Raw genomic sequence first — 57,671 nt, 5'->3', positions numbered from 1 at the left:
TTAATTACACTAGGTTGCTCATAAATTTCTTTTAGCATAAAATGATCGTATCCTCCTTTTTCGATCTGCTCTAAGTTCATTTTTAATTCTTGAACGTAAGGATGTACTAATGAATCATCTTTTATTTTTCTTACTTTCAATCCTTTTTTCAAACGAATAATTGCCATTTCTTCGTCTTCTAAATAAATAGCATTTGAAGTATATTCGATAAAAGGAGAAGCATCTGAAGCTATGAAAAATTCATTTTCAGCTACGCCAATAGCTAAAGGGCTACCTAATCTAGCTACCACAATTTCATTTGGTTTTTTCTTATCAAAAACACAAATCGCATAAGCTCCTACTACTTGATTTAAGGCAATTTGAACTGCTTTTCCTAATTTTATATTTTCTTGTTTTTGTACTTCTTCTATCAAATTAACTAATACTTCCGTATCTGTATCTGAATGAAATACATAACCTCTTTTTATTAATTCTTTTTTAAGGGTTCATAATTTTCAATAATTCCATTATGAACAATAACTAAATCTCCTGAGTTAGATGTATGAGGATGTGAATTTACATCATTCGGAACACCATGTGTAGCCCAACGTGTATGTCCAATACCTATGGTTCCACTTAATGAAATTTCATTTTTAGACTTTTCTTCTAAATCCGATACTTTTCCTTTTGTTTTAGATAATTTTATCTCTTCTCCGTCATACAATACTAAACCCGCACTGTCATAACCTCTATATTCTAATCTTTTTAATCCTTTTACAACAATAGGATAAGCTTCTCTATATCCTATATAACCTACGATTCCACACATATTAATTTCGTTTAGTATAGCTTATTTTAAATTGAACTTTATTTTCTCCTTGCGTACCTCCTAAAACAACTCCTAAAGGGCTCATCACACTAGCTACAGGAATTCTTTTTAGGGTACCTATGGTATTTTTTAATTCACTTACACCTGATAATCCTAATTCAGGAGCAATATTAATATTTTCGGTAACTGCAAGTCCTAGTTTTACATTTGTATAGTTACCAGTCTTATCGTTTAAGATCTGATTAATGTGATCTGTTAAACGAATGCGATACATATACTTGCCGTTTACTTTTTGTAAGATACCTCCATGAACATATTTATCCTTTTTCGGAAAACCATTTAATTTAGTTATATCATTTGTATAATCTACCAATGATCTTATTTTTTCTGCGTTAAACAAATATAGACGCATTGGATTAAAATAATAAAAGGAGTTATTACTACCACTACTTAATGAACTCACAAAATTAGGATCTACAGTAAAATATAAACTGGCGTCGTTAACTAATGCTCCTTTATTTTTTAGGTCATCAATTAAAGCTTGATCAATTTTAATTTCCGCTACGGATCCTTGTCCTCCTTTTAAAAACAGATTATCTGCTGGTAGATTTGATGACAAAGCACTTGCATAATTAGCTGATTTATTATGTTTTAAAACATTTAGAGAATTACCTGTCATTTTTAGAACTAAGGTTTTTATTTCTTTTCCTGTTTTAATACTCGAATTATCTTGTCTATAATGTATTGTTACATCTCCTTTTTTAAAATCCAACGCCATCATTACGCCTTGATTTCTAGACACTCTAAAGGTTAATCCTCTATAATAATTTACAAAAGCACTATTGTTTATTAAATATCTAGAATCGGCCTTTATAATATTATCTTCAAAATGAGATTTGTCAAGATGTAAGCGTATACGAGGAGAAAGACGTTCTCCTACGTTATTTGGATTATCTTTTATAGGCAACAACTTTTGAGTTTCCTCATCTATTTTTGCTTTTTCAAACTCAGCTTGATTCGGTCTAAAATTAATATTTTCACTTTCTTTAGCAGCATTATTTAACTTTTCACCTACTACCACATCCAGTATACTCTCTTGATCAGAATAATATTTTGCGTTTTTAGTAATATCATTTACATCATAATCATTCAAAGCATAATTATTTCTAAATACTTCTAGATTAAAAGTCGGTAATTTATCCGCTTTAAAATCTGTATAATAATCTCTTGTATTAGTATAAATAGAATCCAGTCTATAGGTTCCTTTTCCATTAGCATCAGTACTTAATTTAGTACTAAAATAAGGTACCGAAAGCACTACACTGTCTACTACAACACCTGTTTTAAATACAGGTGCCACTTCTTCTAATTGCAATTGCGTGACAAAAGAAGCAGTCGTCTCTCCAAAATAATCACTTTTTAACAATCCTAAATGATTTATAGAAAGATTATTAGATTGAACCGCCCCTAAATCTAGGTCATTAATCGTTATACTACTCGATTTATCCTCACCTCCTAAAAAAGAAAAGGTTTGGTCTCCTACTAAATCAGCCCCTATTGTATTATAATCTTGATCACATGACAAGAAAAAAACCGATAACAAAACAACTGCTTTTTTTACAAAAGTATTGAAATTCATTTTATTAACCTAATATTTGAGTTTTATAAAATTCTGTATAAGCTTCTGCAAATACATCTTTGGAGGCGAAAGGTAAAAAAGGTTTTTTAGAAGCTTCTATAAATTTTGTTAAATTTGGTGATATTTCTTCTGATCCCATCACTACTCCATCCGAATGATTAATAGCTGTCATCATTAAACTTTCGTAAGTAGGGTTATCTAACTCTTGAATAGCTTTTTGTGGCACACCATCAAATTGAACTTTTTTCGAAATTTGAGCATCTAATATTCCTTCGTAACCTTCTTTAAAAACAGATGTAACTATCTTTGTTTCTGAAAATAACGCATCGTCTTTATAGTAATGTTTCATATAAACAGGCAATAAAGAGGCCATCCACCCTTGAACATGGATAATATCAGGAACCCAGTTTAATTTTTTTACTGTTTCAACTACTCCTTTTGCAAAGAAAATAGCACGCTCATCATTATCTTCAAACAAAACGCCTTCTTCATCAGTAAAAGTAGACTTGCGTTTAAAGTACTCATCGTTATCTATAAAATATACTTGTATACGCTCTTTAGGTATGGAAGCAACTTTAATAATTAGAGGCATATCAACATCATTTACCACTAAATTCATTCCTGAAAGTCTAATTACTTCATGTAATTGATGCCTTCTTTCATTTACATTTCCATAACGTGGCATAAAAATTCTAATCTGCCCTCCTTGATCGTTAATCATTTTTGGCAAATCAAACGACATCAAAGATACCTCATTTTCAGGCAAATAGGGCACTAATTCGGATGATACATATAATATCCTTTTATCCTCCATCTTTACTTTACTGTTTTGTTTATTGGACACAAATCCACGCAAAATTACAAATTTTTACGGAGATAACGACTAAAATAGTAATTTTGCACTTATTTTAAGAATTTTATATGCCTTTATTTACTCAAAAAAGCGAATTAAAAAGACATTTAGATACTTTTTTAGCCCCGAAAAAAACCATTGGATTTGTTCCTACTATGGGAGCATTGCACAAAGGTCACTTGTCATTAATGCAAGAAGCTTTAACACACAACGATCTTACCATTGTAAGTATTTTCGTAAATCCAACACAATTTAACAATCAAGAAGATCTAGAAAAATACCCCCGAACTCTTGAAGAAGATTTAAATCAAATTCATTCTCTTAATAAAAACATTATAGTTTACGCTCCTACTATTGATGATATATACGAAGGCAACACTGTCTCTACTCATTTCGAGTATGATGGTTTAGAGTTTGAAATGGAAGGCAAACACAGACCCGGGGCATTTTGATGGTGTAGGAACTATTGTTAAAAAATTATTTGAAATCATAAATCCTACAAGTGCTTACTTTGGTGAAAAAGATTTTCAACAATTACAAATTGTAAAAAAACTCGTTAAAAACTACAACATACCAGTAAACATAGTAGGTTGCGCTATTTATCGAGAGGCCAATGGTTTAGCAATGAGTTCAAGAAACCAGCGCTTGTCTGCACAAGAAAAAACAGAAGCGTCTTTTATTTTTAAAACACTAACTACTGTAAAAGAAAATTTTCAGACTCAAACACCCGAAAACCTAACCAAATGGGTTGAAAATGAATTTTTAAAACAGTCTTTATTTAAACTAGAGTATTTTGAAATAGCAGAAGAAGACACATTAAAAACCTGTACAGAAAAATCACCCAACAAAATATACCGTGCTTTTATAGCCGTTTTTGTAAACAATATACGTTTAATTGATAACATTTCATTAAAATAATATAACTTTGTACCATGCGAATTGAAGTTGTAAAATCAAAAATCCACCGAGTTAAAGTAACAGGTGCCGATCTAAATTATATCGGAAGTATAACTATTGACGAAGTATTAATGGATGCCGCAAATATTTTTGAAGGCGAAAAAGTATCTATTGTAAATGTAAACAACGGAGAACGTTTAGAAACTTATGCTATTAAAGGACCTAAGAATAGTGGCGAGATTACCTTAAATGGTCCTGCTGCACGTAAAGTGCATCAAGGAGATATTATTATTATTATTTCGTATGGAAGCATTGAAATGAGTGAAGCTAAAAATTTCAAACCTTCTATTGTATTCCCTAACGAAGAAAATAATTCACTCCAATAACGTGAGTAACAAAATACGCTCTTATGCCAGTTTAATCATTCCTTTACTATTAGGTGCTGGACTGACTTATTACACCTATAACTCATTTACAGAAAAACAAATTGCTCAAATGCAATTGTATTTTACCACAGCTAACTATAATTACGTTGCAGTATCTTTGCTTATAGCTATATCAGGGTGTATTTTTAGGGCTTATCGTTGGAAATACGCACTACAAGAAATAGGTGTAAAACCTCATTTTAAGCTTAATTTCTTAGCTGTTTGTATAGGCTATTTTGTAAATTTAACAATTCCTAGATCAGGCGAATTTTCAAGAGCTTTAATCTTAAAGAAATACCAAGATGTTCCTTTTGATAAGGCTTTTGGAACCATTATAGCAGAGCGAATTGTGGATTTAATTTTTCTTTTATTATTTGTTTTTAGTGCCTTAATACTAGAAATAGATACGCTAAAGAATTTTTTATTAGCCTATATTCCTATTGAAAAACTAATTATACTTTTAGTAATAGGTTTTATAGCAGGAATAAGTTTTTTACTTTTATACAGTTATTCTAATTGGAAATATATTTTACTTTTCAAATCAAAAATTGCGGGATTAAAAGAAGGAATTTTTAGTTTACTGTATATGCCTAATAAATGGCGTTTTTTATTTTTTACTTTTCTAATTTGGTTTTCGTATGTCTTAATGTTTTATATTACAGTATTTGCATTGGAGGCTACCAGCTCAATTAGTTTCGGAACGATACTCGTTGCTTTTGTAATAGGAGGATTAACCATGTCATTTACAAATGGCGGCTTTGGTTTTTTTCCTGTTTTAATTGCAAAAATTTTAGTTTTATATAAAATCCCTATAGAAGCAGGAAATGCTTTTGGATGGATTGTTTGGACATCGCAACTTTTAATCACAATTCTTTTAGGCATCTTTTCATTTTCTGTTTTACCAATTGTTACTAAAAAAAAATAATTTAGTAACTTGCTTCACCAACTTAACAGGTAATTTTTCTATAAGATTTAGCTCATCATAATGTATTTGCACAATACAAAAGCAATTCTATATAGAAGGCTATCGTAAATAAATTCACATATATGAAAAATTTTATATGGGCATTTGCCTTCTTTTGTTCCTTGACTCTATTTTCTCAGACAACTGTGGATCATTTTTTCTCGACAAAACTTAATGCAAAAAGAGATATTACAGTTAAATTACCTACTTCTTACGGATCTAATCCTGAACGTAGCTATCCTGTCATATTGGTTCTTGATAGTGAGTTTTTATTTCCTTCATTTGAAAGTACTTTACGATATGGAAATTATTGGGACGACCTACCTGAAGTAATTTTAGTTGGCATTAATCAAAACAAGAACAATGAGCGTTATGATGATTCTCAATTTGATCCAGCGGAAGGTTTACCTACTAAAAAAGGAGCTGATTTTTTTGAATTTATTGGCACTGAACTCCTACCCCATTTAGAAAAAAATACCGATTAGCCCCTTTTCGTATAATAGCGGGCATGGATCTAACAGCTGGTTTTTTAAACGCTTTTTTATACAAAGAAAATCCCTTATTTGACGGTTACATTTCTATCAGTCCTGAACTAGCAAATGGAATGGAGGGCATGGTAGCACAAAGACTTTTAGAAACAAAAAAACCTGTTTTTTATTACCAAGCAACTTCTGATGGTGACTTAAAGAAATTCCAAAAAAACATTAAAACATTAGATCAAAATATCAAAACTATTAAAAATGATTTTTTAAACTATAAGTTTGATGATTTTAAAGGAATAGCCCATTATGGAATAGCACCTAATGCTATACCAAGTGCTCTTTATCATTTTTTTGAGATATACCAACCTATTACAGCCATGGAATACCAAGATAAAATCAGTCCTCTAAAAGAAGGTTTTGTAGATTATCTTAACAAAAAATACGATGCAATAGAAAAATCATTGGGACTAAAAACCAACATTCGTTTTAGCGACATGAGGGCTATTGAAACAGCTATTAAAAAAAATGAAGCTTGGTATGAATATGAACTTTTAGCTCAGATTTCAGGTCAACAATACGAAAAAACCATGTTGTATGAATACCACATGGGAATGTATTGGGAAAAACGAGGAGAAATAAAAAGAGCTTTAAAATTTTATCAAGATTCTTTTAATAAAACGGAAATTGGAGACATTACCAGAGATTTTATGATGAATAAAGCGGAAGAACTAAAAGCTAAACTTCCTAAAAAGAATAAAATGAAAGGAGGCAAAGCAAAAGATACAAAAGCGGAAGAAAACATTTTAGAAAACGCTACTGAAACATCTACTGAACCTCTAAAAGAAGAAAATAAAAAAGAGAATTAATATCCAATGGCTAAAATTAAAACCTCTTTTTTTTGTCAAAGTTGTGGAACTCAATTTGCTAAATGGCAAGGCCAGTGCACATCTTGTAAAGAATGGAATACCTTAGTTGAAGAAATTGTTCAAAAAGAAGAAAAAAATAATTGGAAAACCGATTCCTCCTCCTCCCTTAAAAGAGTTTCCAAACCTCTTTTAGTTCATGAAATTGATTCTACAGAAGAAATTAGAATGAATACAACAGATGGAGAATTAAATCGGGTGTTAGGAGGTGGATTAGTTCCTGGTTCACTCACTTTGTTAGGAGGCGAACCAGGAATAGGTAAAAGCACTTTATTACTTCAAATATCACTCAATTTACCTTATAAAACATTATATGTATCGGGAGAAGAAAGCCAAAAGCAAATAAAAATGCGGGCGGAACGAATTACAGCCGAAAACAACAATTGCTATATACTAACAGAAACGAAGACTCAAAATATTTTCAAACAAATTGAAACTATTGAACCGGATGTTGTTATTATTGACTCTATACAAACTTTACAAACAGATTATATAGAATCATCCGCTGGTAGCATTTCTCAAATAAAAGAATGCACTGCAGAGCTCATAAAATTTGCTAAAGAAACCAATACACCTGTCATTTTAATTGGGCATATAACAAAAGACGGTACCATTGCAGGACCAAAAATCCTAGAGCACATGGTCGATACCGTATTACAATTTGAAGGCGATCGAAATCATATTTACCGTATTTTACGATCACTCAAAAATCGTTTTGGTTCTACTTCAGAATTAGGAATTTATGAAATGCTAGGATCAGGGCTTAGAGAGGTTGCTAATCCCTCTGAAATATTAATATCCCACAAGGAAGAAGAATTATCGGGTACTGCCATAGCCACAACCATGGAGGGCATGCGCCCTTTAATGATTGAAATACAGGCACTCGTTTCTACAGCCGTATATGGCACACCTCAAAGAAGCACTACTGGTTATAATGCCAAAAGACTCAATATGATACTAGCTGTTTTAGAAAAAAGAGCAGGATTCCGATTAGGATCTAAAGACGTTTTTTTGAATATAACAGGAGGAATTACAGTCGATGATCCTGCCATTGATCTGGCAGTTGTGGCGGCTATACTTTCTTCTAACGAAGATATTCCAGTAGGAAAAGATATGTGTTTTGCAGGCGAAGTCGGTTTATCAGGTGAAATACGCCCTGTAAATAGAATTGACCAACGAATACAAGAAGCTGAAAAACTGGGTTTTTCAACCATATTTGTTTCTAAATACAGTAAAATATCACTAAAAAACCATCAAATAGCAATTAACCTAGTTGCAAAAATTGAAGACGTAGTAAGCGAATTATTTGGATAAGCAAGAGAACCTATGAAATCATTAAGTCAAATCCTACAAATCGTACAAACTTATCATGAATTAGGCGAAACTATAGCCTGTACTGAATACGTTATTAGTACTTTTGACATTATACATCCTAATTTTGGAGGATTTGAACTCAGAGAAAAGGCAGCACCTAAATTTATATTAATGACCACAGAAGGTGAGTTTGGTAAACCTCAAAAAATACGAATACCTGAAAATACTTTTGAATTTGAATTTAAACTCATGCTTAATCTGATAGCACACGAGATGATACATGTAGGACAAAAAGCACCTAATAACTTAGTTTGGGATAAAAATGAAAGAGAATGGCAAGCCTATTATGAAATGCTTTTTCATAAAACTTATTCCAAAATACCTAATCCAGCTAACAACCAACAACTCTTTTTTGCCAACAAAGCACTAGAATACTATAACCGTATGGAAAAAGAAGGTCTTCTTCAACAAAAATATGCTAAACAAAAAAAAGAAGTAGACAATTTTATAGCTTTATTACCCCAATAACTTGATTTATGAAGACAAAAAAGCAATGGTTCTTTTTATTTATTAAAATATTACCTATTATACTTGTACTATTCTTAAGTGTCATTTACTTTTTTCGTGATTCCTTGTTAGAACAAGCTATTTTAAAAACTCAAAACAAGTTTAAAATAGATTACGAAACGACTTTCCAAATACAAAAAGCCTCATTTACAGGCACCTCTAGTATTACCTTAGAAAATATTCAAATACTTCCCCTAAACAAGGATACATTACTATCTGTCAAAAAAATTGAAACAGAAATTAATCTTTTTAAAATTATTACAGGCGATCTACAACTTCAAAATTTAAAAATTGAAAATGGTTTTATCCAATTAGTAAAAAATGAAAGGGGTACTAATTTTAGTACTTTTCTTAAAAAAGACAAATCGGAGGAAATAACTAATGGAAAACGCAATTATGCTAAACTAGCTAACCGTGTTTTAACCCAACTACTAAACCTCATCCCAACCGAAATGCGCTTGCAAAATTTAACACTTCGAGTACAGGATATGGATAAAAAATTAACTTTTCAAATGCAAAACCTTTCTTTAAAAGATGAAAAGTTAAACACTCAAATACAAATTGCAACGGATCATTTTTATCAAAAATGGAATATACAAGGATACGCCAATGCTCGTAAAAAACAAACTGATTTACTAATACAGTCTGCTGATACTTCGCAAATAACACTTCCTTATTTACAAGAAAAATGGGGGCTTAAAACGGGCTTTGATAAAATTCGTTTAAAAGTGGATCGGATTGATATGAATTTTGGCGAATTAACGATTAATGGATTAGCATCTATAAATAACTTAACGATTAACCATCCTAAAATAGCCCATAAAGATGTCGTTATTAAGGAAGCTGAATTTGACTATCAATTTGTATTAGGTAGTAATTTCATTTCACTTAGCCAAAATTCTTTGGCTAGACTGAACAAAATAAAAGTCAAACCTTATTTAGAGTATAATACAGCCGAAGATACTCTTTATAAACTCAAATTAGATTTAGAAAAAATCAGAGCACAAGACTTTATTACATCACTTCCTACAGGACTTTTTAGCCATTTTGAAGGAATGGAAGCACTGGGTGATTTTGACTATCATTTAAACTTTGAAGTGAATATTAACAAACCACATCAATTAATTTTTGATAGTAAACTAAACAAGAATAATTTATATATTTTAAAATATGGACAAGCTAATTTGGAAAAATTAAATTCTGAATTTGAATACAGAGCTATTGAAAATGGAATCCCTCAACGTCCTATTTGGGTAGGTAATAGTAATACTCATTTTACGCCTTATGATTCTATTCCTGCTTATCTCAAAAATGCTGTCTTAACAAGTGAAGATCCTTCTTTCTTTAGACACCGAGGATTTATTACAGAAGCTTTTAAACAATCTATTATTAAGAATATCCGTACTAAACGTTTTGCCAGAGGGGCCAGTACTATCAGTATGCAATTAGTAAAAAATGTTTTTTTGACACGCGAAAAAACATTATCTAGAAAACTCGAAGAAATACTACTTGTTTATATTTTAGAAAACAATCAAATTGCATCTAAACAAAGAATGCTGGAGGTCTATTTTAATATTATCGAATGGGGACCTAATATCTACGGAATAAGTGAAGCCGCAGCGTTTTATTTTCAAAAAAAACCACAATACCTCAACTTAAACGAATGCTTATTTCTAGCTTCTATAGTTCCTAAACCCAAAAAGTTTATGTACCAATTCAACGAAGAGGGAAAACAAAAATCAGGTGCTGAAAGACATCAAAAATTTATAAAAAATCTAATGTTAAAAAGGGCTTTAATAAGTACTGAAGATACCATTGGACAATCAATACCTATATATATATCGGGAAAAGCAAGGAATTTACTACGTATTAGAATACCAAAAGATACAACCTTTTTAGACAGTGCGATACTTCCTGTAAAAAGATTTTAGATTAATTATTCTTTCATTTCCAACCTTTTGCAGTAAATTGTCTACTTATTAAGATACAAACTACATATTATGCAAAAGATTTTTATAAAATTTATTTTATTGACTTCTTTTTTGCTTGGGCACAAAAACCTATTTTTACTCAAGCAAAAATAAAAGAAGCAACTGTTTATTTCAATTCAGCCGAAATAATTCATCAGACCCATATCCCGTTAACAAACGGTACTCATGAAATAGTCATTAAAAATGTGGCCAATTATTTAAATGAAAATTCTGTTCAAATAAGTGCCCCTTCTCATGTTACTATTTTATCTATACAATTTACTAATGATTATATTTCTGAATACGATACAAATGAAAGTTCTCCTGAAATAAAAAGAGTAAAAGATAGTATTACACTACTTCAAAAGGAAATAAATAAAGTAACGAATATTCGTATTTCTGAACAAAAAACAATTGAACTATTAGATAAAAATCAACAAGTTTACGGTCAAAATTCAGGTTTAAATGTTCTAGAACTATCTAAAATGGTTGAATATTACAAAATAAAACGAACTGAAACGAGTAATAACATTAACGTTCTTGAAGAAAAAGAAAAAAAATTAACAGAACGATTAAAACTGTTAAATACTAAACTTGAGATAGATAATTCAAAAGATGAAAAAAATAGCTACAGGTAAATTAGTTTTGCAACTTATGAATACTTCAGCAGGAAACATACCTTTAGAAATTTCATATATAACGCCCAACGCTAGCTGGATTCCTTTTTATGATCTTCGTACAGAAAGTATAAAAGATTCTATTAATTTAATTTACAAAGCACAAGTTTATCAAACTACTGGAATTGACTGGAAAAAGATTAAACTCACATTGTCTTCTGGAAATCCCAATCAAAACAATCAAGCTCCTATTCTAAACAGCTGGTTTCTTACCTATGGATATTCACAATATCAACAAAAAAAGGAATATCTAATCAATTACAGGGTCGAGCAGCAGATGTACAAATGAGTAAAATGGAAACAGAGGCAGCTGTAGAGGTTCCTTCTTCTATAAGTAGTTATACAGATATTGTAGAGAATCAATTACAAACTTCTTTTGAAATAGATATCCCATACGATATTATATCAAATGGTAAAGCACATAGTGTTTCTCTTAAAGATTTTAAAATTCCTGCTTCATTTAAATACTATACTGCTCCAAAAATAGAAAAAGAAGCTTTTTTAATGGCTGAGATAAAAGATTATACTAAATACAATCTCTTGGCAGGCGAAGCCAATATTGTTTTTGAGGGACTACATGTTGGAAAAACATATATTAATCCGAATCAAACATCAGACACTCTTCATTTAAGTATGGGACGTGACAAAAAAGTATCTATTAAAAGGGAAAAAGTAATCGATAAATCAGGTATTCGTTTCTTATCTTCTAAAAAAGAACAAACATTTACTTATGATATTATCGTTCGAAATAATAAAAAAGAATCGATTAATATTATTTTAAAAGATCAATACCCTCTTTCAACGGACAAAGAAATGGAAATAGAACTTACAGAGAAGGATGGCGCAAAAGTAAATCAAGAAACAGGAATTTTAACTTGGGATCTTCAATTAAAACCAAATGAAACTCAAAAAATACGAATCAGTTATACTGTTAAATATCCTAAAGATAAAATAATTAATAGTCTATAATTTATTAAAAGACTGTTCAAGAATATCTTAAAACTTATAAAAAATAAGGATTGATAATTCCTTTTATTTTTTTAGATATTGTTTCATTTAATGCTTGAACAGTCTTAATTATGGTATATAAAACATTCCTATTCTATGGTGCTGGATTAGGATGTAGCTCTTGTATTTTATTAACCTCTGCTATTACCTCATCAGTAAGTCTAACCTCAAAAGCATTAATATTTTCTTCTAACTGGTCTAATGAGGTTGCCCCTATTATGGTAGAAGTTACAAAGGATTGATGATACACAAAGGCTATAGATAACTCGGTTAAAGTAAGCCCAAGACTATGGGCTAATTCTTGATATTTGGCTGTTACCTTATAACAATTTTCATTGGTATAACGAGTAAAATTTGGAAATTTCCCCATACGTGAATCCTTAGGCGTTCCGTTTAAATATTTCCCTGTAAGAAATCCAAATGCTAAAGGAGAATAAGCTAGTAAAGCTAACTTTTCACGCATACAAATTTCTGAAAGTCCCACTTCAAAAAGTCTATTTAATAAAGAATAGGGGTTTTGTATACTGGCTATTCTAGGCAAATTATGCTTTTCCGCTTCTATCAGATAACGCATAACTCCCCAAGGATTTTCGTTAGAAACTCCAATATTTCTAATTTTTCCTTCCTTAATCAAACCATCAAAAACCGTTAATATTTCAAAAATAGAATCTTCCCATTGGCTATCCATTTCGGTCATACCTCTTTTACCAAACATATTCATAACCCTTTCAGGCCAGTGCATTTGATAAAGGTCTATATAATCTGTTTGTAGATTTTTTAAACTTAAATCAACTGCTTGGTGTAAACTTTTTTTTGAAAAATCTAATGGTTGACGAATATAATCTAAGCCTCTATTGGGCCCCGCAATTTTGGTTGCTAAAATAACTTGATCTCGCTTTCCTTTTTTTTTAAACCAACTTCCAATATAGCGTTCTGTATTTCCAAATAGTTTCGCATTTCCTCCTATTGGATACATTTCGGCTGTATCAAAAAAATTAATTCCTCTTTCAAAGGCATAATCCATTTGAGCATGTGCCTCTGATTCTGAGTTTTGATTTCCAAAAGTCATTGTTCCTAAGCAAATATCACTTACTTCTAACCCAGTGTAAGGCAATTGGATATATTTCATTTATAAACTTTTAATTTATTTCACCTAAAAGGCATTTCAAATTTAAAGAACTCACTTTCTATTTAAAGTCTTTACTCCGTGTTTCTTTATAATTCATTTAATGCTTTTGTTAATTCATCTAATTTAGGGGTTAAAATAATTTCAATACGACGATTTTTAGCTTTCCCCTCTGTCGATTCATTTGATACTAATGGGCTATATTCACTACGTCCAGCGGCTGTTAAGTTTTCTTTTTTAATCTTTGGATTAGACGATAATAAATTTACAATAGCTGTAGCTCGTTTAGTAGATAAATCCCAGTTATTTTCAACTCCTCCTCCTAACGTTCCGTTTATCTTATCGTTATCTGTATGTCCTTCTATTAAAATTGAAATATCAGGATTATCAGCTAAAACTTTTGAAACTAAATCAACTGCTTTTTTACCTTCTGTTCCTACTGTCCAACTTCCTGATTCGAATAATAATTTGTTTTCCATCGAAACGTATACTTTACCGTCTTTCTGATGGATTAAGAGACCTTTCCCTTCAAAAGCTTTTAATGATTTTGCTAAAGTTTCTCTTAATTTTTTCATAGAGGCTTCTTTAGCAGCCACTAAATTTTCTAGTTCTGTTACACGATCTGAACGATCTTTAAACTCTTTACTTAATTTATCTAAACGTGCTTTTTCAGCAGCCAAGGCTTTTTCCTTTGCTTCTAATTGTGCTAACAACTCCCGATTTTTATCCATATTAGCCTTTAATGCCTCGTCACTATTCTTTTCTAAAGCATTATATGAATTTTGTAAAGTAGCTAAGTTGTTAGAAGTAGCTGTATAATCTGCTGCTAATTTATCGCGTTCCGCTTTTATTTTTTCTAGCTCTGCTTTTACTTTTGTTAAATTTAAATCTGCTTGGCTTTTACCTGATTTAAGCAATTCATTTTCATCTGCTAAAGCATTACGTTCTTTTTTAAGTTCAGCAAACTTATTTTCTAAATCAGTGTATATCTTTTTTGAAACACAAGAGGAAGTACTTAGTGCTAACAATAGTAATCCTATAGAAGTTTTTTTTATCATAATTCAAAAGATTTGGGGTTTATTAAAATTCTACACACACAGGACAATGATCAGAATGTTTCGCTTCTGGCAAAATATAAGCGCGTTTCATTCTATCTTGTAATTTTTCATTTACCAAACAATAATCAATCCTCCAGCCTTTATTATTGGCACGTGCATTAGCACGATAACTCCACCAACTATAATGATGCGGATTTGTATTAAAAAAACGGAAACTATCTATAAATCCTGATTTTATAAATTTATCCAGCCATGCTCTTTCTTCTGGTAAAAATCCAGAAACTTTTGCATTTCGTATAGGATCATGTATATCAATAGCTTCATGGCAAATATTATAATCACCACAAATTACAAGATGAGGCACCTCTTTTTTAAGTTCATCTATATAACTATAAAAGTCATCCATATACATAAACTTATGTTCTAATCTATCTATATTCGTACCAGAAGGTAAGTATAAGCTCATAATAGAACAATCCTCAAAATCTAATCTTAAGTTCCGTCCTTCCTTATCCATGTGTTCAATACCTGTTCCGTACACAACCTTTTTAGGTTCTATTTTGGAAAGAATAGCAACTCCGCTGTATCCTTTTTTTTCTGCGGGAAAATAATATTGATAAGGATAACCCGCTAATTCAATATCCTTTACTGGAATTTGATCTTGTGTTGCTTTTATCTCTTGTAAGCAAATTACATCTGGATTTGCTGCTTGCAACCACTCTAAAAAACCTTTTGTAATGGCAGCGCGAATACCATTTACGTTGTATGATATAATTTTCATTAAAAAGAATTAACAAATTAAAACTAAATCACTCATTATGAATACTATTAATGCATTATTCATAGCATAATTGATTTTTCCAAAAGTATAGAATATTTTAGGAGTCTCGACTATTTTTTTTTAAACAATTAACAAACATTTGAATATCAAACAAATCTGAACGGATTTAATAAAAAAATAAATGATTCATTGTTAAACCATTACATATTATACGACTTTTGCTATATTTGCAACTTGCATTAATCGTAAATATAAATGGGTTTAGTAACTGCCAAAGAAGTAGCAAAAGCAATTAAAACGGATAATTATGGCCCTGTAGGGACTTTTTCGGGTTGGTTGTTAATGAAAGCGCTTCAGATATCAACATTAAATAAAATTTATGATAGGAATAAACATCTATCGGATGTAGAATTCTTGAATGCAATTTTGGACGAATTCCAGATTAAGTTTGAGATTCCCGAAGAAGATCTAAAGAGATTACCTAAGGAAGGTCCTTATATAACTATTTCCAACCATCCACTAGGAGGCATAGATGGTATATTACTTTTAAAATTAATGCTTGAACGTGAGCCTAATTTTAAAATTATTGCCAATTTCTTACTACACCGTATAGAACCTTTAAAACCTTACATTATGCCTGTCAATCCTTTTGAAAATCATAAGGATGCTAAATCGAGTGTAATTGGTTTAAAAGAAACTTTTCGTCATTTAAGTGACGGCAAACCATTAGGTATGTTTCCTGCTGGTGAAGTTTCGACCTATAAAGACGGAAAACTTATAGTAGATAAAGAATGGGAAGAAGGGGCTATTAAAGTTATCAGAAAAGCACAAGTTCCTGTTGTGCCTATTTATTTTCACGCTAAAAATAGTAAATTATTTTACTTTTTATCTAAACTAAGTAGCACCTTACGAACAGCCAAACTTCCTTCTGAATTATTAACTCAAAAAGATCGTGTCATAAAAGTTCGAATAGGAAAACCTATTTCAGTAACCGAACAGAATGAATATACGACTTTAGAGGACTATACGGATTTTTTACGCAAAAAAACGTATATGCTTGCTAATGCTTTTGCCGAAGAAAAAAAGCTTTTTGAAGCACCTATTTTAAAACCTACTTCAAAACCTGCAAAAGCAATTGTAACAGGAGCCAATCAAGAAAAAATGATTGAAGAAGTAGCTAAACTTCGAAAAAAAGAGGCTCGATTACTTCAAAGTAAAAATTATGAAGTATTTCTAACAGAAGCCGATGAAATACCTAATATCCTACACGAAATAGGACGTTTAAGAGAAATCACTTTTAGAGCCGTTGGCGAAGGGACTAACGAATCTATTGATTTGGACGAATTTGACAACTATTACCATCACATGTTCTTATGGGATGATGATACGAAACAAATTGCAGGTGCCTACCGCATGGGATTAGGATCTAGAATTTTTGCCAAATATGGAATAAACGGTTTTTATTTACAAAACTTATTCCGTTTTGAACCCGAACTTTACGATATGATGAGCAAGTCAATCGAAATGGGACGTGCCTTTATATGCAATGAATACCAACAGAAACCAATGCCTTTATTTTTATTGTGGAAAGGAATTGTACATACTACTTTAAGACATCCTGAACACAAGTTTTTAATAGGTGGAGTAAGTATTAGTAATCAGTTTTCAGAATTTTCAAAATCATTGATGATTGAATTCATGAAATCTAATTTTTACGATCCTTATATTGCACAATATATTCATCCTAAAAAAGAATACAAGGTAAAATTAAAAGACGCTGATAAAGATTTTGTATTTAACGAAGCAGAATCTGACTTGAATAAATTTGACAAAATCATAGACGAAGTAGAACCAGGTAATCTACGCTTGCCTGTTCTAATCAAGAAATATATCAAACAAAATGCTCGAGTAGTTGCTTTTAATGTAGATCCTCTCTTTAACAATGCTATTGACGGACTGATGTATATTCGGATTGCTGATTTACCAGAAAGCACTGTAAAACCTGTAATGGAAGAATTTCAAGCAGAACTGGAAAGAAAAATGAATGAAGAACTACAGTCTAAATGATAACTGTAGTCTTTTTCAAACAAGACATATACCTCAATTTTTCTATTCATCTATTTTTTTAACTATATTTGTGTAAACCAAAACCTTTAAAATGTACGAATTCATACAAAAATTTCATTCAGGATGGGCCTATGTAGCCTTAACATTATTAGTTTTTGCTATTATTAATAGTTTTTTAGGCAATTCTTCTAGTAAAGAATTTACTGCTAAAGATAGAAAAATTGCTCTATTTGGCTTAGTCGGCACACATATTCAATTTTTAGTAGGGATTATTTTATACTTTGTTTCCCCACTTGGCTTATCAGGCTTTAATATGAAAGAAGCCGCTTTAAGACTTACTTCTATGGAGCATCCTTTAATAAATCTAATTGCCATAGCTTGTATAACAATTGGATGGTCAAAACATAAAAAAATGGAAACAAGTCATGATAAATTCAAAAAAATAGCTATTTTTTATAGCATTGGATTTATCTTAATATTATCTCGTATTCCATGGTCATCATGGTTATCATAAGAAACTTATAAGCCCTTTTAATGGGCTTATTTTTTTATATAGTATAATACTTAATGAATAAAATTATGATTAATCGTATCTTAATGGGCATATCTACACTACTTGCCCTTCTTATGACATCAAAATTTTCATTTAGAAAATTTGATTCTGCTCGTTTTGAGCCGATTAAAATTGTTCAGGATACGATTAAAAAAGATTCTTTGCCTCTTTTAGATAGTTTATCCACAGAAGAAGGTCTTTATAATTATAAGCTTTACAAAAGCAAAGGACATGCCTCTTATTATGCCAATCGCTTTAACGGGAGAAAAACAGCTAGTGGTGAACGTTTTTACAATCATAAACTAACTGCTGCACACCGTAAACTTCCATTTGGAACAAGGGTTCGAGTAACCAATTTAAAAAACGGTCGTAAAATAATTGTAAAAATAAATGACCGTGGACCCCATATCCGCGGTCGGGAAATAGACTTATCTCATAAAGCTTTTCATCAATTAGCTAAAGGAAAAGGAGCAGGAGAAATGCCTGTAAAGATTGAAATAGTATTAAAAAAGAAAAAAATTAAACTTTTTCTTGCCAATCTTTATAAGGATGTCTACTCAAATAGGCATTATAAAAACGGGAATCCGAAGTAACTTCCAATCCTAACCAAGAAGGTTTTTCAAAAACTTCACTTTCTGTTTGTAATTCTATTTCTGCCAAAACAAGTCCTTCATTTAAACCTAAAAAAACATCTACTTCAAAAGGTGTTTTTCAAAAAAAACTTCATAGCGTACTTTATCAATCACACCTTTTTCACAAAGAGGCAAAAGTAGTTCTGCTTCTTTTAAAGAAATTTCTTTTTCCCATTCCAATCTAGAAGTTCCGGATATATTACTAGCTCCTTTTACCGTAATATATCCTTTATCTCCCTTTATTCGTACTCGAACTGTTCTTTCTGGAACTGAACTCAAATACCCTTGAACAATTCTATTTTGAGACTGACACTTTTCTAAAAACTGATTATTTGTAACTAAAAATTTACGTTCTATTTCAATCATATAATTTTGTAAATAAGCCCACGAAGATACTCTAAGTTTTTAAAATCTATTAACTTTTACTTAAACATTAGTAATTTTGCAATATGGAAAGCCTTATTCGTAAAATAATTCATATAGACATGGATGCCTTTTATGCGTCTGTTGAACAAATGGATCATCCTGAACTGATAGGTCTTCCAATAGCTGTGGGAGGTAGCGAAATTAGAGGAGTGGTATCTGCTGCTAGTTATGAAGCTAGAAAATTTGGTGTACGAAGTGCCATGACGGGTATGCAAGCTAAACGATTATGCCCTAACTTAATCTTCATAAAACCTCGATTTGAAAGATATCGAGAAATTTCTTTAAAGATTCGAAAGATATTTTTTGAATATACTGATTTAGTAGAGCCTTTATCTTTAGATGAGGCTTATTTGGATGTCACTCAGAATAAAAAAAACAATCCTAGTGCAACTCTTATAGCTTCCGAAATTAGGTATCGTATATTTAATGAAGTAGGATTAACTGCTTCTGCTGGTATTTCGGTTAATAAATTTGTAGCTAAGATAGCTTCTGACTACAACAAACCTAATGGTCAAAAAACCATTCATCCTGATGAAGTAACCATTTTTTTAGAAAGTTTAGACATTAAAAAATTTTATGGTATTGGAAAGGTAACTGCCGAAAAAATGTACCAATTAGGAATTTACACAGGCCAAGATTTAAAATCTAAAACATTAGAATATTTAGAAACATATTTTGGTAAAAGTGGCAAACATTATTATTATCTCGTTAGAGGTATTTCTAATAGTCCTGTTAAACCCAATAGAGCTTCTAAATCTGTTGCAGCAGAGCACACTTTTTATACTAATTTAACTTCCGAAATTTTTATGGAAGAAAAACTAGAACGTATTGCTAATGAATTAGCTAAGAGGCTTCAAAAACATAAATTATCTGGCAAAACAATAACTCTTAAAATAAAATATTCTGATTTCACACAACAAACAAGAAGTAAAACACTTCCTTATTTTGTTTCCGATCAAAACTTACTCTTAGATACAGCTAAAGAACTTCTTTATCAAGATCGCATGAAGGATTCTGTCCGTTTACTCGGTATATCCGTTTCTAATTTAAATACAGAAATAAAAAAAACCGTAGTAATTCAACTACGGTTTGATTTCTAATAAGATCTTTTTTTATTCTATTTCAGAAATTCTTAAGGTATTTACCATTCCTTTTGCTACAACAGGCATTGCCGCTAAATTGACAAGGATATCTCCTTGACTTACAAATCCTTTTTGTACCGCTATTTCATTAATGTCATCTATTGTATCATCTGTACTAACAAATTTATCATACATAAAGGCATGAACACCCCATAACAAATTTAACTGAGTTAAAATACGAGGATTAGATGTAAAAACTAAAACATGTGCATTAGGTCTCCAAGCAGAAACTTGAAAAGCTGTATAACCACTATTTGTTAATGTTGTAATCGCTTTAGCTCCTATATCGCCCGCTAAAATAGCTGCGTGATAACAAATATGTTTTGTTATAAAACGATTTGTTTTTACTTGTGGTTGTTTTTGAGGCACATGAATTAACGGCGAATCTTCAACTGCCTCAATAATTTGCGTCATTTTTTCAATTACTTGTACAGGATAATTACCTACTGATGTTTCTCCTGATAACATAACGGCATCTGCTCCATCCATTACTGAATTGGCAACATCATTTACCTCTGCACGAGTAGGAGTAAGACTTGTAATCATCGTTTCCATCATTTGAGTTGCTACAATTACAGGTATACGAGCTAATTTGGCACGATTAATTAATTTTTTTGAATTAATGGCACTTCATGTGCTGGCATTTCTACTCCTAAATCGCCACGTGCTACCATAAAACCATCACATTGGGCTACTAATTTATCTAAATTTTCAATAGCTTCTGGTTTTTCTATCTTAGCTATGACAGGAATTTTATGATCAGAATTTTCTTCAATCAATTCTTTTAGATCTTTAAGATCCTCTGGTGTTCGTACAAAGGATAACGCAATCCAGTCTACTTTATTTTCAATTGCAAATAAGGCATCTCGGATGTCTTTTTCGGTAAGAGCGGGTAATGATACTTTTGTATTGGGTAAATTAACTCCTTTTTTAGATTTTAATGGCCCTCCTTGGATTACTTTACAAACAACTCGACTCGTTTCAATATTACTTGATACTGCTTCAAAAATTAGTTTTCCATCATCTAATAAAATACGTTCTCCTCGGATTTACATCTTGGGGAAATGCCTTATAGGTCATGTATATATTATCAGGAGTTCCGGTACATCTTCTACTGTTTGAAAAGTAACTAAATCGCCTTCATTTACAACCACATCCTCTTTCATTACTCCTACACGCAATTTAGGCCCTTGTAAATCCGCTAGTATGGCCGTTGTATAACCATATTCTTCATTTAATTCTCGAATAATACGTATACGTTCTGCAACATCCGTATAGTCTGCATGGGAAAAATTGATACGAAATACATCAGCACCAGCATCCATCATTTTTTTAATCATTTCTTTAGAACTACAGGCTGGACCTAGAGTTGCTACTATCTTTGTTTTTTTGTGTGTACGCATTCTTAAAATATCAAATTATTTTTAGATTTAATTTCATTTGGATTTACTTCATAAACAGCAGAAATCAAATCAATTTTATTCAACTTATAAATTATTTCTTTTATTTCTATTTGTTCATCATGTTCTATTTTTAATACAAAATCAACTTTTTTTAAATCTGTTACCAAATTTACCCGGGTTATAATGCTATTTTCTTGAAATAATGAATTTCCTATAACAGAAGATGGTAGTTCTATTTCTTGTTTATTTTGTATTAGATCCCAAATCATCATTGCCTCATCATCTTCATAAGTAAATCTAGAAAAAGTAGCCAATTGTTTATTGATTTCGACAGGAATCTCGTTTTCATTTTTGGAAAGTAAAATTCCTAAATTTTGATTGATCTTATAAGCCAATCTATAATCTTCTAAACTAGTATGAATAGCAAGTAGGTCATAATCTACTTGATCAAAATCCCCAAGATGAATTTGATGTTTAAGTTTGGTCATACTATTCAACATTAAAACAAAGGTAAATCTTTTTTAAAAAAGCATTCCTATTTATTTTTAAAAAAATCGTACAAAAACAATACTGAATAGAATCTATTTTGTTTTTTTATTAAAAGAACTCAATAAGATTGAAGTAGTTTAAACTTTTCAATTGGCTGCAAGATGGTCTTTCTGCTCGATATTTCACCTATTATTTACTCTGTACCGAACTGTGCTGTACAAAAGCTAGATGTGGAACAGCAATTCCTGTTTTTTGCTTCAATCAAAAAAATTCAAACCACTTCATTGTAAATAAGACTATTTTCAAAACGCATTTTACGCTCCGCTATCAAATATTAAGTATTATAAATTACAACATAACAAAAACGTCTAAAAGCAATCATTTCATGCCTAGTTTATTTCTAACGGACAACAGAAACCCCGAAAACTTTGCTCGAACAACTAAAATAAGCTATATTATAAAAGTATGTGATTTACTTTGCTTATTCACTTCGTTTGAGCCTCCATTTGTTTGAAACAACAAGATTGCGATCTTTTTGTCCCTATAATAAAGTATTATCTATTTTAAACAGTCCTAAATGATAGAGTAAAACAACCTTTAACTTTATAGAACATACTAAATTTACGTTATTTTTTGTTAACTAGATTAGCTTACGATCTCTTTTAAGATAAGTTTGTGTTTTTTAACGTTTTTTTTGCAGTAGAATTATATAATTTCTAGTGCTTCTTCAATCGTATCATATATCTTTTTTAACTGCTGATTTGTTATGATATAAGGCGGTAATATATACACTATATTCCCTACAGGTCGGAGTATAACTCCTTTATCTATAAAAAAGTTATATAGTGTATTACGAATAGATCCATAATAGGTAACTTCTTGATCTGTTACAATTTCTAAAGCAAAAATTACCCCCATTACTCGGGTAGTTTTAACTTTTGGATGTGAATTAATTTTTTTTTGAAATATTAAATGATTTTGATAAATTCTATCAATATTTGTTTGTGTTTCACTCCTTTGTAGTAATTCAATACTCGCTATAGCTGCGGCACAACCTGTTGGATTGGCTGTAAATGTATGCCCATGAAAAAGGCATGATTAACGGATTCATTTTTGAATCCATTAAAAATGGTTTCTGTAAAAGACGTGATAGCCATTGGAATTGTTCCTCCTGTTAATGCTTTGGATAAGCACATCATATCAGGATTTTCTTTTAAATAATTACAGGCAAAAAGTTTACCTGTTTTACCAAATCCTGTCATAACTTCATCCGCTATAGTAAAAACTGAGTTGTGCTGGCAAATTGTAATTAATTCATCTAAAATAACAGGATCATACATTATCATTCCTGCTGCGCCTAACACCAGCGGTTCAAAAATAAATGCTGCTACTTGATTGTCTACTAATGCTTGTTGAAGGGCTTTTTTTGTTTCTTCTTCTTTTCCCTTTATAGGAACAGGAATTCGAATAACTCTGATTAATGAATCTTGAAAAGCTTCTGTAAACAAACCTATTCCACTTACTGCCATAGCACCAAAGGTGTCGCCATGAAAAGCCTCTTCAAAAGCTATAATGGTATCTTTTTTAATTCCTTTATTAAAAAAATATTGAAATGAAGCTTTTATAGCTACCTCAACGGCTGTTGATCCATTATCTGAATAAAAAAACTTTTTTTGATTAGATGGTAATATTTTTACTAATTTTTCTGCTAATTGTACAGCTTTGTCGTGTGTGAAACCACCAAATAAGACATGCTCTAAAGTGGTTAATTGATCATAAATGGCTTTTGCTATAAATTCATTTGAATGTCCAAAAGGATTTACCCACCAAGAAGCAATAGCGTCTATATATTCTTTATTTTTTTCATCCCATAGCAAGGCGTCTTTTCCTTTTACTATGGCGGGTAATATCCCTATGGTTTGATGTTGTGTATAAGGATGCCAATTATACAGTTGATCTTTTTCGGATAGAGTCATAAAATAGTTTTGTTTAACGAGGTAAAACGTGATATGTTGGAAGACTTAAATTTTCAACAAATTTTCTCTAAATTTATCTGCATAGTACGAAATTACATTTTCATCAAAATAAGGTTCATTATCTATGCGCCCGATCATTTGTATTCCTGTTTTATCTAGTATAATTGTTTCTGTTGAAGGATTTTGATCACCTGAAAAGATAATTCCTGCAACTTTTATATTTCTATTTTTAAGTAACTCTAAAGTCATTAAAGTATGATTAATACTTCCTAAATAATGTCTAGAAACGACCACTACTTTATAATCTGGTTGAATCAAATCTATAACACAATCCGTTTCATTTAATGGTACTAAAACCCCACCTGCCCCTTCAATTACTAAATGATTGTTTGTGGTAGGTTCTATAATTTTTTTTAAATCTATGGTAATATTATCAATTGTTGCTGCAAGATGTGGACTTGCTGGCGTATTTAACGCGTAAGCATTGGGGTGAATTTCTAGATTGGTATTTGCTACTCTTGCCTTTATTTTATGGCTGTCGGAATTATCTAAATCACCTGCTTGAATGGGTTTCCAGTAATCCGCTTTTAAAGCTTGTGTAATAATAGCTGATGCAACTGTTTTTCCTACATCTGTTCCTATTCCTGTGACAAAAATTTTCATTTTATAAGAATCTAATTTCTTACAAAAATAGAAAAAACGCCTCTTTTTATTGCCCTTTATTTTTATTCTTTGACAATTTGATTTTTGAAAACATATTTTAAATATTTAACCCCCAATTTCGCATTAGACTCAAGGTATAATTAACGGAGTAAATCTATTCCTCTTTATTTTTCTTCTAATTCAAGCACGTACTCAAATTTTAATCATCAAAATGGTTTTTTAATTCTTCTTCTTTTTTTTGAGGAGCACTTAAATTTATTGAAAATTTTGTTTCACAACGAAGTCTAATACGGAATCTGGGTTAAATGAAATATGTTTTTGATCTGAACTGAAGTGAATAGGCAAATTACATAGCCTTTATAATTAAGACTTCTACTGTCCTCGAAAAACTGGAAAGCTAGGTTATTTTTAGATGTCGCCTATAATTCAATTGATAAGTACGTATTATGAAAATATATGGCGATTAAAAAAACTGTCCAGAAAGACGACTCGTTTTTTACTTCATTTCTATTTTTACTCCATTAAATTAAAGATTCAGGAAGTAAAAGGGTCTAATAACAGATTATATTAATTATCTTATGTTTTTAGGTTATTGAAGAAGTAAACTTAACGTTAGTTGGTTACTTTTTGGACAGTTTTAAAAAACGAATATTTTATACTAAAAAGCTTTATTAAAATCCATAGTTAAAGCCTAAACCAAACACTTGTCTAATTTGAAAAGCTCCTACTGCATTGTCATCATAAATCGCTTGAAAGGCTAGGTTTGTAGATATATATTTATTAATCTTCATTGCTAAATTTGCTTGGTAATCAATATCTATATTTCTTGGTTTATCTAAGTAATTAGAATATAAGTTTAAAATATTTTCCCAAGTAACATTTTCCATTAATTTAAACTTATAATATCCTTGTAAACCAGCACCAAATTCAAAACGAGTTGTTTTTCCTTGTTCAACACCGAAAGAACTACCATTTTCAGTAAAATGAGAATGTACTACTACTAAACGAGCCGTTGCCGGAGCTATATTAAATTTAAAATTTTCATGTTTTTTCCACATCATACCAGGTCCCATTTGTAAATAAGCTGGAGAGAAAAAATGAGATATTCTACTTCCGTTGGTATCAAAACCGGAATCCATTTGTGTTTTAAAATCTAAGAAAGCAGAATAAAACCAATAGCCTTCTGCTCTTTTTCCTAATACAGAATTATAGAGTAATCGGTCATCTGACTTTCGAATATTAGCCTCTTTTATTTTAGTTAATCCGTAAGCAACTATAACTTTATTATCCCAGATTAGATCTTTTGATTTATAATTAAAATCGTAATTAATGTTTATATTACCTGCAATACTAGAGGTACCTCCCGCAAGCCATTTGTCATTAAATGCTGATTGGTTAAATAAGAAATTGAAATTACCTCCTTTTTTCCAGCCTACGTTAGTTGTGTCTTGCGCTTTTTTTTCAGTTTCAGAAGTTCTTTTTATTAATTCGCCCTCTGTTGTTTGTGCATTGAAGAAAGTTTGACAAAGTAAAAATGTCAAACATAAAAGTGATTTTTTCATAATGTGAATTTTTATTTAGTTCTCTTAAAAATTGGAACCGCAGAGCAAGCTTCACCAAACATTATACTTTTTGCAACTTTTTGCAATTGTGTAATTGCCATGATGTATGCTTCTTTGGGAACAGGTTTTTTTGAACAACCTTTCAAAATTACTGGTTTATCAATATATTTACTGAAATCAATTCGTAGAATTTCTTCTATATATAAGTTTACATCAATTTCTTCTTTATTTCCTAAAATAGTTTTTTTGGCGTATTTAGCTAAATATGAAGCTACTAATATAGGAGCCCAAGTAGGCAAAATAGCATCTGAACTACAATAAATGGCACAATAATGATCTTGATATTCTGACCAATTATGATTTTTTAAAGCTTCTCTAAAATCTTTTTCTCTTAACAAAAAGCCTTCTGTTAACCATTGACTGATATCAATGGCTGTTCTTATTCCTGTTGGATAATAATCCTCAAGATCAAATATTTCTAAGGAACTATTTGCTACTTTGTTTAATATTTCTTCCATATTTAGGTTAAAATATTCGTTTTCAATCTTAATAAAACGGTTTATTTTGAACTGAAAATGAAATTCTTAATTAAAGCATTCCTAATTCTAATTTTGCTTCTTCACTCATTAAATCTTTGCTCCAAGGTGGATCAAACGTTATTTCTACTTCGCATGATTTAACGGCTTCTAATTTTTCAATTTTTTCTTTTACTTCATTAGGAAGTGTTTCTGCTACGGGGCAGTTTGGAGATGTTAGTGTCATTAGAATTTTTACATCCATGTCCTCATTTACAAAAACATCATAGATTAAACCTAATTCATAAATATCTACTGGAATTTCAGGATCATAAATTCGTTTTAAAACTTTTACTACTTCTTCTCCTAAATTAATGTTGTCGTTGAATTCTTCCATATTTTTTTGAACCTTGTAAGGTATTTAAGTTTTTGTGATTAACATTTTTTTGATAATCTAGGTTTACCTTTTTTATAATTTTATAAATACTCTTTTTTCTAAACTAAATCTTTTTGATATTTATTAAAGATTTATGTGTTTTTAAAAAACTATTTTTTACTCAAAAATGCTAAGGCGTACATTTTTATTTGTTTAATCATAGATACTAATCCATTAGCTCTTGTAGGAGATAAATGTTCCTTTAGTCCTATTTCATCTATAAAATCTGTTTTGGCATCTAAAATAGCTTGTGCGGATTGATTAGAAAATGTTCTAATTAATATCCCAATAATTCCTTTTGTTAGAATAGCGTCACTATCAGCTGTAAAAACAATATTTCCTTCTTTTTCTTCAGCATATACCCAAACTTTAGATTGACAGCCTTTTATGACGTTTTCCTCTGTTTTGTACTGCTCTTCAATTAGAGGTAATGATTTTCCTAATTCGATTATATATTCGTAGCGTTGCATCCAATCATCAAACATTGAAAACTCATCTACAATTTCATTTTGAATTTCTTCTATAGTCATTCTTAATAGAATTTATTTCTGTTAATTATTGTTCTTTTTATAAGAAAGTAATTTGGATACAAATTTTTCAATTTCTACAGGTGGATATCCGTGATCAAACCCTGTTGATTGGTATTCTTGACCATTTTTTGTTATCTTCATATCTGCATGTGCTGCTCCATCATGGTGGCGTAATTCTGTAGGTGCTTTTAATTTTTCTAATGTTGCTAAATCAATTTGTTTTAGTAACGTTTGTAATTCGTCTATTTGGTTAGATGTTAATTTTATTGGTTTAAAACTATCTGTATCACGATTTTCGGTATAAGCCAAAGCGTTTTGAGTTAGTTTAATTCTTAAATAATAGCCCCTTGTATTGGCTGTATATTCAACGAGTGTTCCGTTATCTTGTTTCTCTTTTATTAGGTCTTCAGCTGATTTTGATTCCATCTCTTTCTGTTTTTCATTTTTTACAAGAGTTGATTCTGTTTGGGCTAAGGTTGTTTTTTTTGCATTTACAAGAAACTAATAAAACGAAAACCGAAAATAAAGTGAGTGCTATTTTTTTCATCTGTATGATTTTTTTAAGATAACATAATTTTTGCTTTTTTAACAGCTTCTATAAAGGTATCTATTTCTTCTTTTGTATTATAAAAGGAAAAACTTGCTCTTACCGTGCCTCGGAATTTGAAAGAAATTCATGATTGGTTGTGTGCAATGATGACCTGTACGAACAGCTATACCTAACTTATCTATAATTGTGCCAATATCGTATGGATGAATGCCTTGGATATTAAAGGAAATAACTGAGGTTTTATTTTCTGAGGTACCAAATATTTTTAATCCTTCTATTTCTAATAATTTTTCAGTAGCATAGGATAGCAGCTCTTTTTCTTGTTTTTGAATATTTTCAAAACCTATTTTGTTTAAATAATCAATAGCTGTACCTAAAACAATTCCATCGGCTATGTTAGGCGTACCTGCTTCAAATTTATGTGGTAATCCTGCATAAGTAGTTTTTTCAAACGTTACTTCTTTTATCATTTCACCTCCTCCCATATAAGGAGGTAATTTGTTTAACCATTCTTCTTTGCCATATAATATACCAACCCCTGTTGGGCCACAAATTTTATGTCCTGAAAACACATAAAAATCACAATCTAAAGCTTGAACATCTGGTTTTAGATGTGGAGTGGCTTGTGCTCCATCAATTAAAACGGCTGCCCCTACTTGATGTGCTTTTTTTATAATGTATTCAATAGGATTTATTGTTCCTAGTGCATTTGAAATATGATTGAGTGAAACAATTTTTGTTTGATCAGAAAGTAATTTATCAAATTCCGAAAGGATTAACTCTCCTTTTTCATTCATTGGGATAACAACTAATTTAGCACCAGTACGTTCACACAACATTTGCCAAGGCACAATATTACTATGGTGTTCTAATGCCGAAACCATTATTTCATCCCCTGTACTTAACAATGTTGTAAAACCATTTGCTACTAAGTTAATTCCTTGTGTAGTTCCTGATGTAAAAATAACCTCATAATTATGTTTTGCATTAATATGTAATTGTATTTTGTTTCGAGATTCTTCGTAGGCATCTGTTGCTAATTGGCTCAATGTGTGTACACCACGATGAATATTTGCATTGATTTCATTGTAGTACTTAGAAATAGCATCTATGACTACCCTTGGTTTTTGAGCGGTAGCTCCGTTGTCGAAATATATTAAGGATTTTCCATTTACTTTTTGGTTTAAAATAGGAAAATCTTCTCTAACTTTTTGGATATCAAACATATTATTTAGAAAAATTCTAAATGCAAAATTAGTTAATTAGTTAGGATTTTTTATTAAAGTTTTCAAAAACTTTCACCGCTCCCTCCTCCGCTAAAATCCCCTCCTCCAAATTCAATAGGTGATTTTTGTATTATGGCTGTACTTGCATTAACATGGGTATTAATTAAAATCGCTTTTATTAAATCAAAAGTCATAGGATTTAGGCTTTTATCTTCTTTGAAAGTTATTCCCTTCGTATTGTTTTTAATTTTCTGAATCGAAAAATAAACTATTATAAATAAGATTATTCCAGTAAGTAATAATACGTATTCTGTTGGTAAGAAATAATAATATCGAATTGTTTCAAAACTTAATCCTAAACTTAGCAACCCTATACAAAAAAAAATTCTGTCTCTTATTTTTAATCCATAAAAAATATAAAAAATGGGAATAAAAAAGGTTGCAATATAAAACAATGTCGCCAAAGGCATTTCTTCGGTATTAGAAAGTTTGTTTTTGACTAAAATATTAGATAATTCTTTGACTAAAAAATAGTTGAGTGATGCGTATGCTAATAACACACTAAATATTTTTGCTGTAAAAATTACATTTTTATAGATAAAATATTTTATATGCTGTTCTATTTTGAATAGTAAAAGGTAAATTACTAATGCCAGTATAAAAAATAATATGGGAAATAAAAAGAAAGGTATTATTTTCTTTTCAATGACTAAATAACCCATATAACTGGTAAAGCTTATTAAAGAAATAAAAACAGAGGGAGTATGTACATAACGAATGGTTGATATAAGTGAGGTTAAAATAATGGTTATAAAAACAAGATTTATGCTTTCAGTAAATAGGGCTATAGAAGTCCCAAAAAAAAGAGGGATGGATAATATAAACGAATCATCTAAACCGTAAGAAAAATATTTTTTATTACGTAAAATTTCTGAGATAAAAACACCTAAAATTCCTAAAATAAATAAATAAGAACCGTATATTTTAAAGTTATCTCCAAAATATAAAAATAAAGTATAGGTACTTAATATGATCGATATTAAAAAATTTCCTAATAAGAAAAATCCGATTCTAACTAAAATATTAGAGTTGGTTTTAGTTGTAATTATTTCTTTTTTTATTTTTTCATATTGATTTTGATCTATAATTTCTAGTTTAATCAATTTTTGTGTTTCTTCTAAAAGAAAATGATTTTGAATTGTATTAAAATTACTGGCTAGCATATATTTTCTTTTTAAAATCTCGAATTTGTTTAATAAAAAAGATTATTGAGCCCACTACATAAAATGGCATTACTGAAGTTAGAAATTCTGTAATTATATGTAAATCATATTCATATATTACTTTGAAAAATATTATATTAAGTCCTATATAACTATAAAACAGAGTAAATATATAGCCTGAAATTGTGATATACTGTAAACTTTTTATATAAAAATAGTACGTAACAAGCCCTAGAATGAGGCTATATAAGATCCAATTTTTTTCTTGTACTATTCCTATTAAGCAAGTCAAAAAGAGTAAATGCAACGCAAATGTTAGTATAACTAAACTGAAATGAAGCTTTAATTTGTTTTTTTCTGAATAATATTGCCAGATTATTAAAAGGGTTCCAAATACTAATCCTGAAAGAAGTAAATGTTTATCATTTAAAAAATTGTATTCTAATATGTTTTGAATTTTTAAAGTTAAACCTACAAAACTTCCTAATGCAGTAATACTTATTATAAGGGCTTTCTTATTATCAAAATAATAGGCTATTCCTAAGGATATTATCCCGCAAATTAAGGTTGTTATGCTATAATCATTCTCTTTTATATGAAAATTATACTGAAAATAGCTTATCAAGGTACAAATTAAAATGGTTGTAAAAAGTACTAAATAATCATATAAAGGATTTTCATAAAAAACTTCTTCTTTTGAAAATCCTTTTGATTTTGTATAACTAAAATAGCAGCTAATAGTTGTAATAATACCTAACAATAGCAATAAAAGGATATGTCCTATGGTATCTATATTTTTATAAATAATGATTCCTATTCCACTTGTAAAAAACAAAATAGACAAATAGATTAAAAACAACAACTCGTTTCTAATAGAGAAGACAACTAATTTAGAATATTCTTTTATTGCCTTATATTGCGCTTCTTTAATAAATTTCTTCGTAAAAAGTAAATCAAAGATTGTAGTCATAAAAATTTATTTTGGAGTGGCTTAACTTTTTTGATTGAAGCGAAAAATTGAGATTTTGTTCCAGATTTTATTTTTTTACATGGCATAGCAGGACTACAAAAGTAAAATATGAGCATAGAAAAATCTTTTTGGAGTCAACTGAAAAACTGTAAATCACTTTCTTTATCAAATATAAAAGATAATGGAGATATTTTTTATAATTTTAAAAAACTTTATCTTGCACTTAGTAAATGTTTTTTAAGAAATACCTATTGTAAAAAACAACTCTATCAAAAGAGATAAAATGTGTATTGTATCTTCCTTAATTTAAAATTTATATAAAATGAAAAAGATATTTGGGGTTATTGTCCTTCTTTTTATAGGAGCCACTGGGGTTTTGATATTTCAAAATTATCCGAAACTTGATTTAATTTCTGGATTTTCAGCAAAAAGTGTGGCTTCTGCTCATTTTTTAGACAATCGTTCTCTTTCTGTTATTGAAAAAACAGACAATGATATTAATTTAATTGATTTAGCTAAAAATGAAATCAGTGATGAAGGAAAATTTGCGGAAGCTTCTGTATATGGATTAAAGAAACGAAAAGCAGTATATCGTGAGGGCTTAGGTAGTGTATTAGTAAATGATGATTACGATCCTAAAAAACCTTATTTAGTTCCTAAAAGGAATTTTATTCTTGATACTAAAATTCCTTTTCCTTATGGCAATGGAGAACCTTTAAAACCTAATTTTCTAAACATTGATTATAACCGATTAAATAAAGCTATTTTTCAAGCATTTGAACCAAATAAAAAAGGAAAAAGATCTTCTCGTGCTATAATTGTAGTTTATAAAGATCATATTATTGCCGAAAAATATGCTCCTAATTTTACAAAAGATTCCAGATTACTGGGGTGGTCTATGACTAAAAGTATTACTGGAACATTTTTTGGTATTCTTCAAAAACAAGGTAAATTAAATATTAATCAGCGAGCTCCTATTTCTGAATGGAAAAATGATGCACGCAAAAACATCACTATTCACAATTTATTACAAATGAATTCTGGTTTAGAATGGGATGAAAATTATGATGAAATATCAGATGCTACTAAAATGCTTTTCCAAGAAAGCGATATGACAAAATCTCAAATAAAAAAACCGTTAGTTAACAAACCGAATACTAGCTGGAATTATTCTTCGGGTACTACAAATTTACTTTCAGGAATTATCCGCAATCAATTTAAGACACATCAAGAGTACTTAGACTTTTGGTATACTGCTTTGATTGATAAAATCGGAATGCACTCGATGGTGGTTGAAACTGATTTAGCAGGTTATTATATAGGGTCTTCCTATGCTTGGGCCAATGCTCGTGATTGGGCTAAATTTGGTTTATTGTATTTACACAAAGGCAATTGGAATGGAGAACAATTATTTGATCCTAGTTGGTCTAATTATGTTGCTACTCCTACTCCTACTTCTAAAGGAGAATATGGTGCTCAGTTTTGGTTAAATAGGTCTGGAATATTACCTGATTGTCCCAAAAATATGTATTATGCTGATGGATTTCAAGGACAGCGCGTATTTATTATACCTTCTCACGATATGGTAATTGTACGTCTAGGTTATGGTCATATTGATTTAAATGCCTTGGTAAAGGAAGTATTAGCTAGTGTAAAATAATTAATATTTTAAAAGGATGTCTTTTTTCATATAAGATAAGCTGCAAGATTGCAGGTAGACACTTAATTTTAAAACAATTTTCAAGGTAGTTATCAAATAATCAAAGAAAAGTAGCGTTATACTCTCATTTTTGGATTTATTACTTCTTAAACCTAAATTCTGCATTAGAACTCAAAGGGAATAGACTTCGTCAATTCCCCTTTATTTTATTCAAGTCCAAGAATGTACTCGAATTATAATGATCAAAATAGTTCATTATTTCTTTTTTAAAATTTTCTGTGAGCACTTGAATTTATTGAAAAATTTTGTTTCACAACGAAGTCTAATGCGTAATCTGGATTAAAATAGCCTTTTATAAAAAGTATTTATGAAATAACTAATCCCGTTTTTAGAACAGAAGTCTTAAAAACGGGATTTTAAATTCAGACGTAGGAATTTTAAAATTTAATTTTGGTCTATTTTTTTGAATATGTTTTTAAATTTTATGCTGATAAACATAATTCTTAAGAGAGTATCTTTACTTTTTTATTTCTTTTACGGTACTTCTATCAAGCCAGCCTTCTTTTAAATCTGCTATTTGAATTTTATAAAAATTATCTAGAGTTTCAATAATTTTTACTTTTGTGCCTGCGTGTAAAGTAAAAACATTAGTAGCCGTGGCGTTTGGTTCACTCTTTACATTTATTATATCAGCAAAAACAATAGCTGGATTTTCTTTTTGATAACGATTTTGCTCGTAAAAGCCAGCTGAAAGGCTTAATAAAACCATGAATAGACCACATACGATTCCGGTAAAGAAAATTCGTTTTAAATTGGTGCTATAGGAATAATAATAAATCACAAAAGAAAGTAATGTGAAAATGGCTAAAAAAATAGTTATCCAAGCCCAAGTATCATAGCAAAATATTGAGGTGAAATCTGCTATAATTTTTGAAAAACCAACTTGTGGTATTTCTTGAATATCATCAATTGCCATTTTTTGGGCAAATGTTAAATTGTTTTGTATTTCTGTATCATTAGGATTTAATAACAGTGCTTTCTCAAAGTTAAAAACAGCTGGTGCAACTCTATTTAGTTTATAATAGCAATTGCCTAAATTAAAGTATAGTTCTGCTGACTCTTGTCCTTGAGCTAGTATATTTTCATAGGCTTGAATTGCTTCTTGATACTTTCCTTTTTGATATAGATCATTTCCTTTTTCAAACGCATTATTTGCCCAAACAAATTGAGAAAGAAACAATAATATGTATAATATTTTTTTCATTTTATTTAACCGCTAAGAACAAAAAGTACTATACGTGGCTATTTGTTCATCATTTAAATTTCTTTTTACTCTCTTAATACTTAAACTATCTGCTTTTCTAAATTGGAAATAATACTTACCGCTAGATTATAATCATTTTGAATACTTGTACTAGTTGAAGGTGCATATCGAGCAAATTCACAACTTTCTACTAGCGCTATAAATTGGGCTACAGTATCTTCGTTTGCTTTTTTCTGAAGTAATAATTCACAAATTTTATCTTTGCTCATATCTGATGTTTCTATATATAATTTTGCTTTCAGAAAGTTATGTAATGCCCGTTCTAATGCAATATAAAATGGTTCTTTATTGGCTAATTGTTTCTGAGCTTCTGACAAATATTTTTTTGCTAATTTATTGGATAGCTTGATTTTGTTTCCTGTAACATCCGCATCTCGTTCTTCTTTCTTACGACGTAAAACTATAATAAGTGGAATGGCTAAAAATGGGATTATTAGTAAGATATAAAACAAACCTGATCCTAAAAAATCTGAGGTAGCTTGTGATTGTAAATGGGTTTTTGTTTTTATAAATCCAAAGGTAGAAGCAGCTGTTACTTTAGATTTGTTTGAACTTATTGTATTGCCAGCTAAGTTATTTCCTTTTTCTACAAATAGGGTAATTTCTTTAGAAGTAACTGACTTGTAACTTTTTGAAGTTAAATCAAAATAAGTAAAAGTCATAGGTTTAATTAAATATTTCCCTTCGCTTTGTGGTATAATTGTATAGGTATCTTGGATATTTCCTGTCATACCCGAAAGTGCTGTTTGTACGCTTTCTTGATGTTGTGGATCGTACATTTCTAATGAAGAAGGAACAATAGGTTTGGGTAATGTGAAGAGTTTTAAATTTCCTTTTCCAGAAACTGTTATTTTTAAATCAATAGACTCTCCTGCTTTTACACTGGTTTTAGATGGATTTACTTTAAAGTCAAAATTACCTACTGCTCCTGTAAAATCAGTTGGTTTTCCTGCTTCAGGAAGCGCTTTAACTATAATATTTTTTGCTCCTGCCGAAACTTTTTTATGTCCCATAGTCATAATAGGACGTCCAAAAAAATCAACATCGCCAGAAGGTACCTCAACTTCTACATCTAAAGTTAGAGGTTCTATAACTAATTTACCTGTTTTTTGAGGATACAGTACTGTTTTACGCAATATGGCATAACGATACATCTCTCCTTTAAATTTTCCTTCTTCTACTTGTAATTGTTTTATATCAATATTTTGGCTCCAAAAATTATTATATTTAGGATTTTGTGTTTCTTGCCATCCGCCGACACCTGAACGATGACTTACATAAATTTTATAAACTACAGTAATAGGTTCGTTCAAATACGGATTATTATTAGATATTTCAGCAACTAAATGTACTCCTTCCTTACCCATAGCTGATGAAGGAGGTGCTTGCTGACGCTGTTGTTGATAATATGGACTCCCTCCTCCGTATGGATCGTATGGATCGTGTTCTTCTTGAACGGCGTTACCAATGGTTATCTTAACGGCATTAGATCTATAAACCTGACCGTTTATTTCAATGGAAGCTCCTTTAATAAGAAAAGTTCCTTTTTAGTAGGTTGAAGAAAATATGAATAGGTTTTTTCATACGATTTTCTTCCGTTAACCCACGAATAGCTAACGGATTGGTTCGGTCCTCCTATAATTCGGAAACCATCAAATGTCGGAGGATCAAAATTATCTCCATCATCATTCATTGTAAAATCAATTCGTAAACGCTCGTTTATACCCAAATTGTTCTTACTCACATTCGTTACAAACTGTACTTGAGCTGTAATTTTTACACAAAATAAAATAAGTATAAAAAATAATTTCTTCATTCTTTTTGTTTTCTTTTCTACCAATCTTTTCCTTCTTGTCTTGGAGCTCCTTTTACTTTTCGAGCATTCACTCTATCTTGTATTTTTTTCTCCTCATTATTTACCGCATCTAACAAATTTTGCATCCTATCTTTGGGTACATTATTGGGTTTAGGCTGCGGGTTATTTTGATTTTGATCTTTGTTTTGATCTTTATTATTAGGCTTGTCTTGTTTGTTTTTGTTTTTATCGTTCTGCTTTTTGTCCTTATCTTGATTGGAGTCTTGATTTGGTTTTTTATCAGGACTATCTCCTTTTTTATCCTTTTTTTATCATCATTTTTTGAAGGGGGATTTTCCTTCAATAATTTTTTTGCTAAAGCATAATTATAACGCGATTCTTCATCCGCTGGATTGTTTCTTAATGCGTTTTTATAGGCTTCAACTGCTTTATCATACGTCTTTTCTTTCATATAGGTATTCCCTAAATTATGATAAGCGTACTGTTTTTCGTTCTTTGTCTTGGCAATTTCCGTAGCTTTAATGTAAACTGTCTTAGCCTCTGATACTTGATTTTGTTTGTAAATTGCATTTCCTAAGTTATAGGCCGATACCGCTTTTTTAGGATTATTACTTTTTGAAATTCTAAAATTTGCTTCTGCTTCAATATATTGCTTCTTTTCAAATTTTGAAACACCATTTGGCAATTCAAAATCTTTTTTCTGCTGCGCAAAAATACTAACAGAAATTAATAAAACGATATGTAAAATAATTCTTTTCATTTTGTTAACCTTAATGGCTTTACTTATCTACTTGGCGCAATTATAAAAATTACGATATTTTTATAAGGATTAAAAAAATGGGATTTTTAGTTATTCTTTTTGTTTACTTTTTTCATTAAACAAATCTAATTTTTGAACCCATTTTGTTTTTGTTTCTAAAAGGAATACATCGAGTAATAACAAGAAAAATCCAAGTCCTAAAAACCATTGAAACTGCGATTGAAAATTAGCCATTTCTGTTGCTTCAAACTGTGTTTTTTGAATATTATTAAGGGATTTTCTCATAAAATCAACCACTTGTTTGGTATTGGTTCCGTTAATATAGCCTCCATTAGCGGCCTTAGCAATTGCTTCTAAAGCTTCTGGACGTAATTTAGTCGTAACGGTTTCTCCTGTTTCTTTATTTTTATGATATGATACAGCATTCCCATTTCTAATAGGAATAGGTCCTCCATTTAACGTTCCAACTCCAATTGTTATAATTTTTATTCCTTTTTTTCGTGCTTGTGCAGCTGCATCTTGGGCTTTTTCTGAATGATCCTCTCCATCAGTTACCATTACTAAAAGCTTACTAATATTGCCGCTTCCTTCAAAATATTTTTCGGTTAATTGAATTGCTTCATCAAGATTACTTCCTTGTGATGAAATCATCCCCGGATTCATACCTTGTAAAAACATTTTAGCCGCATTATAATCCGTTGTAATGGGTAATACGGGAAAAGCACTGCCTGAATAAGCTATAATTCCTATACGATCACTTCCTAAACCATTTATAACTTGTGATACTAATTGCTTACTTTTTTCTAATCGACTTGGTGCTATATCTTCACAAAGCATACTTTTTGAAATATCTATTGCAAAAACAATATCAATTCCTTCTCGTTTTACTTTTTCTACTTTTGTTCCTATTTTAGGATTTACCAAGCCTATAATTAACATTCCTAATGCTGAAAGGAATACTATAAATTTTAAGGTTGGTTTGAATGTTGATTTTTGAGGACTTAATTTTTTTATCAACTCTAAATCGCCAAATTCTTCTTGCTTTTTTCTTTTCCAAAATTGATTCCAAAGAAAAAGTCCTATTAATAAGGGTAATAGAAATAATAAATACAAATATCTTGGTTCGTCTAATTCGTACATTTTTTTTAATTTCAATTAGCAATAACAGTATTTTTTTGAATTATATAAAACTTCTAAAAATGGTTTTTCTCACTATTAATTCAATCAACAACAGTAAACTGGCCAACCAAACCCACGGTCGGTATTTTTCATCATAGTTGACAAACTTCAACTCATCTACTTTTGTTTTTTCTAACTTATTGATTTCATTATAAATATTCTCTAAACTCGAATTATTTGTTGCTCTAAAATATTTTCCTCCTGTTTTTTTTGCAATCCCTTTCATTAATTTCTCATCTATTTGTACAGGCATCATTTTAAACAAAAATCCGCCATTAGGAGCATACGCGTAGGGAAATAAAGCATTTCCGTTTGTTCCAATTCCTATGGTATAAACTTTAATTCCTAAGTCAGCTGCAATTTCGGCAGAAGTTTGAGGATCTAAAAAACCAGCGTTATTTACACCGTCTGTCATTAAAATGATTACTTTACTCTTGGCTTTACTATCTTTTAAACGATTAACAGCAGTAGCCAGTCCCATCCCGATCCCTGTTCCATCTTGTAGAACGTTGTCATATTTGATATCTTCTATAGCTTGCAATATCACTGCTTTATCGCTTGTTACGGGTGTTTTCGTATAGGATTCAGCAGCGTATACGACTACTCCTATACGATCATTTAAACGTTCTTTTACGAAATTAGATGCGACTTCTTTCAAAGCTTCCATCCGATTAGGCTTTAAATCTTTTGCTAACATACTTCCCGAAACATCAGAAGCTATGACAATATCGATACCGAAGGTACTATTGGTTTTATTACTTACATCTACTGTTCTAGGTCTTGCCATAGCCACGATTAAGGCACTTAAAGCAAGTAACCGCATAGCATAAAGCAAGGGTTTTATCTTTGTTAAAATAGATGTTGTTCCTTGAAAACCTCTTAGTGAACTTATCTTAAGTGTTGGTTTTTCTTTTTATTCATAAAGAAATACCATACGACTATTAAAGGTAATAGTAAAAATAACCAAAGAAATTCAGGATTTAAAAATGTTACATTCTTCATTACGGTGCTTTTTTAAGTTCAACGGATTGTAACATACGATTGGCAATTTTTTCTCCATTTTCGTCTCCTTCTTTAAAGGCTACCATTATTTGTTGTAATCCTCCTTCTTGACTAAATAATAATATTTGATAAATCATTTTTTCTCCATTTTTTGTCAAACTACCATATCCTTTCAGTCCTTGTAATCCTTCTTTGGTTTTAAAATCTTCTTGTTTTACTACTACATTCTCACAATCTTGGTTTTGTAAGGTTTGAATCATTCCTCCCAAAGCTTGTCCTAAATCTATATTGTTTTTTTGTTTAAATTCTGTTGAAGAAATAGCCATGTAAAAACCTTGAGTTAAACTACCATAATCAAACATTTGGGTACTTTTTACGATTCCTACTGCAACATTAGGAATAGCTTTAGACACATCATTACGTGTTAATACTTCAGGGGTTTCTATTATAATTCCCGGATTTCCGTATTCTGATTTTATCCAATCTGTATGGACTAATTCTTTAGTTGATGGCCCTGTAAAACCATTTTTAATAAAGTTTATCCCTTTTGTAATTCCAATAAATATGAATATTGATAAGACTAAGAAACTTATAATACCTACAATAGCTGTAATTTTCTTTTTACGCTCTTTTTTTATACGTATTTCTTCTTGTTCTTTTTGCCATTTTACACTGGTTTGATCTACTATTACAGGAATTGACTTATGAATATTAATAATAGTTGATTCTATTTTTTTCTATCCTCTTCTATTTCAAAATCTAATGGTTTTGATTGTGCAAATTTTACTAAGTCAGCTTGTTTTAAAACTTTTTCTAAACTTTCGACTGTTTCTCTAGAAAGTTTTAATTTTCTTTTTGAGCTGCTTGTCTTAAACTTAAAATAAGTTCTGAAGTGGTACTTTCTTTGGCAGGAATTTCAATAGCTTCTTCTATATATTCACGAGCAATATCAGTCAATTCAGAATAATAGGCTTTAATTTCTCCTTTTACTAAAAGTTCTTTTTTCTCTAATATTTGCAGTAAGCTTGTTGCTTTTTCTATAGGCGTACTATATACAGGCTCAATTTCTATTGTTTTTTGATATTTTTTATATAATTTGTATCCTAAAAATCCTAAACCAACTAAAATTAATACTCCCAAAAGATATTTCCACCAATCTCCTATTGGTTTCTCAGCCTCTATAATGGGTTTAATATCATACATTTTTTGTTTTAAAGTATCTACTTTAACGTTGAATACTTCTACCTTTATACTGTCTGAAAAATGAGGTTTGTTATTAATCAAAATAGGTATTTTGGGGATAACAAACTTACCTGAATCAAATTGAACTAAACCATATTTTTTGATTAGTTCAAACTTTGATTGTTCTTTTACTGTATCTATAGGATAGGATTCTATTACTTCAAATGAACCAAAATTTTTGTTTTTTGGAAAAATAATATTGTTTTTTGTATTTGACTTAACTTTAACAGTTAAAGTAAATTGAGCTCCTACTTTATTTTGTTTTTTATCAATAGAAGTTTCGATCTTTTGTGCAAAACAAAATGATGAGAGGAGCAATAATATGTATAGTTTACCATTCATTGATTAACGATTGAAGATTAACGATTTTTGATTTCTAAATTATTTTGAGTAGATGAATATCTGCAATGGATATTGAAATCAATTCATTTGCTTCATTTTTTATTTGATTAATTTTTGAATCATTTGGATGTGTATTACCTTTTTTATAGCTTTTAAACGATTAAGCGTTTTTTTTTAGGTGGTTGAAATAATTTTAATTGCACGAAAAAGCGGTCTTATTATTTCAATATTTTGTATTTCAAGATAGTTTAGTCTTGGCAATATTAGGATAACAAATAATCTGACCTAAAAAGTAATTTTCTTTAAAATTACTTTGACCTTTTCTTTAAGAAAAATTAGGGCTAATAGTAAATTTATTGATCCCTTTTCCAATTCATTGTTCTCCATTCTTGCCTCTCTATCTTGACTTAAAATAACCTAATAATTTTGTTACATAACTTTCATCTACTCTTGTGTGTACTGTACCCGCACCACATTTTGAAAAAATGTCTTTAAAATAGTTTACTTTTTCTTGGTAATATTTTTCATATTGCAAACGAACGTTTTTAGAACCTGTATTTATCCATTGTGTTTCTTCTGTTTCGGCATCTTTCATGGCTACTAAACCGATATTGGGCATTTTTTCTTCGCGAATATCAAATACTCTTACGCCTGTTATATCATGTTTTTTACTTGCAATTTTTAATATTTTTTCATAGCTATCCTCTGTAATAAAATCGGATATCATAAATACAATGGCTTTTTTCTTTTGTGTGGCTGAAAGAAACTCTAGAGCATTTCCTATATGGGTTTGTTTGCTTTTAGGTTCAAACTCAATTAACTCTCTAATGATACGCAATACATGCGATTTCCCTTTTTCGGAGGGATATATAATTCTATTTGATCTGAAAATAAGATTACTCCTATTTTATCATTATTTTGAGTTGCTGAAAAAGCTAAAGTCGCTGCTATTTCAGTTACCATTTCGCTTTTTAACTGATTTTTAGTGCCAAAATTTTCTGAACCTGATATATCTACCATTAGCATCATGGTAAGTTCTCGTTCTTCTTCAAAAACTTTTACATAGGGTTCTTTATATCGTGCTGTTACATTCCAATCAATTGCACGTACATCATCTCCGTACTGATACTGACGTACTTCTGAAAAAGTCATTCCTCGTCCTTTAAAGGATGTATGATATTCTCCCGAGAAGATATGATCACTAAGTCTTCGGGTTTTAATTTCTATTTTTCGAACTTTTTTGAGTAAATCTTTTGTTTCCATTTTTTAAATGCATTAGACAAAAGGCAATAACATAGACTAATCACTAATGGTTTTTGCCTAATTACTTGCTATGGTACTTCAATTTCGTTTACAATTTTATTTATAATATCTACTGATGTTACATTTTCTGCTTCTGCTTCATAAGTAATACCTATACGATGGCGTAATACATCATGTACTACGGCGCGTACATCCTCTGGAATAACATAACCTCTACGTTTGATAAAAGCATAGCATTTAGCCGCTACAGCTAAGTTAATACTACCACGTGGCGAGGCACCAAAACTAATCAAAGGTTTCAGGGTTTCTAATTTGTATTTTTCTGGATAACGTGTTGCAAAGATAATGTCTAGTATATATTTTTCAATTTTTTCATCCATATATACCTCTCGAACTGCTTCTTGAGCACGAAGTATTTGTTCTATGGAAACTACAGGTTTTACTTTGTCAAACCCTCCGTTTAAATTTTGACGGATTACCATTCGTTCCTCTTCCATTTTAGGATAATCTATTACCGTTTTTAGCATAAAACGGTCAACCTGTGCCTCAGGCAGCGGATATGTTCCTTCTTGTTCTACTGGATTTTGAGTAGCTAATACTAAAAAAGGTTTGTCTAACTTAAAAGTACTATCACCAATCGTTACTTGTTTTTCTTGCATTGCTTCTAGTAAGGCTGATTGTACTTTTGCAGGAGCGCGATTAATTTCATCTGCAAGTACGAAGTTAGCAAAGACTGGTCCTTTTTTAATAGAGAAGGCATTATCTTTGATATTGTATATCATAGTACCGACTACATCTGCTGGTAATAAATCAGGCGTAAACTGAATACGACTAAAACTACCATAAACAGCTTGTGATAAAGTATTTATTGCTAAAGTTTTTGCTAATCCCGGTACTCCTTCAAGCAGAATATGTCCTTGTCCTAAAAGTCCTATTAACAAACGTTCTACCATGTGTTTTTGTCCAACGATGACTTTATTCATCTCCATCGTTAATAGATCTATAAAAGCACTTTCTCTCTCTATTTTTTCATTAATTGCTCTAATATCTAAAGTAGTGGTATTCTCTTCCATCTATTGTAATTTTAAAGTCGTGAAATTAACATCTTATTTAATACGATGCAAATTGAAAATTTAATTGATTTTAGGCTGTTAACAATCAGTTAAATATTTTACACAATCCCTTATTAAGACTGATTTTATGAAAGCTTTTTAGTATTTTTAAGTAATTTTTAGGATTTTAAAGACATGATTAATAAACGACTCCTCATAAAAAACTTATTGGCTCATAATGATGAAAACAGTTTTTATGACAAAAAAAGACAACTCAATCTTCATAATCAAGAAGGAAAGGCCAAGTTTTTAAAACATATTTGTGCTTTATCTAATTCTAATCCTAACAACAATTCTTATCTTGTTGTTGGGGTTGAAGATGAAAGCAATGAAATTGTAGGAGATGATTTTTTTGACGATAGTCGAATTCAAAATTTGGTAAATGCTTTTCTTCAAAATCCTCCAAAAATACAGTATGAAAATATTCCTTTCCCTCATTTACCAAAAGAAAAAGTGGTGGGATTAGTTACTATTAAACCCAATCATAAGGTGTCTTATTTCAAAAAGAGAATAAACACTATAGAAATAGGAAGTACCTTTAAAAGAATTGGTAGTAATACAGTACCTACACATGACAAGATAGCTTATAGTAAACAAAACACGCAAACTGTTATTAGTATTGAAAATAATTCTAGAAATAGCATTGAACACACACTAGAGGCTGTTTTAGATTTTATCAACATTAGACACAAAGACATGGAAACACAATATAAAGTTTTTAAAGAACTTTTTATTGTATGTTGGGCTGGTAACAAAAAAGTATGGAAAGGGGAAACCTTTTTTTCAAGAGTGGATATTGAGTTAATCAACGAACAAATCAAACTTTTTTATTCTGCATTAGACGAAGTTACAATTGAGTTTTCAGAAAACAATTTTATGATTACTGAATTTATACAACTAGGTCTTAATGATAAAACGAGTTATTATCCTCTTGAAAAGGTTAATATTTCTTTTTTGAAAATGGATACTATAAAATAGAAAATGAGATTCTTTTTGAACCTCCACAGTTTAACAAAAAGTTATTACATCACGTTTATAAAACAAATTTATTATTACTAGAGAAATTAAACAACAAAAACGACCTTACAAAAAGAGATTTAATCAATCTTGAAAATTTACCCCATACTTTTATGCTCTGTTATTTAAATGGTTTTGAAAGTGCAAAAGAAAAGCTCATTGATTCTAAAGCTCTTTTAAAACCTTACCACAAGGTTTATATTGCATTCAAAGAAGCTTTAAGAGTATTACGAAAGATGAAATACAATCATTGAACGTTGTTTTTATCAAAGTATATTATTTATTATTAATTTGTGATTGAAAAACATAATAAGCTCTTTTAGACGCTATTTCTTCGGCTTTCTTTTTAGATGTGGCACGAGCCTTCGCGATGACCTCTCCATTTAAATGTAATTTTACGGCAAAGTATTTTACATTTCCAGCAGCATTATCATCATACGTTTCATAATGAAAGGTCTTTTTTTCTTTCTGACACCATTCAATAAAAAGGCTTTTATAGCTGATTACCTTACCTTCTAGTCGATCAATATCTACATAAGGTTTTATTATCTTTTTTGAATAAATTGTTCACAAAAAGTAAACCCTTTATCTAGATATATTGCTCCTATAAAAGCTTCAAAAATATTTCCGTGTACATTTTCTCCAAAATGTTGCGATGAAACTTTAGTTTCTACGAATTGAATTAATTTAAAATCTTTTCCTAATTCATTTAAATGTTCACGCGAAACAATTTTAGAACGCATTTTAGTTAAATATCCTTCGTCTCCATTTGGAACTTTACTAAACAAATGAGCTGCTATAACAGATCCTAGCATTGCATCTCCTAGAAATTCAAGACGTTCATAATTTATTGGATAACCGTTTTCATCTGTTTTATTCATCGATCTATGCGTAAAAGCACGACGATAATGGTCTATATTTTCGGGTTTAAAACCTAGGATGGATGTCATTTCTTTAAAAAAACCCCGTCTTCAGGATTTTGAAGACGGTTTTTTTAAATATTCTTTTAATAATTCTCATACGATGAATTATTCTATTTTTTTAAATAAAACACAAGCGTTGTGACCACCAAAACCAAAAGTATTGCTCATTGCTACTTTAATATCACGTTTTTGTGCTTTATTTAAGGTTAAGTTTAAATTAGGATCTATATTTTCATCCACTACATTATGATTGATAGTTGGAGGAATAATTCCCTCTTTTATTGCTAAAATAGAAGCTATTGCTTCAATAGCCCCAGCGGCACCTAATAAATGCCCTGTCATGGATTTAGTTGAATTAATGTTGATATTCTTGGCATGTTCACCAAAAACAGAGCTAATTGCTTTTAATTCTGCCACATCTCCAAGAGGAGTAGAAGTACCGTGAGTATTAATATGATCTACGTCTTCTGGTCTTAATCCTGCATCATGCAATGTATTGTTCATTACTGCAATAACTCCAATACCTTCTGGGTGAGGAGCCGTTAAATGATAAGCATCTGAAGACATTCCACATCCTCCTACTTCGCAATAAATTTTAGCACCACGAGCTTTTGCATGTTCATATTCTTCTAATACTAAAGCTCCTGACCCTTCCCCTAAAACAAATCCGTCACGAGTAGCATCAAAAGGTCTAGATGCTGTTTCAGGACTTTCATTTCTTGTTGATAGTGCTTGCATTGAATTAAATCCTCCCATACCTGCAATAGTAACGGCTGCTTCAGATCCTCCTGAAACAATTACATCACACATGCCTAAACGGATGTAATTAAAAGCATCTACTAAGGCATTGGCTGATGAAGCACACGCCGAAACGGTTGTATAGTTAGGTCCCATAAAACCATTACGCATAGAAATGTGCCCGGGAGCAATGTCTGCAATCATCTTAGGTATAAAGAAAGGATTAAAACGTGGGGTTCCATCTCCTTTGGCATAACTCAGAACTTCTTCTTGAAAAGTTTCAAGTCCTCCAATTCCTGCTCCCCAAATAACGCCAACACGATATTTATTAATTTTATCCAACTCTAAACCAGAATCTTTAATAGCTTCATCACTTGCTACAATAGCGTATTGAGCAAATTTGTCCATTCTTCTAGCTTCTTTTCTATCAATAAAATCCTCTACTTTGAAGTTTTTTACTTCACAAGCAAATTTTGTTTTATGTTTTTCCGTATCATAATAGGTAATGGGAGCAGCACCGCTTTTTCCATTAACTAATCCTTCCCAATATTCTTGAAGGTTATTTCCGATAGGCGTTAAAGCGCCTAATCCGGTTACTACTACTCGCTTTAATTGCATAGTTTAGCTGGTTTTGTTTTAATATAAAAAACCCCAAAGAACTTTTAATAATAACTAAAAGAAACAATGGGTATTACAGAATATGATATGATTGTAATACAATCAATGTTTGTCCAAATCTAAAAAGATCTTTATAAAGTCAGTAAAAAAATAAGAACATCTGTAAGCTACTTACTTACAGATGTCATTATTTATTATTTTTTAGCTTCTTCGATATAAGAGATAGCTTGACCTACAGTAGCAATGTTTTCAGCTTGGTCATCTGGAATTTGAATATCAAACTCTTTTTCGAATTCCATGATTAGCTCAACAGTGTCTAATGAATCAGCTCCTAAATCGTTAGTGAAGCTTGCTTCAGAAACTACTTCGTTTTCGTCAACACCTAATTTGTCCACGATAATCGCTTTTACTCTTGATGCAATGTCTGACATAATCTTTAATTTTAAATTTTAATTAGTTGGCAAAAATAAAAAAATTATTTAATTACTCCTTTTTTGTTTCATAAATCTGATCACGAAATTATAAAATTAATTTTATAAAGGAGATGCTTTTTTGATTATTTGTCATGAATTATTCTTTTTTTGCATTTTAAATGCTTTTAAATTTCTGAAATACTAAATTTACTGCTATAACAACATGTAAAACAACTATGAAAAACATTGTACTATTTGCCTCTGGATCAGGATCTAACGCTGAAAAAATCATATTGCATTTCAAAAATAACGCTAAAATAAATGTAGCTCAAATTTATTCTAACAATATAAACGCCAAAGTTTTAGAGCGAGCTAAAAATCATGAAATTCCAACTCTAACTTTTACAAAAGAAGAATTGAATTCAGATTTTATCTTAGAAAAATTAAATGATCTAAAACCTGACTTAATTGTTTTGGCTGGCTTTTTATTAAAATTCCCCGAAAATATCATTAATGCTTATCCTAATCAAATTATCAACATACACCCTGCACTTTTACCTAAATATGGAGGCAAAGGAATGTATGGTATGAATGTACATCAGGCTGTTTTAGAAAATAAAGAAAAAGAAACAGGTATTACAATTCATTACGTAAATAAATATTATGATGAAGGTGCTATTATTGCACAATACATTACGAATATAGAGGGTTGTCAAAAGGCGGAGGAAATAGCAACAGCTGTTCACCTACTAGAACACACATACTTTCCTGTTGAAATAGAGAAACTTTTAAACTTTAACTAACAAACACACAAAATGTCACACCAAGTACATATTTATACTGATGGAGCTGCAAAAGGAAATCCAGGACTCGGAGGTTACGGAGTGGTTATGGAGCTGGTAGGAACACCTTATAAGAAGGAATTTTTTGAAGGCTTCCGATTAACTACTAATAACCGTATGGAACTATTAGCAGCAATAGTAGGCTTAGAAAAATTAAAACAAGCCAACATGAGGGTCTTAGTTATTTCGGATTCAAAATACGTAGTAGATGCTGTGGAAAAAAAATGGGTAATAGGCTGGGAAAAGACGGGGTTTAAAGGAAAGAAAAATCCTGATTTATGGCAACGTTTCTTAAAAACATATCGTCAGCATCAAGTTGATTTCAAATGGATAAAAGGTCATAATAATCATCCTCAGAATGAGCGTTGTGATCAATTGGCTGTAATGGCATCACAACAAAAAAAACTTTCAGTTGATCAATTTTATGAAGAAGAAAGTAACAAATTATTATAAATTAAAATCTTCGTTATTCTTTTTTAAATAAAAGAATCGTAAAAGAGTAAAAAAATACTACTTCTTCAATAAATATTAATTTTAACTTCTACTAAAAAACAGACTACAAATTTTTAAAATAAGCCAATACACTCATCGTTTACTCTATTCCTTTTTGATAATCACACATAGCATTCCAAAAGAAGGTCAAACATATTATTTCTAAAAACACATACAGTCCTCCTTTATCTGGATTCTAAAACATTCCGCATAATATTTTTTTAACCCAGATTACGTATTAGACATCTATTACACTTTGTTTTCTTCCAATTCAAGCACGTACTCAAATTTTATTCATCGAAATAGTTGACTATTTCATCTTCTAGGATTTTCCGTGAGCGCTTGAAGTTATTGAAAAATTTTGTTTCACAACGAAGTCTAACGCGCAATCTGGGGTTAATCTAAATTTGCATTAGACTTCATGGCAAAGATGAAAAGGCAAAGAAAATAAAAATGTACGGGAATTTTTCTTGTAGATATGGAATCCAAAAGCTGCAATTTAACGCTTGGTTTGTCCCTTCGAGCAAAGAGAGAAGTCACATTATCAATAGTATGTCATTACTTCCGTTATATAAATGATAAGATTGCAAACTTTTAAGACAAGCTAACCAAGAACAAAAAAATATACTTTTTTTAGATTTAAATAATAAATGATTTCCAGCATCAATAACAAAAAATGGAAGGTCTAAAAATAGTCACTCCCTTTTTAGCTTGTTTCTTCTCTTGGCATAGAAGAAACATCATCGCACTATAGAATTAGATTTATCTATCATTTCGCTCAATCTTTCTTATAATGAAAATGATGAGAATGCAAACTTTTTAAAATACTTTCCTTAATAAAATCTCAAACACTATTTATTTCCAAATACTTTTTTATTAAAAACTATTAATATACCTACTCCTGTAGATATAGCAATATCAGCTACATTGAAAATGGCATTGAAAAAAGTAAAGTATTTTCCCCCAAAAACAGGCAACCAAGAAGGCAGTTCTCCTTGCCAAATAGGGAAATAAAACATATCTACGACTTTCCCATACAACCAAGTCCCATAAGCCCTATTTGAAAAAGCTGTTGCTAATTGTCCTTCACTATGATCAAAAATAACACCATAAAAAACAGAGTCTAAAATATTACCGAAGGCACCTGCTAAAATTAGTGAAATAGCTATGATTAACAAATTAGAAGCTTTTTCTTTTACTGATTGCCATAACCAGTAGCCAATTCCAAAAACGGCAAAAATTCTAAAAGTTGTCAATATTAATTTACCATATATCCACGGCAATTCAACTCCCCACGCCATACCTTCATTTTCTACAAAAAGGAACTTAAACCATTTTGTTACAACAACCTCTTCATGTAACATGAAGTTTGTTTTTACATATATTTTGGATATTTGATCTATTAATAAAACTAGGAAAACTATTAAATAGGCTTTTTTAGATTCATTTTTAAACTTTTGATGGGCAAAAATAAGGAATAATGTAATACAAATTAAGGAAACTTGAATAAGATAAAAAACGCTCCTTTTTAGGAGCGTTTAGTAAATCGTTTTCGATATGTTATTTTTGCATATTTTTAGCTTCGATACTCATCGTAGCATGCGGAACTAATTTCAAACGCTCTTTTGCTATTAATTTTCCTGTTACTTTACAAATACCATACGTTTTATTTTCGATACGAATTAAGGCATTTTTTAAATCTCGTATAAATTTTTCTTGACGGGTAGCTAGTTGAGAGTTTGCTTCTTTACTCATGGTTTCGCTTCCTTCTTCAAATGCTTTGAAAGTAGGTGAAGTATCATCTGTACCATTATTCAAATCATTTAAGTAAGCACTTTTAATAAGTTCTAAGTCTACCTTGGCCTTTTCTAATTTAGTCTGGATTAACTCCTTAAATTCCGCTAAATCTGAATCCGAATATCTAATTTGTTCTTCCACCATAATTTAATGCGTTTTTGGTTAATATCTGGTTTAGTTTGTTTTCTAAAAACTTTTTTATTTTGTTATATAAATTTTTGTTTTGAGATTATCGAACTCAATTTCTGTGCCATTTTCTACATTTTCAGCAAAGATTAATTCTTCTGTTAATGTTTCGGCTTGAATATATTCTAAATTATTTGCAACAGCTCCTTTTATTTCATCTTGGTTCATCATGGTAACCTTAATTTTGTCTGTTACTTCAAAACCAGAATCTTTACGAATATTCTGGATGCGGTTTACCAATTCACGTGCAATTCCTTCTTTTCTTAACTCATCTGAAATTGAAATATCTAGCGCCACTGTTATTCCTCCTGAATTAGCTACTAACCAACCTTCAATATCTTGCGATGTAATTTCTACATCTTGGATTGTCAAGATAGTACTATTTCCTGAAATAACAACTGCTATCTCTCCTTTTCTTTCTATTTCTGCTATTTGTTCTTGCGAAAAAGCTTGTATTTCTTTAGAAATCAATCCCATATCTTTGCCAAACTTTGGTCCTAAAGCTTTAAAATTGGGTTTAATTTGTTTAACCAAAACACCTGAAGCATCATCTAAAAGCTCTATTTCTTTTACATTCACTTCGGCTTTTATCAAGTCCGCTACTGCCTCTATTTCAAGTCGTTGAACTTCATCTAGTATCGGAATCATAATTTTTTGTAACGGCTGTCTTACTTTTATCATTTCCTTTTTACGAAGTGACAAAACTAATGATGAAACCGTTTGCGCTTTCAACATTTTGCTTTCTAGCGTTTTATCTATACAACTTTCTATTGAAACTGGAAAATTTGCTAAGTGTACACTATCAAAATTTTCTTTTTGGGTTGTTGCATTTAAATCTTTATACAAACGATCCATGAAGAATGGAGCGATTGGAGCCGATAACTTAGCAACTGTTTCTAAACAGGTATAAAGTGTTTGGTAAGCTGCAATTTTATCGGTACCATAATCCCCTTTCCAGAATCTACGACGACATAAACGCACGTACCAGTTACTTAAATTTTCTTGAACAAAATCAGAAATTACACGGGCAGCTTTTGTTGGTTCATAATCTGCATACGCTTCATCTACTGATTGAATCAAAGTATTTAATTCTGATAGAATCCAACGGTCAATCTCAGGTCTTTCGTTTAATGGAATTTCTGTTTCTTTATATTTAAATCCATCAATATTAGCATATAACGCAAAGAAAGAGTAGGTATTATATAATGTACCAAAAAATTTACGTCGTACTTCGGCTACACCCTCAATATCAAATTTCAGGTTATCCCAAGGATTTGCATTTGAAATCATATACCAACGTGTAGCATCTGGTCCATATTCTGCTAATGTAGTAAATGGATCTACTGCATTACCTAAACGTTTTGACATTTTTTGTCCGTTTTTATCTAATACTAATCCGTTTGAAACTACATTTTTATAGGCTACTTTATCAAAAACCAAAGTTCCAATAGCATGAAGTGTATAGAACCATCCACGCGTTTGGTCAACACCTTCCGCGATGAAATCCGCTGGGAACGATTGATTACCATCTATCAAGTCTTTGTTTTCAAATGGATAATGCCATTGTGCATAAGGCATTGCTCCCGAATCAAACCAAACATCAATTAAATCTGTTTCACGATTCATAGGTTTTCCAGAAGCCGAAACTAAAACGATATTGTCTACTACATTTTTGTGTAAGTCTACTAAATCATAATTCGTTTCGTCCATATTACCAATCACAAATCCTTTGAATGGATTTTCGGTCATTAGACCTACTGTAATGGCTTTTTCGATTTCGTTATATAATTCTTCAACAGAACCAATACAGATTTCTTCGGTTTTATCTTCTGTTCTCCAGATTGGCAATGGAATTCCCCAATATCTTGAACGTGATAAGTTCCAATCGTTGGCATTTTTTAACCAATTTCCGAAACGTCCTTCACCTGTTGCTTTTGGCTTCCAATTGATGGTTTCATTCAAATCAAACATTCTATCTTTTACCTCAGTTACCTTAATGAACCAAGAATCTAAAGGATAGTATAAAATTGGCTTATCAGTTCTCCAACAATGAGGATAACTGTGTACGTATTTTTCAACTTTGAAAGCTTTGTTTTGCTCTTTCAATAAAATCGCGATTTCTACATCAACTGATTTTTCAGGAGCTTCACCTTCATTGTAATATTCGTTTTTAACATATTTACCGCCAAATTCTCCTAGTTGCGCTACAAATTTACCTTGTAAATCAACTAAAGGAACTGGATTACCATTCTCATCTAATATCAACATTGGTGGTACTTCTGGCGTTGCTTCTTTAGCCACTTTTGCATCATCGGCACCAAAAGTAGGCGCTGTATGTACGATACCTGTACCGTCTTCGGTAGTAACAAAATCACCCGCAATCACTCGGAATGCGTTTTCTGGTGTTTGATAAGGCAATGCCCACGGTAATAATTGTTCGTATTTGATTCCAACCAAATCAGCACCTCTTGTTTCAGCCAAGATTTGGTAAGGGATGAGCCCCCTAGCCCCCGAAGGGGGAACATGTAGAAACTTATCTTCTAAGTCTTTAAACTCTTCATTAGTTTCTACTACTTTATATTTTTTATCAAATTGCTTTGAAATCAAGTTTTTAGCCAATATAACGTTAACTGGCTCAAAAGTATATTGATTAAATGTTTTAACTAAAACATAATCGATTTTAGGACCTACCGTTAATGCTGTATTACTTGGTAACGTCCAAGGTGTCGTTGTCCAAGCTAGGAAATGAAAACCAGCCCCCTCTAACTCCCCCCAAAAGGGGAGAACCTAAACGAAACGCTTTAGCAACGTCATTTCCCCCTTCGGGGGTTAGGGGGCTCTTAAATTGGGCAACTATCGTGGTATCCGTAACATCACGATACGAACCGGGTTGGTTTACTTCATGTGATGATAAACCTGTACCTGCTTTTGGTGAATACGGCTGTATGGTATAGCCTTTATATAACAAATCTTTAGTATAGATTTGTTTTAATAACCACCAAACCGATTCCATGTATTTAGATTTATAGGTCACATACGGATCTTCCATATCTACCCAGTACCCCATTTTTTCGGTAAGGTCATTCCATACATCTGTATAACGCATCACGGTACGCTTACACGCTTCGTTGTATTCTGTTACAGAAATACTTTTACCTATGTCTTCCTTGGTAATTCCTAATTCTTTTTCAGTTCCTAATTCTACAGGAAGTCCGTGCGTATCCCAACCTGCTTTACGCTTTACTTGATATCCTTTTAGAGTTTTATAACGACAAAAAATATCTTTAATCGCACGTGCCATTACGTGATGAATACACGGTAATCCGTTTGCTGAAGGAGGCCCTTCAAAAACACATACGGGGTAGCTCCTTCACGCGAAGTTACCGATTGTTCAAAGACATTGTTTTTTTTCCAAAAATCAAGTACTTCAGAGGCCACTGTTGGCAAGTTAAGTCCTTTGTATTCGTTGAAATTCATATCGTTATATTCTATTAAAAATCAATCGGCGAATGTAATGATTTATAAATCAATGGCAAAAAAAAAAGAGATATTTAACCCAAATTCCGCTTTTAGACTCGAACGAAGTAAATTGGCAAAGCTAATCTTTTTCTTTTTCTTCCAATTTAAGTACGTACTCTCATTTTAAGCATCCAAATAGCTCCTTGTTTCTTATTTTAAAATTTTCGTGAGATTTGATTTCAAAAACGAAGTCTAATACAGAATCTGGATTTAATACAATGACCGAAATAATTATTTGTTTAAAAAATTAAAAAAAATGTATTTTTACATTCATACTTAAAGGATTCTTAAATGATAAAAAAAAGTACAGTTTTTCTTCTTTGGTTGTGCACAATCATTTGCTACGCTCAATCAAACGTTGGGATTAATACCGCAGCTCCTACTGAGACATTAGATATTAATGGTGATCTAAGAATACAAAACTTACCTGACGGAAATAATGCTAATACTTATTCAAAAACATTAGTAACGAACACTTCTACTACGACACTAATGAATGGAGGAGCCTATACCGACGGGCATGTTTTTTTAGATGTTTTATCTACCTTGGCGGTATATTATTGGAACACAACAAGTACAGCAGGTTTTGACATGATTACGCAAAATTTTACTACTATAAAATCTAATCAAGTCGTTGATGTTAATTTAGATCTTCCTTTTAGAATATCTGCTTTTGCATCAACTACTCCACTCGACACTAACGGAACTCCCTTAGTTTTTAGCGCAGATACTCGTGTTGTAAAAACTTTTATTTACCTAAATGGAGGCTCTTACACCAACAAATTAATTGCAGCAAAAACTCAATATCTTAGTGGAAGCTTCAAAGAGACTGGAATTTATGGCACTAATTTAAGTTCTCAAATTTCATTACCTACACTGGGTACATATACAATTACGGTTCGTGTAGAAACTAATTGTATAGACGGGTCTTCATTCAGGATAAACTATAATCCTACTACTGTGGGAAAAACAAATTATTTAAAACTAACTTCTGTAAATTAAGAGATATGAAAAATATCATAAAAATAGTTATTCTTTTCGTTTTTAATTTTTCAATAGCGCAAGTTGGAATTGGAACCGATACACCGACAGCAACCTTAGATATTAATGGAACGGCAAGGATTAGAACCTTAAATGACGGTTCTAACAGTGCTACTTATCCTTATTTTATCGTGGCAGATCCATTAGGGAATCTGGCAAAAGCAGACAGACCATCTAAGTTATTCACTTCTTTAGAACCTACTTTTACCTTGAATACAAATATAACGAGTGATACGCAAACTACTAATACTTTATACAGTACTACTGTAACGACAAGTGTGGCTAATCAGGTATTACAAATTAGTTGTTTAATTCCTTATCGCCTTTGCGATAATACCATTACTACCAATCCCCCTACTTATCATGCTTCTACTAGAGTTTTAACCTACGAATGTATTTTAAACACGGGAAGTGATAATACAATTGCACATGAAACTGTTTTCTTTAGTGGAGGAAATCGCTTGAAGGAAACTCATTATTGCAACCTATCAGGAAATATCACAGTTACGACACCGGTACCTATACCTTACGAATAAACTCGAAAGCGGACGCTCCAAGCGGTGCTGCTTATCGAGTTGAGCATAACATTAGTGGCACTACGGGCAGGATTTTTATTTACTCTAGCAATTAATTAAATTAATCAGGTATGATAAAACTCTTTTAAGACCTCTAAAGAGTAAGGCTTTTTGAAATTTTCTATATGTAGGGCGTAAAAATCTAAAAGAACTTCTAAAAGCCTTTGACGTTTTAAATAATCTAGTTTAAAATTAGTAATATCATCAAAATTTGAAGACATAAAAAGTTTTAAAATATGTGAGGTTTCTTCATCTATAACAGAAGAAGTAGCTTCTAAAACGAAACAACCTTCATTTAAATCAAAAAAGGGAAATCCTCATTAATTAAATCTGGATAAAAACCTAAAAATTTAGTTAATTCTATTAAAAAGTTAAGATGAAAATTAACGGCATAATCATGGGTATCTAACCATGTCATAGCGGTTTCTAAAAATAAATAAAGGGGCTCATTTTTTTCTTCTTCTTTAATTACATAATGCAAAATTTCAGATAAAAATAAAGTAATAGTACTTTTAACAACATCAAAAGGGATGCTATGATAAGGAACAGCTGTTTTAACTTCTTTAAAATACTTCAACCCTCCTTTCCCTTTATGATTAACCTCAATTTCAAGAATAGTTAAAGGCTGAAAGTACGCTATACGTTGACTATTTTTTTTATTAGAAAAAGCAGAAGGTACGAAATAAGAAACTACACCTTGACTTTGCGTAAAACATTTTACTATTAAGGATTTTTCTTGATACCGAATGGCACTTAAAACAATTGCTTTTGTCTTGGTTAGCATAAAATTACTTGCGATTTAAAAAACGTTTTTCTACCAAATGCCATGATAAATAGGCAAACAGATAAGTTATTAGTATTAATATTACACTAATCACTACGGGATTATATCTTTGAAAAAATCGAAAATGAACAAAAACTTGTATTATGGGAAAATGATATAGGTAAATACCATACGTATAATCTGCTTTGGCACTAAATTTATTTAAAAAGGAAGTGAATAAGCTAAAAACAAAACCGTAATTCCTAAAGTAAAAGGAAAGAATAAATCATTATTTAAATAATATAGTTGAATAAAAAATAAAAACCACGCTCCTACCAAAAATGCTTTTTTATTTTGAATAAAAAAATCGAAATTTAAATAAATATAAATCCCAATAGCAAAATAAGCTAATTTTCCCGGAAGTTGTTTTTCTAATAATGGTAAATGTAAAAGCTCTAACATTATATAGGAATATAAAATAGATATGAAATAAACAAAAGCTAATACTAGGGTTTCTTTTTTACTTTTTTTGATGAAATAAAACAATATGGGAAGGGTAAGATAAAAACCTTCTTCTATCTTCATAGTCCACAAAGAACCATTTACAAAAGGAAGTGGATTTGTAGCAAATACATTAGGAAGGCAGGGTTCTAGAAAATTTAAAAAAAATAGGTTCCAAAAAAAATAACGGCATGTCATCTTGTTTGTAAAATAATCCCAAAAAGAAAGGGTTGAAATACTGGAAAGAATTACAACTGAAAAAATTATTGTTATTATATATGCAGGTAAAATTCGTTTGGCTCTTTTTAGAAAATAAATTTTCAAACTAGGTGTCCTTGTTAAACTTTTACTAACCAAAAAACCACTTAAAACGAAAAAACTGCTAACAGCTAAATTGGATTTACAAAAAGACTTAGTAGATATAATGTTTTATCTTTTGTTAACTCTACTAAATGAGCTAACATAATGATGTTAGCCATTAAAAAACGGAGAAAATTAATACTGTTTTGTTTTAACATTTCTTATCGAATAATCAATAATTTTTTAACAACGGTATCTTCTCCTTCTTCATCTGAAACGAGCACAACATAAACCCCTGATGATACTTTTGTTTTAGCAAAAGATAGGGTATCCCATTCCATTGTTCCTCCTTGTGAAATACTTTCAAATACTAGATTTCCTTCTATATCTG

General features: G+C 30.7%; 49 protein-coding genes and 12 pseudogenes (2 of these 61 running past the window's edge). 21 read left to right on the top strand and 40 right to left on the bottom strand.

Annotation, left to right across the window (positions count from 1 at the left end; all coding sequences use genetic code 11):
* From glmS to JJC05_RS10255, 3 genes and pseudogenes are all read right to left on the bottom strand, one after another.
* Positions 1 to 808 (bottom strand): annotated as a pseudogene (gene glmS / locus JJC05_RS10265) (glutamine--fructose-6-phosphate transaminase (isomerizing)); it reaches 1,039 nt to the left of the window's first position.
* 1 nt (position 809) lies between these two features.
* The gene (gene bamH / locus JJC05_RS10260) at positions 810 to 2,447 is read right to left on the bottom strand and encodes a BamH family beta-barrel-assembly machinery protein (RefSeq protein WP_235877347.1); all 1,638 of its coding nucleotides are present in this window, start codon (positions 2,445 to 2,447) and stop codon (positions 810 to 812) included.
* A gap of 4 nt (positions 2,448 to 2,451) precedes the next feature.
* Positions 2,452 to 3,261, bottom strand: a complete 810-nt coding sequence (locus tag JJC05_RS10255; protein ID WP_088390763.1) for a glycogen/starch synthase — start codon at positions 3,259 to 3,261, stop codon at positions 2,452 to 2,454.
* A 107-nt stretch (positions 3,262 to 3,368) separates the two neighbouring features.
* Here JJC05_RS10255 and panC point away from each other — a divergent pair.
* The 11 genes and pseudogenes from panC (at position 3,369) to JJC05_RS18300 (ending at position 12,488) form a co-directional block, all read left to right on the top strand.
* Positions 3,369 to 4,218, top strand: a pseudogene (gene panC, locus JJC05_RS10250) (pantoate--beta-alanine ligase).
* Between the two features lie 14 nt (positions 4,219 to 4,232).
* Positions 4,233 to 4,583, top strand: coding sequence for an aspartate 1-decarboxylase (gene panD / locus JJC05_RS10245; RefSeq protein ID WP_088390767.1), 351 nt, complete (start codon positions 4,233 to 4,235; stop codon positions 4,581 to 4,583).
* 1 nt (position 4,584) lies between these two features.
* The gene (locus tag JJC05_RS10240; RefSeq protein WP_088390769.1) at positions 4,585 to 5,547 is read left to right on the top strand and encodes a lysylphosphatidylglycerol synthase transmembrane domain-containing protein; all 963 of its coding nucleotides are present in this window, start codon (positions 4,585 to 4,587) and stop codon (positions 5,545 to 5,547) included.
* A 122-nt stretch (positions 5,548 to 5,669) separates the two neighbouring features.
* Entirely contained in the window at positions 5,670 to 6,071 is a 402-nt protein-coding gene (locus tag JJC05_RS17285; RefSeq protein ID WP_258928575.1) for an alpha/beta hydrolase-fold protein, read from the top strand.
* A gap of 23 nt (positions 6,072 to 6,094) precedes the next feature.
* Positions 6,095 to 6,934: an alpha/beta hydrolase gene (locus tag JJC05_RS10235; protein ID WP_258928573.1), complete on the top strand. Its 840-nt coding sequence runs from the start codon at positions 6,095 to 6,097 to the stop codon at positions 6,932 to 6,934.
* A gap of 6 nt (positions 6,935 to 6,940) precedes the next feature.
* A complete protein-coding gene (gene radA / locus JJC05_RS10230) occupies positions 6,941 to 8,305 on the top strand; it encodes a DNA repair protein RadA (RefSeq protein WP_105195677.1) in 1,365 nt (454 codons plus the stop codon).
* Between the two features lie 12 nt (positions 8,306 to 8,317).
* Positions 8,318 to 8,833: a hypothetical protein gene (locus JJC05_RS10225; protein WP_235877346.1), complete on the top strand. Its 516-nt coding sequence runs from the start codon at positions 8,318 to 8,320 to the stop codon at positions 8,831 to 8,833.
* 8 nt (positions 8,834 to 8,841) lie between these two features.
* Entirely contained in the window at positions 8,842 to 10,803 is a 1,962-nt protein-coding gene (locus tag JJC05_RS10220; protein ID WP_235877345.1) for a transglycosylase domain-containing protein, read from the top strand.
* A gap of 47 nt (positions 10,804 to 10,850) precedes the next feature.
* Positions 10,851 to 11,480, top strand: a complete 630-nt coding sequence (locus tag JJC05_RS18310) for a DUF4140 domain-containing protein (protein ID WP_309597475.1) — start codon at positions 10,851 to 10,853, stop codon at positions 11,478 to 11,480.
* Positions 11,458 to 11,808: a DUF4139 domain-containing protein gene (locus tag JJC05_RS18305; protein WP_309597309.1), complete on the top strand. Its 351-nt coding sequence runs from the start codon at positions 11,458 to 11,460 to the stop codon at positions 11,806 to 11,808. Before JJC05_RS18310 ends, JJC05_RS18305 begins: the two co-directional genes overlap by 23 nt.
* A gap of 5 nt (positions 11,809 to 11,813) precedes the next feature.
* On the top strand, positions 11,814 to 12,488 hold the full coding sequence (locus JJC05_RS18300; protein ID WP_309597308.1) for a DUF4139 domain-containing protein: 675 nt from the start codon (positions 11,814 to 11,816) through the stop codon (positions 12,486 to 12,488).
* Between the two features lie 133 nt (positions 12,489 to 12,621).
* Here JJC05_RS18300 and JJC05_RS10210 read toward each other — a convergent pair whose 3' ends face one another.
* The 3 genes from JJC05_RS10210 to JJC05_RS10200 form a co-directional block, all read right to left on the bottom strand.
* Complete coding sequence (locus JJC05_RS10210) at positions 12,622 to 13,656, bottom strand: aldo/keto reductase (protein WP_088390779.1); 1,035 nt, start codon at positions 13,654 to 13,656, stop codon at positions 12,622 to 12,624.
* Between the two features lie 86 nt (positions 13,657 to 13,742).
* Positions 13,743 to 14,711 carry an OmpA family protein gene (locus JJC05_RS10205; RefSeq protein WP_105195672.1) on the bottom strand — a complete coding sequence of 323 codons (969 nt, stop codon included), beginning with the start codon at positions 14,709 to 14,711 and terminating at the stop codon, positions 13,743 to 13,745.
* Positions 14,712 to 14,733: 22 nt separating this feature from the next.
* The gene (locus tag JJC05_RS10200) at positions 14,734 to 15,492 is read right to left on the bottom strand and encodes an exodeoxyribonuclease III (protein ID WP_088390783.1); all 759 of its coding nucleotides are present in this window, start codon (positions 15,490 to 15,492) and stop codon (positions 14,734 to 14,736) included.
* Between the two features lie 255 nt (positions 15,493 to 15,747).
* Between JJC05_RS10200 and JJC05_RS10195 the strand changes: the two genes are divergently transcribed.
* The 3 genes from JJC05_RS10195 (at position 15,748) to JJC05_RS10185 (ending at position 18,705) form a co-directional block, all read left to right on the top strand.
* Positions 15,748 to 17,559, top strand: coding sequence for a GNAT family N-acyltransferase (locus JJC05_RS10195; RefSeq protein ID WP_088390785.1), 1,812 nt, complete (start codon positions 15,748 to 15,750; stop codon positions 17,557 to 17,559).
* 91 nt (positions 17,560 to 17,650) lie between these two features.
* Positions 17,651 to 18,073, top strand: coding sequence for a hypothetical protein (locus tag JJC05_RS10190; protein WP_105195671.1), 423 nt, complete (start codon positions 17,651 to 17,653; stop codon positions 18,071 to 18,073).
* A 65-nt stretch (positions 18,074 to 18,138) separates the two neighbouring features.
* Complete coding sequence (locus JJC05_RS10185) at positions 18,139 to 18,705, top strand: septal ring lytic transglycosylase RlpA family protein (protein ID WP_235877344.1); 567 nt, start codon at positions 18,139 to 18,141, stop codon at positions 18,703 to 18,705.
* Here the strand turns inward: JJC05_RS10185 and JJC05_RS10180 are convergent.
* Positions 18,632 to 19,110 (bottom strand): annotated as a pseudogene (locus JJC05_RS10180) (CYTH domain-containing protein). The gene JJC05_RS10185 and the pseudogene JJC05_RS10180 overlap by 74 nt on opposite strands.
* Before the next feature lie 83 nt (positions 19,111 to 19,193).
* Between JJC05_RS10180 and dinB the strand changes: the two are divergent.
* Positions 19,194 to 20,270, top strand: coding sequence for a DNA polymerase IV (gene dinB, locus JJC05_RS10175; RefSeq protein ID WP_127823275.1), 1,077 nt, complete (start codon positions 19,194 to 19,196; stop codon positions 20,268 to 20,270).
* A 12-nt stretch (positions 20,271 to 20,282) separates the two neighbouring features.
* On the opposite strand, the gene JJC05_RS17280 is transcribed toward dinB, so the two are convergent.
* The 13 genes and pseudogenes from JJC05_RS17280 to JJC05_RS10115 all read right to left on the bottom strand — a co-directional run bounded on the left by JJC05_RS17280 (position 20,283) and on the right by JJC05_RS10115 (position 31,855).
* Entirely contained in the window at positions 20,283 to 20,726 is a 444-nt protein-coding gene (locus JJC05_RS17280; RefSeq protein ID WP_258929698.1) for a pyruvate kinase alpha/beta domain-containing protein, read from the bottom strand.
* 69 nt (positions 20,727 to 20,795) lie between these two features.
* Positions 20,796 to 21,652 (bottom strand): annotated as a pseudogene (gene pyk, locus JJC05_RS17275) (pyruvate kinase); the annotation flags it as partial.
* 65 nt (positions 21,653 to 21,717) lie between these two features.
* Positions 21,718 to 22,203, bottom strand: coding sequence for an IPExxxVDY family protein (locus JJC05_RS10165; protein ID WP_235877343.1), 486 nt, complete (start codon positions 22,201 to 22,203; stop codon positions 21,718 to 21,720).
* 706 nt (positions 22,204 to 22,909) lie between these two features.
* Positions 22,910 to 24,180, bottom strand: a pseudogene (bioA, locus tag JJC05_RS10160) (adenosylmethionine--8-amino-7-oxononanoate transaminase).
* Positions 24,181 to 24,225: 45 nt separating this feature from the next.
* Positions 24,226 to 24,843, bottom strand: a complete 618-nt coding sequence (gene bioD / locus JJC05_RS10155; protein WP_235877342.1) for a dethiobiotin synthase — start codon at positions 24,841 to 24,843, stop codon at positions 24,226 to 24,228.
* Positions 24,844 to 25,514: 671 nt separating this feature from the next.
* Complete coding sequence (locus JJC05_RS10150; RefSeq protein WP_105195665.1) at positions 25,515 to 26,405, bottom strand: DUF3078 domain-containing protein; 891 nt, start codon at positions 26,403 to 26,405, stop codon at positions 25,515 to 25,517.
* An 11-nt stretch (positions 26,406 to 26,416) separates the two neighbouring features.
* Positions 26,417 to 26,923, bottom strand: coding sequence for a DUF2480 family protein (locus JJC05_RS10145; RefSeq protein ID WP_105195664.1), 507 nt, complete (start codon positions 26,921 to 26,923; stop codon positions 26,417 to 26,419).
* Between the two features lie 70 nt (positions 26,924 to 26,993).
* The gene (locus JJC05_RS10140; RefSeq protein ID WP_014166706.1) at positions 26,994 to 27,317 is read right to left on the bottom strand and encodes an SUF system Fe-S cluster assembly protein; all 324 of its coding nucleotides are present in this window, start codon (positions 27,315 to 27,317) and stop codon (positions 26,994 to 26,996) included.
* 149 nt (positions 27,318 to 27,466) lie between these two features.
* The gene (locus JJC05_RS10135) at positions 27,467 to 27,886 is read right to left on the bottom strand and encodes a SufE family protein (protein WP_235877341.1); all 420 of its coding nucleotides are present in this window, start codon (positions 27,884 to 27,886) and stop codon (positions 27,467 to 27,469) included.
* Between the two features lie 21 nt (positions 27,887 to 27,907).
* Complete coding sequence (locus tag JJC05_RS10130; protein ID WP_235877340.1) at positions 27,908 to 28,312, bottom strand: hypothetical protein; 405 nt, start codon at positions 28,310 to 28,312, stop codon at positions 27,908 to 27,910.
* Between the two features lie 134 nt (positions 28,313 to 28,446).
* Positions 28,447 to 29,662, bottom strand: a pseudogene (locus JJC05_RS10125) (aminotransferase class V-fold PLP-dependent enzyme).
* Positions 29,663 to 29,724: 62 nt separating this feature from the next.
* Positions 29,725 to 30,885 (bottom strand): hypothetical protein, encoded by a 1,161-nt coding sequence (locus JJC05_RS10120; RefSeq protein ID WP_235877339.1) that lies wholly within the window; start codon positions 30,883 to 30,885, stop codon positions 29,725 to 29,727.
* The gene (locus JJC05_RS10115) at positions 30,872 to 31,855 is read right to left on the bottom strand and encodes a DUF2157 domain-containing protein (protein WP_235877338.1); all 984 of its coding nucleotides are present in this window, start codon (positions 31,853 to 31,855) and stop codon (positions 30,872 to 30,874) included. The genes JJC05_RS10120 and JJC05_RS10115 overlap by 14 nt, the downstream gene beginning before the upstream one ends.
* A gap of 322 nt (positions 31,856 to 32,177) precedes the next feature.
* Between JJC05_RS10115 and JJC05_RS10110 the strand changes: the two genes are divergently transcribed.
* Complete coding sequence (locus JJC05_RS10110) at positions 32,178 to 33,515, top strand: serine hydrolase domain-containing protein (protein ID WP_105195658.1); 1,338 nt, start codon at positions 32,178 to 32,180, stop codon at positions 33,513 to 33,515.
* A gap of 517 nt (positions 33,516 to 34,032) precedes the next feature.
* Here the strand turns inward: JJC05_RS10110 and JJC05_RS10105 are convergent.
* From JJC05_RS10105 to JJC05_RS10070, 10 genes and pseudogenes are all read right to left on the bottom strand, one after another.
* Positions 34,033 to 34,779, bottom strand: a complete 747-nt coding sequence (locus JJC05_RS10105) for an SH3 domain-containing protein (protein WP_088391808.1) — start codon at positions 34,777 to 34,779, stop codon at positions 34,033 to 34,035.
* Positions 34,780 to 34,859: 80 nt separating this feature from the next.
* Positions 34,860 to 36,206 (bottom strand): BatD family protein, encoded by a 1,347-nt coding sequence (locus JJC05_RS10100; RefSeq protein WP_374226287.1) that lies wholly within the window; start codon positions 36,204 to 36,206, stop codon positions 34,860 to 34,862.
* A 140-nt stretch (positions 36,207 to 36,346) separates the two neighbouring features.
* Positions 36,347 to 36,655 (bottom strand): BatD family protein, encoded by a 309-nt coding sequence (locus JJC05_RS18865; protein ID WP_374226286.1) that lies wholly within the window; start codon positions 36,653 to 36,655, stop codon positions 36,347 to 36,349.
* Between the two features lie 109 nt (positions 36,656 to 36,764).
* Entirely contained in the window at positions 36,765 to 37,415 is a 651-nt protein-coding gene (locus JJC05_RS10095) for a tetratricopeptide repeat protein (protein ID WP_309597307.1), read from the bottom strand.
* Positions 37,416 to 37,505: 90 nt separating this feature from the next.
* Positions 37,506 to 38,555, bottom strand: a complete 1,050-nt coding sequence (locus JJC05_RS10090; protein WP_105195682.1) for a VWA domain-containing protein — start codon at positions 38,553 to 38,555, stop codon at positions 37,506 to 37,508.
* Positions 38,556 to 38,595: 40 nt separating this feature from the next.
* Positions 38,596 to 39,596, bottom strand: a pseudogene (locus JJC05_RS10085) (vWA domain-containing protein).
* Entirely contained in the window at positions 39,596 to 40,009 is a 414-nt protein-coding gene (locus JJC05_RS17270; protein ID WP_258928555.1) for a hypothetical protein, read from the bottom strand. The pseudogene JJC05_RS10085 and the gene JJC05_RS17270 overlap by 1 nt, the downstream one beginning before the upstream one ends.
* Before the next feature lie 430 nt (positions 40,010 to 40,439).
* Complete coding sequence (locus JJC05_RS17265) at positions 40,440 to 41,180, bottom strand: BatD family protein (protein WP_258928553.1); 741 nt, start codon at positions 41,178 to 41,180, stop codon at positions 40,440 to 40,442.
* A gap of 397 nt (positions 41,181 to 41,577) precedes the next feature.
* Positions 41,578 to 42,443: pseudogene (locus JJC05_RS10075) on the bottom strand (DUF58 domain-containing protein).
* 68 nt (positions 42,444 to 42,511) lie between these two features.
* The gene (locus JJC05_RS10070; RefSeq protein ID WP_088391796.1) at positions 42,512 to 43,516 is read right to left on the bottom strand and encodes an AAA family ATPase; all 1,005 of its coding nucleotides are present in this window, start codon (positions 43,514 to 43,516) and stop codon (positions 42,512 to 42,514) included.
* A gap of 174 nt (positions 43,517 to 43,690) precedes the next feature.
* Between JJC05_RS10070 and JJC05_RS10065 the strand changes: the two are divergent.
* Positions 43,691 to 44,826, top strand: a pseudogene (locus tag JJC05_RS10065) (ATP-binding protein).
* Between the two features lie 22 nt (positions 44,827 to 44,848).
* Here JJC05_RS10065 and rnc read toward each other — a convergent pair.
* The 3 genes and pseudogenes from rnc to JJC05_RS10050 form a co-directional block, all read right to left on the bottom strand.
* Positions 44,849 to 45,534, bottom strand: a pseudogene (rnc, locus tag JJC05_RS10060) (ribonuclease III); the annotation flags it as partial.
* A gap of 66 nt (positions 45,535 to 45,600) precedes the next feature.
* Positions 45,601 to 46,851, bottom strand: coding sequence for a beta-ketoacyl-ACP synthase II (gene fabF / locus JJC05_RS10055; protein WP_088391790.1), 1,251 nt, complete (start codon positions 46,849 to 46,851; stop codon positions 45,601 to 45,603).
* A gap of 194 nt (positions 46,852 to 47,045) precedes the next feature.
* Positions 47,046 to 47,282: an acyl carrier protein gene (locus tag JJC05_RS10050; RefSeq protein WP_014166687.1), complete on the bottom strand. Its 237-nt coding sequence runs from the start codon at positions 47,280 to 47,282 to the stop codon at positions 47,046 to 47,048.
* Positions 47,283 to 47,500: 218 nt separating this feature from the next.
* Between JJC05_RS10050 and purN the strand changes: the two genes are divergently transcribed.
* Together purN and rnhA are read left to right on the top strand one after the other, a co-directional pair.
* Positions 47,501 to 48,067: a phosphoribosylglycinamide formyltransferase gene (gene purN / locus JJC05_RS10045; RefSeq protein ID WP_105195655.1), complete on the top strand. Its 567-nt coding sequence runs from the start codon at positions 47,501 to 47,503 to the stop codon at positions 48,065 to 48,067.
* Positions 48,068 to 48,079: 12 nt separating this feature from the next.
* Positions 48,080 to 48,559 carry a ribonuclease HI gene (gene rnhA / locus JJC05_RS10040; RefSeq protein ID WP_235877337.1) on the top strand — a complete coding sequence of 160 codons (480 nt, stop codon included), beginning with the start codon at positions 48,080 to 48,082 and terminating at the stop codon, positions 48,557 to 48,559.
* A gap of 890 nt (positions 48,560 to 49,449) precedes the next feature.
* Here the strand turns inward: rnhA and JJC05_RS10035 are convergent.
* The 3 genes and pseudogenes from JJC05_RS10035 to ileS all read right to left on the bottom strand — a co-directional run bounded on the left by JJC05_RS10035 (position 49,450) and on the right by ileS (position 54,058).
* Positions 49,450 to 50,070: a lipoprotein signal peptidase gene (locus JJC05_RS10035; protein WP_235878862.1), complete on the bottom strand. Its 621-nt coding sequence runs from the start codon at positions 50,068 to 50,070 to the stop codon at positions 49,450 to 49,452.
* A gap of 88 nt (positions 50,071 to 50,158) precedes the next feature.
* A complete protein-coding gene (locus tag JJC05_RS10030) occupies positions 50,159 to 50,539 on the bottom strand; it encodes a TraR/DksA family transcriptional regulator (RefSeq protein ID WP_088391780.1) in 381 nt (126 codons plus the stop codon).
* A gap of 54 nt (positions 50,540 to 50,593) precedes the next feature.
* Positions 50,594 to 54,058, bottom strand: a pseudogene (gene ileS / locus JJC05_RS18295) (isoleucine--tRNA ligase).
* Between the two features lie 333 nt (positions 54,059 to 54,391).
* Here ileS and JJC05_RS10020 point away from each other — a divergent pair.
* Both JJC05_RS10020 and JJC05_RS10015 read left to right on the top strand, forming a co-directional pair.
* A complete protein-coding gene (locus tag JJC05_RS10020; RefSeq protein WP_235877336.1) occupies positions 54,392 to 55,102 on the top strand; it encodes a hypothetical protein in 711 nt (236 codons plus the stop codon).
* A gap of 5 nt (positions 55,103 to 55,107) precedes the next feature.
* A complete protein-coding gene (locus JJC05_RS10015) occupies positions 55,108 to 55,677 on the top strand; it encodes a hypothetical protein (RefSeq protein WP_235877335.1) in 570 nt (189 codons plus the stop codon).
* A gap of 104 nt (positions 55,678 to 55,781) precedes the next feature.
* Here JJC05_RS10015 and recO read toward each other — a convergent pair.
* The 4 genes and pseudogenes from recO to porZ all read right to left on the bottom strand — a co-directional run.
* Positions 55,782 to 56,500, bottom strand: a pseudogene (gene recO / locus JJC05_RS10010) (DNA repair protein RecO).
* Between the two features lie 201 nt (positions 56,501 to 56,701).
* Positions 56,702 to 57,337 carry an acyltransferase family protein gene (locus JJC05_RS10005; protein ID WP_235877334.1) on the bottom strand — a complete coding sequence of 212 codons (636 nt, stop codon included), beginning with the start codon at positions 57,335 to 57,337 and terminating at the stop codon, positions 56,702 to 56,704.
* 32 nt (positions 57,338 to 57,369) lie between these two features.
* The gene (locus JJC05_RS17245; RefSeq protein WP_258928520.1) at positions 57,370 to 57,498 is read right to left on the bottom strand and encodes a hypothetical protein; all 129 of its coding nucleotides are present in this window, start codon (positions 57,496 to 57,498) and stop codon (positions 57,370 to 57,372) included.
* Between the two features lie 3 nt (positions 57,499 to 57,501).
* Positions 57,502 to 57,671, bottom strand: partial view of a type IX secretion system anionic LPS delivery protein PorZ gene (porZ, locus tag JJC05_RS10000; protein WP_235877333.1) — the 3' end only. Its footprint extends 2,119 nt past the window's final position; the window shows 170 of its 2,289 coding nt (coding positions 2,120-2,289); the start codon falls outside the window, past its right edge; the stop codon is at positions 57,502 to 57,504.

Source organism: Flavobacterium davisii (assembly GCF_019565505.1).
Taxonomy (GTDB): domain Bacteria; phylum Bacteroidota; class Bacteroidia; order Flavobacteriales; family Flavobacteriaceae; genus Flavobacterium; species Flavobacterium davisii.
Note: the sequence above shows the minus strand (reverse complement) of the source record. Positions and strands in the feature narration are given on the sequence as shown.

Excerpts from the sequence above, each read along its gene's own strand:
- JJC05_RS10130 (WP_235877340.1), bottom strand. The coding sequence starts at position 28,312 with ATGGAATCAAAATCAGCTGAAGACCTAATAAAAGAGAAACAAGATAAC.
- JJC05_RS18300 (WP_309597308.1), top strand. The coding sequence starts at position 11,814 with ATGGAAACAGAGGCAGCTGTAGAGGTTCCTTCTTCTATAAGTAGTTAT.
- JJC05_RS17280 (WP_258929698.1), bottom strand. The coding sequence starts at position 20,726 with ATGACGCAAATTATTGAGGCAGTTGAAGATTCGCCGTTAATTCATGTG.
- radA (WP_105195677.1), top strand. The coding sequence starts at position 6,941 with ATGGCTAAAATTAAAACCTCTTTTTTTTGTCAAAGTTGTGGAACTCAA.
- JJC05_RS17265 (WP_258928553.1), bottom strand. The coding sequence starts at position 41,180 with ATGAATGGTAAACTATACATATTATTGCTCCTCTCATCATTTTGTTTT.
- JJC05_RS10105 (WP_088391808.1), bottom strand. The coding sequence starts at position 34,779 with ATGAAAAAAATATTATACATATTATTGTTTCTTTCTCAATTTGTTTGG.
- JJC05_RS10100 (WP_374226287.1), bottom strand. The coding sequence starts at position 36,206 with ATGGGTAAGGAAGGAGTACATTTAGTTGCTGAAATATCTAATAATAAT.
- JJC05_RS10145 (WP_105195664.1), bottom strand. The coding sequence starts at position 26,923 with ATGGAAGAAATATTAAACAAAGTAGCAAATAGTTCCTTAGAAATATTT.
- JJC05_RS10020 (WP_235877336.1), top strand. The coding sequence starts at position 54,392 with ATGATAAAAAAAAGTACAGTTTTTCTTCTTTGGTTGTGCACAATCATT.
- JJC05_RS10185 (WP_235877344.1), top strand. The coding sequence starts at position 18,139 with ATGATTAATCGTATCTTAATGGGCATATCTACACTACTTGCCCTTCTT.
- JJC05_RS10090 (WP_105195682.1), bottom strand. The coding sequence starts at position 38,555 with ATGTACGAATTAGACGAACCAAGATATTTGTATTTATTATTTCTATTA.
- JJC05_RS18305 (WP_309597309.1), top strand. The coding sequence starts at position 11,458 with ATGAAAAAAATAGCTACAGGTAAATTAGTTTTGCAACTTATGAATACT.
- JJC05_RS18865 (WP_374226286.1), bottom strand. The coding sequence starts at position 36,655 with ATGAAGAAATTATTTTTTATACTTATTTTATTTTGTGTAAAAATTACA.
- JJC05_RS10050 (WP_014166687.1), bottom strand. The coding sequence starts at position 47,282 with ATGTCAGACATTGCATCAAGAGTAAAAGCGATTATCGTGGACAAATTA.
- JJC05_RS10235 (WP_258928573.1), top strand. The coding sequence starts at position 6,095 with ATGGATCTAACAGCTGGTTTTTTAAACGCTTTTTTATACAAAGAAAAT.
- JJC05_RS10015 (WP_235877335.1), top strand. The coding sequence starts at position 55,108 with ATGAAAAATATCATAAAAATAGTTATTCTTTTCGTTTTTAATTTTTCA.
- fabF (WP_088391790.1), bottom strand. The coding sequence starts at position 46,851 with ATGCAATTAAAGCGAGTAGTAGTAACCGGATTAGGCGCTTTAACGCCT.
- JJC05_RS10195 (WP_088390785.1), top strand. The coding sequence starts at position 15,748 with ATGGGTTTAGTAACTGCCAAAGAAGTAGCAAAAGCAATTAAAACGGAT.
- JJC05_RS10140 (WP_014166706.1), bottom strand. The coding sequence starts at position 27,317 with ATGGAAGAATTCAACGACAACATTAATTTAGGAGAAGAAGTAGTAAAA.
- JJC05_RS17285 (WP_258928575.1), top strand. The coding sequence starts at position 5,670 with ATGAAAAATTTTATATGGGCATTTGCCTTCTTTTGTTCCTTGACTCTA.
- JJC05_RS10135 (WP_235877341.1), bottom strand. The coding sequence starts at position 27,886 with ATGACTATAGAAGAAATTCAAAATGAAATTGTAGATGAGTTTTCAATG.
- JJC05_RS10030 (WP_088391780.1), bottom strand. The coding sequence starts at position 50,539 with ATGGTGGAAGAACAAATTAGATATTCGGATTCAGATTTAGCGGAATTT.
- JJC05_RS10120 (WP_235877339.1), bottom strand. The coding sequence starts at position 30,885 with ATGCTAGCCAGTAATTTTAATACAATTCAAAATCATTTTCTTTTAGAA.
- bioD (WP_235877342.1), bottom strand. The coding sequence starts at position 24,843 with ATGAAAATTTTTGTCACAGGAATAGGAACAGATGTAGGAAAAACAGTT.
- rnhA (WP_235877337.1), top strand. The coding sequence starts at position 48,080 with ATGTCACACCAAGTACATATTTATACTGATGGAGCTGCAAAAGGAAAT.
- JJC05_RS10190 (WP_105195671.1), top strand. The coding sequence starts at position 17,651 with ATGTACGAATTCATACAAAAATTTCATTCAGGATGGGCCTATGTAGCC.
- JJC05_RS10150 (WP_105195665.1), bottom strand. The coding sequence starts at position 26,405 with ATGAAAAAATCACTTTTATGTTTGACATTTTTACTTTGTCAAACTTTC.
- JJC05_RS10255 (WP_088390763.1), bottom strand. The coding sequence starts at position 3,261 with ATGGAGGATAAAAGGATATTATATGTATCATCCGAATTAGTGCCCTAT.
- JJC05_RS10110 (WP_105195658.1), top strand. The coding sequence starts at position 32,178 with ATGAAAAAGATATTTGGGGTTATTGTCCTTCTTTTTATAGGAGCCACT.
- JJC05_RS10225 (WP_235877346.1), top strand. The coding sequence starts at position 8,318 with ATGAAATCATTAAGTCAAATCCTACAAATCGTACAAACTTATCATGAA.
- JJC05_RS10220 (WP_235877345.1), top strand. The coding sequence starts at position 8,842 with ATGAAGACAAAAAAGCAATGGTTCTTTTTATTTATTAAAATATTACCT.
- JJC05_RS10205 (WP_105195672.1), bottom strand. The coding sequence starts at position 14,711 with ATGATAAAAAAAACTTCTATAGGATTACTATTGTTAGCACTAAGTACT.
- JJC05_RS10115 (WP_235877338.1), bottom strand. The coding sequence starts at position 31,855 with ATGACTACAATCTTTGATTTACTTTTTACGAAGAAATTTATTAAAGAA.
- JJC05_RS10165 (WP_235877343.1), bottom strand. The coding sequence starts at position 22,203 with ATGACCAAACTTAAACATCAAATTCATCTTGGGGATTTTGATCAAGTA.
- JJC05_RS10210 (WP_088390779.1), bottom strand. The coding sequence starts at position 13,656 with ATGAAATATATCCAATTGCCTTACACTGGGTTAGAAGTAAGTGATATT.
- JJC05_RS10095 (WP_309597307.1), bottom strand. The coding sequence starts at position 37,415 with ATGAAAAGAATTATTTTACATATCGTTTTATTAATTTCTGTTAGTATT.
- JJC05_RS17245 (WP_258928520.1), bottom strand. The coding sequence starts at position 57,498 with ATGTTAAAACAAAACAGTATTAATTTTCTCCGTTTTTTAATGGCTAAC.
- JJC05_RS10200 (WP_088390783.1), bottom strand. The coding sequence starts at position 15,492 with ATGAAAATTATATCATACAACGTAAATGGTATTCGCGCTGCCATTACA.
- bamH (WP_235877347.1), bottom strand. The coding sequence starts at position 2,447 with ATGAATTTCAATACTTTTGTAAAAAAAGCAGTTGTTTTGTTATCGGTT.
- dinB (WP_127823275.1), top strand. The coding sequence starts at position 19,194 with ATGGAAAGCCTTATTCGTAAAATAATTCATATAGACATGGATGCCTTT.
- purN (WP_105195655.1), top strand. The coding sequence starts at position 47,501 with ATGAAAAACATTGTACTATTTGCCTCTGGATCAGGATCTAACGCTGAA.
- panD (WP_088390767.1), top strand. The coding sequence starts at position 4,233 with ATGCGAATTGAAGTTGTAAAATCAAAAATCCACCGAGTTAAAGTAACA.
- JJC05_RS10070 (WP_088391796.1), bottom strand. The coding sequence starts at position 43,516 with ATGGAAGAGAATACCACTACTTTAGATATTAGAGCAATTAATGAAAAA.